The organism is Tenacibaculum sp. 47A_GOM-205m (genome assembly GCF_000518405.1).
Lineage (GTDB): Bacteria > Bacteroidota > Bacteroidia > Flavobacteriales > Flavobacteriaceae > Polaribacter > Polaribacter lutimaris.
Map to the genome: position 1 here is coordinate 288,357 of NZ_JADN01000008.1, position 57,671 is coordinate 346,027.

The window sequence follows — 57,671 nt, forward strand, 5'->3', positions numbered from 1 at the left end:
GTTTAAGTTATAGTATGCAAACAAGTTTTACGGATGTAAATCAGTTGGCTGAAGGGTATGTTTTTAATAATTATAATAGTTTGTATTCAGGAAATAGAGAGTTAGAAAATTCATTATATCATAATGTAAACCTGAATTACTTTAGCTTCAATATGTTTAATTATACTAACGTTTTTGGATCTATAAACTATAGCAAACGAATTGATCAAATTAAAAGCAATACCGAGTTTATTGATGTGAACCAAGTTAGAACTTCAATAAATTCTGCTTTTCCAGATGAAACTATTTCGGTAAGAGCTAATTTTCAAAAGAGTTTTAGAAAATTCAAATTACGATTTGGAGGAAATATTTCTTATGGGAAATCGAATAGTTTGATAATAGATCGTCAAACTAATGAAGTAAGAAATAGATTAGCAAAAACATTTTCACAAACGTATACTTCAAAATTTAGCACGAATTTTAAAGAAGCTCCAAATTTTGACGTAGGTTATAATGTGTCTATCAATAACTCGAATATTGGGGGAGTAGAAAATACTTTTACAACACATAGTCCGTATATAAATTTGGATACATTTTTCTTAAAAGAGTTCATTTTTACATCAAATTATACCTATAACAATGTGTTGAATGATGGAGAAATGATTGATAGCTACGGGTTTTTAAAAGCAGATATAACATATCAGAAAAAAGATAGTAAATGGGAGTACAAAGTGGGAGTTACTAACTTGCTAAATTCAACAGGATTGAACCAAAATAGTAGTAATGATATTTTTGTGAGTAACTCATCGTATATTATTCAGCCAAGAATAGCAATGTTTACAGTAAAATATAATTTATAAAGAGAATATTAAGGTAAAAAAAAGCGAGCTAATTAGCTCGCTTTTTTTGTTTAGTGCTGTAAAAGAGATTACCTAATAGCAATCTTTTTTGTTATATGTTTTCCTGCATTTTCAATTTGCATTAGGTAAAATCCACTAGCTGCCTTATTAAAGTTAACCACTCTATTAAAAGAACTAGAGATTGTTGAAAATTTCTGGGTTTCAATCAAGCGTCCTCTAAAATCAAATAAACGAATGATTGTAGCATTTTTATCTTTTACTCTAAAACTTACCGTTAAACTACCATTAGAAGGAATAGGATAAGTTTGAAGATCTTTAAATAAGCTATTGTCTGTGGCAAATCGTTCTTCAACAGTAATGGTGTAATCTTCTACTTCACCATTTAAGCTTAATTCACAAGCGTCAGGTGCAGAATTTAACTTTGTGGTAATTCTCATGGTTGTAGAACCGACAGCAGCATTTTCAGGGACTGTAATTGTAACAGTATTGTTAGAAACTTCATAAGCTTCATTAATGTCAAATACACAGTTCTGGTTCCAGTCTATCCAAGCAAATGTTTTAATATTACTATAGCTATCGTTGTTAATAGATGTTGTTAGCGTGTAACTTTCTCCTTTTCCTACTATTGTACTTTGATTTTTAAAATCAGAATACCCTGTTGTTTTAGTAGAACTATTATCAATATCATTAAATGTTACGTTTGTAATACTAATTTGAGATTCGGTAGTACCTGTAGATTTACAAATATTATCGTTTTTGTTTAGGTTAAGGTTTATTGACTTTGTAAGAGAACCATCAGAAGCTACAATATTGATAATATAATCTGCCGTAGCTGCATTATTAATATTATCAATAGTTACTGTGATTTTAGAGTTATTACTAACAGTGTTATTGTCAAATGAAATAGACGAGCCAATTGGAGCTCCAGAAGCTGAAAAAGTAACGGTATTGTTAAATCCGTTAGATGCAACATAATCTAATTCAAATTGTACATTATTAGAAGCGCTACCACATAGAGCTATATCTCCACTTAGGTTAGAGATTGCAAAGTCAGGAGTAGTATCTATTTTAAATTCAGGAGTAACGTTGTAAAAAATATTATCAGCAGCCTCAATCATTAAAACTGCATTGTTTGTTGTAGCTAGATTAGGAAGTGTAATAGATTCTATACCGTCATTAGGTGTGTTCTCTATAAGAATTACATCAAAAGAAACACCTCCGTTTGTAGATAGTTTTATGTTTACAGTTTGACAGTTAATAGGAGAAGCATTGGTTTGACCAACCAGCCATTTAATTTCTCTTGTAGTGTTTGGTGCCCAAGTAGGTTGGTTGTTGATTATGAATGGTTGTACATCTACAACTGTAACTTTTATATCATCTCTTGCTGAACTACCTCCTCCTACATGGTTATCTCTAACTGTAAAAGCAAAATCCAACTCTCTTGCTACTGAAGGTAAAACTTCCCATTCAGTAGAAGTGTTTCCACTTACCACAGTTGAAAGAGCAGGGAAATATCTATTTGGAGATTTTGAAGGAGATAAAGATCTGAACATTGGTCCGGCAGTATTGGTAGGTAAAGGAGCCATAGTTGCCACTTCATTATCAATTTGTTCCCAAGTATAGGATAAAGATTCTATTCCATCAACATCTGTAGCTGTTCCTTTTAAAACAAAAGGTGTTAATTTAGGGATGCTTACATTGTTGCCCGCGTTAGCAGTAGGTGCATTATTTCCTGTGCTTGAAACACTAGCACAACCACCGGCCCCTTGAATATGCTCCCACATTTGAGCGATACTAACAGCATGAAAATAATCATCACTAGCTCCTTGTATGTTTGGTGAGCAAATACCAGCATAAGCCATAATGGTTGATCCACTTCCAGGTTCAACAGCTGTTTCAAGACTTCTATTACCGCTACAAGAATTGTTAAATGTATGAGTAGCACCAAATTGATGTCCTATTTCATGAGCTACATAATCAATCGAGTATCCATCACCTATTGGTTGACTTCTACCTGTTATTCCTAGAGCTTTGTACCCCGTAACACAAACAGAATTTAATTGTGCTAAACCACCACCTCCTGTACTAAAGGTATGTCCGATGTCATAATTTGCGTCTCCAATAATTGCATCACATTTTACTTGACTTTCATCAATTAAAAAATTTGCATCATCGTTTGATAATTCATCAGTGTTAGGATCTAAGAAAATTAAATCATCATTATTACTAACAAGAACCATTCTTACGGCTAAGTCTCTTTCAAAAATGCCGTTAACACGAGTCATCGTAGTATTCATAGCAGACAATACAGCAGCTTTTTTTTCTGCTTCACTAGCAGTTGGTAATACACCTTGATTGTTTATGTGAAATTGTGCATACTCACCAGTACAAGCAATAGCAGTTCTAAAAGTTCTTAATGTTGCATCATTTGCATTTCTACTTTGTATAGAAGCAGAAATGTTTTTTTGAGCAGTATTTTCAAGTTTACAAGAGAAGTCATCATCTAATGAGGCAAGCTCTCCTTTTTTGTAGATTATATACTCTTTATTATCTTTTGTATAAGGATCAATATAAACTGTATTTTCATTTGAAGTAAATAGTATAACATGTACACCATCTTTTCCTATACTTATTTTAGCTGTAGAGGAAGTGTCATCAATTCCTTTAGCAGAATAAGATTTCACTTGTGGGAATTTTGCTGCTAACTCAGGAGCTAAATAAGAGGTTTCTTTTACAAAAAATCTTTTAACTTCTCCATTAGTATTAGGTAACGTTATTATCTTTTCAGAGGTAGTATTCTTAGCTTTTGAACTTAATAAGATACTTTTGAATTTTTCTAAATCTAACCTCATTAGTAAGTGTTGATTCGGAGAAATTTTAGTTGTAAGTACTTCTTTTTTTTGAAGCTTAATTGTTTCGTTAGATGTTTTCGTCCACATCTGCTGAGAGAACAAACCTGTGGTTGAAAGAAGTAAAATACAAAATATGAGAAGGGAGTTTCTTTTCGGCATGATTTAGTTATTGATAAGTCTTACATATAACAGTAAAAGTTTAATTTTCCCTACCTTTGTAGAGCTATTTAGACGCCTAATTTATGAATAAAAAAGTAAGAGTTAGTGATCTAGGAAAAAAAGATTACAAAGAAACATGGGACTATCAAACAAGTTTGTTAGATGAGATCGTTTCATTAAAGAGAGAAAAGAGAAATGGAGGAGGAGAAATAGAAACTCCAAATTATTTTTTATTTGTAGAACATCCACATGTATATACCCTAGGGAAATCGGGAGATATAAATAATTTATTATTAAATGAAGAGAAGCTTAAAGAAAAGGAAGCTACTTTTTATAAAATAAATAGAGGGGGAGATATAACATATCATGGTCCTGGTCAAATAGTTGGATATCCAATTTTAGATTTAGAGAACTTTTTTACTGATATTCATAAGTATTTACGTTTGTTAGAAGAGTCAATTATTTTAACAATTGCTGAATATGGTATCAAAGCTGAAAGAAGTGAAGGAGAAACAGGTGTTTGGTTAGATGTTGGAACACCGTTTGCTCGAAAAATTTGTGCTATGGGAATTCGTGCAAGTAGATGGGTAACCATGCATGGGTTTGCATTAAATGTGAATGCAAATTTAGGATACTTTGATAATATAATTCCTTGTGGAATTCGTGGTAAAGCAGTAACCTCTATGGAAGCTGAGCTTGGGAGAAAAATACCAGAAGAGGAAGTGAAAGAAAAAATTCTAAAACACTTTAAAGACTTGTTTGAAGTAGAAGAATTTATTAAAGCATAAAAAAAGGGTTGACATTGTCAACCCTTTTTTTAGTTTCTATAGAAAACTAAAATTATTTTTTAGCTTTAACTTCGAAAGAAATTTCCATTAAATCATTAATGAATTTATCTTTTAAAGCAGCATCAATTTTCTTAGAGCTATAAGTAATACCAAAGTCAGTTCTGTCAATGTTAAAAACATCACTTTTAAAAGTAACAGCATCTTCAGTTTCAGTAATAGTAGCAGGAATAGTAATACTCTTAGTAACGTCTTTTAAAGTTAAGTTACCAGTAACGTGAACTTTTCCGTCTTTTACTTCAGAACTAGATACTTCAAACTTAGCAGTTGGGAATTTCTCAACGTCAAAGAAGTCAGCATTTTTTAAGTGACCTTCTAATTTTTCTTTACCGTTTCCAGCTTCTAAATCTTGACAAACGATAGTGTTCATGTCGATAACGAATTCACCAGACTTTACAGCTCCGTTTTCAATTTCTAAAGTTCCTTTTTCTAAACTTACAACACCGTTGTGAGAACCAGTTGGTTTAGTTCCTTTCCAAGTAACTACAGATTCAGCAACGTTTGCTTTGTATGCATTAATAATATTTTCTGTTTTTGCTACTTCTTTTTCTTCGCTAACAGCAGTTTTGTTTTTCTCTGTTTTACAAGCAACAGCTCCCATTGCCATAAAAGCAATAGCTAAAATTGTTTTTTTCATCTTTGAGTTTTTAATAATGATTATTAATTGAGCACAAATGTAATAAAAAAATAATTTCCATGGGATTTAATTTTTTGTTAAGATGTGATTAATTACGTAAGAAGCAGCATGTAAGCCAAAAGCAGCAGGCATATAACTAATGGTTCCGTAGTATGATTTTTTATAGTTAGTTCCATCGGTGAGTTTTAAACTTTCAGAAATTTGAATTTCTTCGGAATAAACAGCTCTAACTCCTTTGTCTACTTTTAATTCTTTTAAGCGTTTACGTATGGCTCTTGCCATTTTACAGTGCTTGGTTTTACTAATATCCTTCACTTTAACTTTAGAAGCGTCTAACTTACCACCCGCTCCCATAGAGCTAATGATTTTTACTTTTTTCCTGCGTGCTGCAACAATTAAATTGATTTTAGGAGTAATACTATCAATACAATCTAGTACATAGTTAAAGTTTGGAGTTACAATTTCAAAGGCTCTTTCAGGTGATAAAAACTCTTCTAAAACGGTCAATTCAACCTCTGGATTGATGTCTTTAAGTCTCTCAGCTAATACTTGTGCTTTTGATTTTCCTATGGTGCTATGTAGTGCTGGTAATTGACGATTTATGTTTGTTTTGTCAAAAACATCTCCATCCACAATAGTCATTTTGTTTACACCTGCGCGTGCAATAAATTCCGCTGCAAACGATCCAACTCCACCCAATCCAACTACTAAAACATTGGCTTTTTTAATCTTCTCTAATCCTTCTTTTTGAACCAATAATTCGGTACGTTCTAACCAACTCATCTTTTAAAAATTCTACTAAAATTTTGTTTTACAGTATTTATAATATTTTGTTTTTCGGTTTTTCTTAGTTCGCTAGCAATGTTGTATATATTTTCAATATGCTCTTCGGAAGTATCTGTTTCTAGAAAAAGAAAGTCTAACGGAAGTTTTGAAAATGTTTCTTGTAGCCTCTCATTTTTTAATAAACTCTCTCCGAAGGATATACATATTTGATGTCGTATTAAATCGAGCGCAATTTGGTGATTTTTATTGAATCCGTGAACAATCCAAGGTTGTTTTGGTTTGATTTCTTTTTTTAATTGAATAATTTCTTGAAAAGCCTTTACGCAGTGAATAATTAGAGGCTTGTTATGTTGTTCAGAAAGTTGAACTTGCTGCTTGAAAACTTCTAGTTGAAGCGAAAAATCAACATCTGTTATTCTGTCTAAACCACATTCTCCAAGAGCATAGCAGTTTTCTGAGCTTAGCTGCTCTTCAATAATTTTTATGTCGTTTTGTAAAGTGCTTTCTGAAATATACCACGGGTGAATGCCAATAGAAAAAGGAGTGCTAAAGTCTGTCGAATTAGGGTATTTATTTTCTATTGAAAAAACATCTTTTTGGATAGATGAAATGTGGGTATGAATATCAATAAACAGCAATTACACTTTGTCTTTGGTGTCAATAATAATAGTTACAGGACCATCATTTAGTAATTCCACTTTCATGTCTGCTCCAAACTCACCTGTTTGCACTTTTTTGCCTAAATCTGTTTCAAATTGCTGAACAAAATTCTCGTATAACGGAATGGCAACGTCAGGTTTAGCAGCTTTAATATAACTAGGACGATTTCCTTTTTTAGTAGAAGCGTGTAAAGTAAACTGGCTTACTACAATAGCATCTCCGTTTATATCAAGTAATGATTTATTCATTATGCCTTCTTCATCATTAAAAATACGAAGGTTTGCAATTTTTTTAGTTAACCAATTGATATCTTCTTGTGTGTCTTCATCAATAATACCAAGTAAGACTAATAATCCGTTTTGGATATCAGCAACTTTAACACCTTCAATAGTAACACTTGCTTTTGAAACACGTTGAATTACGGCTTTCATTTTTTTAAACTTAAATTATTGGATAAATTGAAAGTTTATACTACTCCCAAATATCGGTTCGGTAATGTTCTTCTTCGCCTTCTAGAATTTGTAGGTAGCTCTTGTAACGAGACCATGCAATTTCTTCATTTTCTAAGGCTTCTTTAACGGCACACTGTGGTTCGTTTACGTGAATACAATTGTTGAATTTACAATCTTGTTTTAAAGCAAAAAACTCAGGGAAATAATCACCTAATTCATCTTTATCTATATCTACAACTCCAAAACCTTTAATTCCTGGAGTATCAATAATACGAGCATCAAAACTTAAATCGAACATTTCAGCAAAAGTAGTAGTATGTTGCCCCTGTTTATGTTGTTCAGAAATTTCTTTGGTTTTTAAATCTAAAGAAGGTTCAATGGCATTAACTAAAGTAGTTTTTCCAACTCCTGAATGACCCGCAAACATGCTTACTTTACCTATCATCAACTCTTTTATTTTGTCAATATTGATGTTTTCGGTAGCAGAAACTTCTATACAGTCATACCCGATAGCTTCATAAATGTCTTTTAGATACATAATTTCTGCACGTTGCTCAATTTCGTACGAATCAATTTTATTAAAAACTAAAATTGTTTTGATTGAATAGGCTTCAGCAGTGACCAAAAAACGATCGATAAACGTGGTAAAAGTAGGAGGGTTGTCAATGGTAATTAATAAAAATACCTGATCGATATTAGAAGCAATTACATGGGTTTGTTTTGATAAATTAACCGATTTACGAACAATGAAGTTTTTACGTTCATGAATATTGGTAATCAATCCTGTTTCTTCATCATTTTTAGTTTCTAATGAAAAATCAACTATGTCACCTACTGATATAGGGTTGGTACTCTTAATTCCTTTAAGACGAAATTTTCCTTTGATGCGGCACTTATATAGTTCGCCTTCAGACTTTACCCAATACCAACTTCCTGTAGATTTATAAACCGTTCCTGTCATAGAACAAAGATGAGAATAAAAATTGAATGTTTTAGTATCGTTTAATCGGTTAAATCGTTAATTTTCTGAGCTACTGTTCCTCTTTCTGAAATTCTAATAATCATGAAAATTATTTGAGGAATGAAACCTGGAGAAATAACTAAATCGGCTTTTTCGGTTATTTTTATGTCTCTCTTTTGTATAGTTTTTTCAAAACCACTAATAGGTGTGTTGGCTAATTCAACAGCAAAATTCCAAGCACCATTTCTTGCTAATTCCATACTGAAGTCAACAAAAAAATCGTCAACATTTTTAGTCCATGTAAGGATTTTCTTTAAAAAAGGAAATATTTCAGATAAATCGTTTTGAACTTCATTAACTAAAGAGGATAAAATTTCATTTATTTTGTTAAAATCACCATGTAAATTTTGAATGTCTTGTCCTTTAGAAACTTCTGCTGCTGCTATTCCTAAATCTAAATTAATGTGAGCATTCATACCAACTAATAAATGTTGTAAAACTATATACTTGTATTTATTAGTTATGCTAAAAGCTTTTTCCCAAGAAGAAGTAATAGGTATATTGTTTTTATAATTGTAATAAGCATCTATATATCTTTTGGCAAAAATTATATCGAGTTTTTCCATTCGTTGGTTGTCGTCAAAATAATTGTTTTGTATGCCTTCTTTTACTTTGATAGTTACTTTTTGATATAGGGCAGCAAAATAACCTAATGTACTTTCGTTTTCTATAGATTCGTTAATAATATCTTGTAAGATGTTTATAACATCATCAATTGTATGAAGAGGTTTCATGTATTTTAAGTTTGGTTGGATGAAAATACAATAAATTGAATAAAAAAAGACCGCCAATTTCTGACGGTCTTTATAGATTTAACTGTTGATGATTTTTTCTTGATGATTAATACTTTCTTGGTGAATAGCTTTAAACATTTTAAGTACAAACTCTTCACTCAATCCTCTTTCTTGACCTTCTAAAATCATTTTACCTAAGATTTCGTTCCATCGTTTGGTTTGTAAAATAGCTACATTCTTGTCTTTTTTCAATTCACCAATAGAGTCGGCTATTTTCATACGCTTTCCTAGCATTTCAATGAGTTGATGATCAACTACATCAATTTGAGTACGTAGTGTATTTAATGCGTTTCTGTAGTCAGCTTCTGTATCAGTAGCTTTTCTAACTTTTAAATCTACCATCATTTGAACTAATGTTTTAGGGGTGATTTGTTGTGCAGCGTCACTCCAAGCATTGTCTGGGTCGTAATGTGTTTCTACCATTAAACCATCAAAATTTAAGTCTAATGCAGTTTGACAAATATCAAAAATGATATCGCGACGACCTGCAATATGTGAAGGATCACAAATCAATGGTAAATCGGGGAAACGATTTTGTAATTCAATAGGAATTTGCCATTCAGGATTGTTACGGTATCTTGTTTTTTCATAGGTAGAGAACCCTCTGTGAATTACTCCTAATTTTTTAATGTTTTTAGAGTACAAACGCTCAATGGCTCCTAACCATAAAGGTAAATCTGGGTTTACAGGGTTTTTTACTAAAACAATTTTGTCAGTTCCTTCTAAAGCATCTGCAATTTCTTGAACGATAAATGGGCTTACAGTGGTACGGGCACCAATCCATAAAATATCTACATCGTGTTCTAAAGCTAATTTTACATGATCTTTGTTCGCAACTTCGGTAGCAATCAACATTCCTGTTTCTTGTTTGGCTTTTTGTAACCATTTTAAGCCTAAAGCACCTACACCTTCAAAATTTCCAGGTCTGGTACGAGGTTTCCAAATACCAGCTCTTAATACAGTGGCATCTGTGTCTTTTAATTCGTGTGCAATTTGTAATACTTGTTCTTCAGTTTCCGCACTACAAGGTCCTGCAATTACTAGTGGATGTCCTAATCCGAAGGTATCTAACCACGTTCTTAATTCTTTTGTATTCTCCATTTGAGTTTCTATTGTTGAGGTACTACCTCTTGAATTCCGTTTAAAATTTGTTTTATATGATTGGTGTTTTCCATTTCAGTATGTATTTCTGGAAAATCATCTTGTTCTAATAAAATCTTGAATTGTTGTAAGTTATAAATGTATTCGTTTAACGATTCAACAACATTTTCTTTATTTTGCTTAAAAATAGGTGTCCACATGGCAGGTGAGCTTTTTGCTAAACGCACAGTAGAAGCAAATCCACTACCAGCCATATCGAAAATATCACGTTCGTTTTTCTCTTTTTCAATAACCGTTTTACCTAACATAAAAGAACTAATGTGTGATAAATGCGAAACATAAGCAATATGTTTATCGTGTGATTTTGGGTCCATATAACGAATGCGCATTCCTAATTTTGAAAAAATAGCTAATGCTTTTTCTTGTAATTTGAATGCTGTTTTTTCTACTTCGCAGATAATGTTAGTTTTACTTCTAAATAAATTTGTCAACGCTGCATTGGGTCCTGAAAACTCTGTTCCAGCAATTGGATGCATAGCTAAAAAATTTCTTCTCTTAGGGTGATTTTTAATAACATTACAAATTTGTTCTTTAGTCGAGCCTACATCAAATACCAAACAATCATCAGAAATAATATCCAATGTTTTCAAAATTACTTCTTGTGAAACATCTACAGGAATAGCAATAATAACTATATCTGCATTTGATAATTCTGAAAATACCGCTTTTTGATGGATAATCCCTTTTTCTAAAGCAAGATCACCATGTTCTTCATTGGAGTCGATTCCGTAGATAGTTGCGTTTTTAAATGCTTGCTGAATATCTAGGGCAAAACTTCCGCCGATTAATCCTAAACCTATGATAAATACATTCATTATATTCTATTGATTGCTTCTTTTATTTTTTCTTCTGGTACACATAATGAAAAGCGGATATAACCTTCTCCTTGACTACCAAAAATGGTTCCTGGAGCCGCAAAAATGTGCTTGTTATATAATAACTCATCAATCATTCCTTCAGACGTTTTTCCTTCAGGAAGTTTACACCAAACAAACATTCCTGAGGTGTTTTTATCGTAGGTACATCCTAGTTTTTCTGCTAATTCAAATACTAATTTTTGTCTCTTTTTATAGGTGTTGTTTAATTGTATAAACCAATCCTTGTCTAACTCTAAAGCTTTTGTTGCTCCTTTTTGGATTCCGTAAAACATCCCTGAATCCATTTGAGTTTTTACTTTTAAAATTTCAGTTAAGAATTCAGGTTTTCCAAGTAACATTCCAACACGCCATCCCGCCATATTGAATGATTTACTAACCGAATTTAATTCAATAGCAATGTCTTTAGCTCCTTCAATGTGTAAAATACTTTGAGGGTGTTCATTCAGTATAAAGCTATATGGATTGTCATTTACAATAACAATGTTGTGATTCTTTCCAAAGTCAATCAACTTTTGAAAAGTTTTTTTGGTTGCCTCAGCACCTGTTGGCATATGTGGATAATTTACCCACATTAACTTTATTTTTGAAGTATCTAGTTTTTCTAAGGCATCAAAATTAGGTTGCCAGTTAGTAGCTTCTTCCAAATCGTAAAAAATAGGTTTTCCTCCCAATAAATTGGTTACAGAACTGTAGGTAGGATATCCTGGGTTAGGAATTAATACCTGATCTCCTTCGTTTAAAAAGGCTAATGAAATATGCATAATTCCTTCTTTGCTTCCCATTAAAGGAAGTACTTCGTTGGTAGGATTTATGGAAACTTTATAGTTATTATGATAAAAGTTAGCAACAGCTTGTCTAAACTCTGGTAAACCTTGATAACTCTGATAGCTATGTGCTCCAGTATCTTGTAAACTATCTTGAATAGCTTTTAATACCGATGTTGGAGGTTGTAAATCAGGGCTACCAATACCAATGTTTATAATTGGTTTACCTTCTGAAATTAATTGACGTACTTCTTGTAATTTTTTAGAGAAGTAGTACTCTTGTACGGTTTGTAATCGATTAGCAAACTGTATCATAATCTTCCATTTTTATATTCGCCTAATATTTTAAATTCTTCTGCCATAATTTGTATGATGGCTTTTGCTTTTTCGTAATCTTCATATGTTTCAAAAGTTACATCAACAAAAAAAGCATACTTCCAAGGGGTTTCAATTTTTGGTAACGATTGTATTTTGGTAAGGTTTAATTTACAATCACTCATTACGTTTAACATTGCTGCTAAACTTCCTCTTTTATGATCTAATTCAAATTTTAATGAAGCTTTGTTAATTTCATTTTTACCGTTTTTAGGAAGGCTTGTTTGAAGAAATACGAAGCGAGTTGCGTTATTTTTAATAGTTTGAATTTCATCTTCAATAATTGATAAGCCAAAAATATCAGCTGCCATTTTTGGTGCAATTGCAGCAATACCTTTTAATTGATTTTCTGCAATCCTTTTTGCAACTGCAGAAGTATCAACATCTTCAACTAATTTGATGTGCTTGTGTTGTTTGAAAAATTCTTTACACTGTAATAAAGCCATTGGGTGTGAGCAAACCTCAGTAATATCTTCAATTTTTTGATTAGGTAGTGCCATTAAATGATGATGTATAGGTAGGTAATATTCGCCTGAAATATGCAAATTATACTTGTCTATTAATGCATAATTTGGGATAATAGAACCTGCAATAGTATTTTCTAAAGCCATAACAGCTTGGTCACTTTTTAAGCTCAAAAGGCTATCTACTAATACGTCAAATGACAAACATTCGTCTAATATGATGTTTTCACCGTAGTAGTTGTTTGCAACAATATGGTGGTTGCTTCCTTGTATTCCTTGAATGGCTATTTTTTTCATTTTAAATCAAAAAAAAAGCCTCGATAAATTCGAGACTTTGATTAGGTATATTATTTTGTTAGTTTAACAATATGGTGCAAAGTCTCAGCTCTTACTAAAAAAGTAAAAGTAAAAATAGAAACCTTGCCATACGTTTTGTAACATCATTGTATTTGTGTTCTTTGTACGTGACAAATCTTAGAAATAAATTTTACTAAACCAAACTTTTTTTGAAAAAAGTGTAAAAAGAAGGTAAGAAGTTGTTTAACGAGAAGATAAGAATAAAATAATATTTGTCATGTTTTATCTGTTAATAAAAACATATGTTTGCGCCAATATTAATTTAAAAAATTTAAATAGTTATGAAAAAAATCTTATTTTTTTTTGTGTTTGTAAACCTTTTGATGTCTTGTTCTTCAGATAATGAAGAGGAGTTAAACTTACCTCCGTCTAGTTTTGAGTTGATGGTATCTCAAGTCACTGATGTTTCAGCAGAGCTTAATTGGGGTGTTTCAGAAGACCCTGAAGGTAAAACAGTAGTGTATAGTGTTAGTTTGAATGGTGAGATGATAGCTAAAAACTTAAATGAGAATTCATTAAGTTTAACAGAGTTAGTTGGAAGTACAGAGTATAAAGTTGTGGTAGTGGCAACTGATGATCATAATAATTCAATAGAAATTGAAAAGTTATTCACGACATCAATAACTAACTTAGCTCCGGAGAGTTTTGAGGTTTTTATTGATAATATAACTAATAAAACAGCTAAGGTATCATGGAAAGAATCATTAGATCCAAATGGGGATGCTGTAACTTATGATGTATATTTAAATGGAAACATAATAGCTACTGATTTAGATGTGTTAAGTTACTTGTTAGAAGGACTTGAGTCAACTACTTCGTATACTGTAAAAATAGTGTCTAAAGATGCAGAATTAGCGACAGAGGTAGAGAAAATGTTTGAAACAACAGGTAATCCACCTGCAGATTTCAATATTGAAATAGATAATATTAGTGAATCAGGTGCATTGGTGAATTGGGATGATGCAGTAGATCCTGATGGTGATAATGTGTTTTATGATATTTATGTTAATGGAGAAGAAGTAGCCACTGGTTGGACCAATAGTATTTATGGTTTAACATCGCTGTCTTCAAATACTGAATATATTGTAAAGATTGTTGCTAGAGATACAAATGGAGCTACTACAATTAATACTGTTACATTTAGAACAGCGTCAGTTGATAGTTCATTTGTTGTTCTTAGTGCAGATGTATATAAAGATCAATATGTAGGATATATTGTTGTGTTAAAATTAACTGACTCATTCGCTGTAAGTTCTGTTACAATTGATAATACGACTTTTGATGATTTTTTTGCAGCTGCACCAGATGTTCTTAATTTTGGAATTACAGAAGAACAATACAATGAATTCTCAGCTTCTGCAGAAAATAAGGGGAGCTTAAAGTATTCTAGTGGAGGTAAAGAGCTAAATTACGAATTTACTTATAATGTTAAGTAAGTAAAGAATAATATTAATTTATATAAGAGGAAAGGTTTAAGCCTTTCCTCTTTTTATTTTTATAGAAATCAAATAGTAAGTAAAAGAAAAAAGCTCCTCAAAATTGAGAAGCTTTTCGCGGTCTGGACGGGACTCGAACCCGCGACCCCATGCGTGACAGGCATGTATTCTAACCAGCTGAACTACCAGACCGTTGCTTGAAGCAATATGTTATTTGTTTTAGAGAAACTTTAGCGGTCTGGACGGGACTCGAACCCGCGACCCCATGCGTGACAGGCATGTATTCTAACCAGCTGAACTACCAGACCGTTGCTCTAAGCGGATGCAAATATATAACCTTTTTTTAAATAAAAAAGAGTTATTTATAAAAAATTCTGTCTACTGATAAGATAAGCGATAAGTACTTTATCATAACCCTCATTTATATCTACAGGAATATAATCTATTTTATATTGTAAGCATTTGTTTCTTAGGTTTTTGAAAAAAGAGTTGCTTAATTCTTGATATTTTTGCTGTACATTTTCAGCGTATAAATTTATTTCATCACCAGTTTCAACATCTATAAATTTTTTTGGTGTATTGCCAAAATCAAACAAAAATTCTGTCTTTTTATCGTGTGTATGAAACAAGACTACCTCATGTTTGTTAAATTTTAGGTGTCGTAAAGCATCGAAAAGCTCTTCTTCATTTTTACTAGTCTGAAACATATCTGTAAATAAGAAAATTAAAGATCGCCTATGAATCTTTTCAGCTATTTCATGCAAGTATTGGTAGGTTTCTGTAGAAGAGGTAGATTCAGACGACAGTAATTGCTCTAATTGGTGTAATAACATCTTGCGATGTCGCTCACTTCCTTTTTCAGGAGTATAATATTCATAAGTGTCAGAATATATACTTAATCCAACAGCATCTCGTTGTCGTTTTAAAATGTCCATTAAAGAAGCAGCTGCTACTGTTGAAAAACCAATTTTGTTTAACTTATCTATAGATTGGTTTTTACTTATAGGGTAATGCATAGAAGCAGAGTTGTCGATAATTATATGACATCTAAGGTTGGTTTCCTCTTCGTATTTTTTGGTGTAAAGCTTTTCTGTCTTAGCAAATAACTTCCAGTCAATATGGCGAGTACTTTCACCTTTGTTATAGAGTTTGTGTTCAGAAAATTCAACTGAAAATCCATGAAACGGACTTTTGTGCATACCTGTAATAAAACCTTCGACTACTTGTTTAGCCAGTAATTCGAGGTTTTTTAGTTCAGAAGTCGTGTTTTTAAGATCAATCATATAATTTCGAAGATAAAAAAAAGGTTTAGCAATTGCTAAACCTTTTCTATAATATCAAATTAAAATACTATTTATATATTATAAAGCAGCATCAATTTTATCTGTATATGCTTTTTTAGGAGCGGCACCTACTTGTTTGTCAACAACTTCACCATTCTTAAAAATTAATACAGTAGGGATGTTTCTTACACCATATTTAGCAGCAAACTCTTGATTTGCGTCTACATCTACTTTACCAACAACAGCTTTACCGTCATATTCATTACTAATTTCATCAACGATAGGAGATACCATTCTACAAGGTCCACACCAAGCTGCCCAAAAGTCTACTAATACCGGTTTGTCAGATTTTAATACTACTTCTTCGAAAGAAGCATCTGTAATTTCTAATGCCATTTTATATATGTTTTATCTAAGTTATTATCTTACTTTGTACAGCACAAAAGTAAGCAAATATTTTTCCAATGCAATTTTACAAAAATTACTTTTTATTATCATAGTATCAATACTTTCTATTTTTTAAAGCTTAGTTTGTTTTTATGTGTGTAAAATAATCTATAACTTTGCACCAATATTTATTTGAGGAAAAATTTGACTGATTGCAACCTCAATGAACAATAGTTCAGAATAAAAATGCTAAAGCAGTAATTTTCTACTCCTTTTAGCGACTCAGCAATCCAAGTTTTTTCTTTTAGTTAATTTAAAAAGAAGTTTTTATGTCATATTTTTTTACTTCGGAAAGTGTTTCTGAAGGACATCCAGATAAAGTAGCAGATCAAATTTCTGACGCTTTAATAGATAATTTTTTAGCATTTGACCCAGAATCTAAGGTTGCTTGTGAAACTTTAGTAACAACAGGTCAGGTTGTATTGGCTGGAGAGGTAAAGTCATCAACCTATTTAGATGTTCAAAAAATAGCTCGTGAAGTAATCAATAAAATTGGTTATACCAAGGGAGAATATATGTTTGATGGAAATTCTTGTGGGGTTTTATCAGCAATTCACGAACAATCAGATGATATCAACCGTGGGGTGGATAGAGCTTCTAAAGAAGAGCAAGGAGCAGGAGACCAAGGTATGATGTTTGGATATGCAACTAACGAAACAGAGCATTATATGCCGTTAGCGTTAGATTTATCACATATAATTTTAAAGGAATTAGCAGTGATACGTAGAGAAAATAAAGAAATTACTTATTTACGTCCAGATGCTAAAAGTCAGGTAACAATTGAATATTCTGATGATAATGTACCACAACGTATCGAGGCTATCGTAGTATCTACTCAACATGATGATTTTGCTGATGACGAAACAATGTTAGCAAAAATTAGAAAAGATATTGTTGAAATTTTAATCCCTAGAGTTAAAGCACAACTTACTCCTGAAATTCAAGCGTTGTTTAATGATGATATTAAATATCATATTAATCCAACAGGAAAGTTTGTAATAGGTGGGCCTCATGGAGATACTGGATTAACAGGTCGTAAGATTATTGTTGATACTTATGGAGGAAAAGGAGCACATGGAGGTGGAGCATTTTCAGGAAAAGATCCAAGTAAGGTAGATCGTTCTGCAGCGTATGCAACCCGTCATATTGCAAAGAATTTAGTGGCGGCTGGAGTTGCTGATGAAGTATTAGTACAAGTATCGTATGCAATTGGAGTAGTGGAGCCAATGGGAATTTTTGTAGATACTTACGGAACATCAAAAGTTGGTTTAACTGATGGAGAGATTGCTCAAAAAGTTTCTGAAATTTTTGATATGCGTCCACACGCAATTGAAGATCGTTTAAAATTAAGAAACCCAATGTATAGTGAAACTGCTGCTTACGGACATATGGGGCGTACAAATGAAGTAGTTTCTAAAACATTTACACAACCTAACGGTGAAAGCATTACATTAGATGTAGAGTTGTTTACTTGGGAGAAATTAGATTATGTATCTAAAGTAAAAGAAAGTTTCGGTTTGTAAGAATCGTCAACTATTAAAACTAAAAAAGCCTCGACATTGTCGAGGCTTTTTTTATGATTACTTCACTTGAAATATAAAAGGGATTCTAGCTTGAATTCCTTTTAGGTTTTTCATTTTATGAATGTTGTTGTATAGCTGATAATTTTCATCACCCATTGTTTCTTTTAAGATTTCTTCTTTAGAAGCTTTCATAAAAGGATTCATTTGTAAAGCATCTTTTAAGTCAGTTTTGTAGTGAGGATAATTACGAACTCTATAGTTTTCAACTTCAGCTAATTCAGCTGCTGCTTTAATAGCGTCTTCTAATCCTCCTAATTGATCAACTAAGCCTTTTTCAATAGCTTCTTTACCTGTCCAAACTCTACCTTGCGCAATTTCGTTTACTTGCTCAAAAGTCATGTTACGTCCTGCTGAAACACGATTAACGAAAGTAGTGTAGATTTGCTCAACTCCTTCTTTAGTTACATCGTAGAACTTCTGATTCATTGGTTCAAAAACACTGTAAGAAGCACTATTGTTAGTTGATACTTGTTCTGCATTGATACCAATATTATCAGCAAACTGACTAAAGTTAGGAATCGCACCAAAAACACCAATAGATCCTGTAATAGTTGTTGGTTCAGCTATGATTTTATCAGCATTACAAGCAATGTAGTATCCACCAGAAGCGGCTAAGTTACCCATAGAAACCACCAAAGGCTTTTCTTTCTTGGTTAATTCCAACTCACGCCAAATTAATTCAGAAGCTAAAGCACTACCTCCAGGAGAGTTTACGCGAAGTACAATAGCTTTTACTTTATCATCTTTTCTAGCTTTTTTAATAGCTTTATTAATAATTCCTTGTCCAATATAATGTTCGTTTCCTTCTCCATAGATGATATCACCTTGTGCGTAAATCACCGCGATTTTATCTTTAGCTGTATAAGAAATTCTTCCTTTTCCTGAGTTGATGTAGTCTTCGATAGAAATAGTATTTACTTTTTCATCAGATCCTAACGCTAGTTTTTCTTGATATTCATCTTCGTAAATAGAAGCGTCAATAAGTTTGTTTTTTAATGCTATTTCAGCACTTCTTCCGTTAGAATTGTCAGCAATACTATTTAATTCTTCAATTGAAATGTTTCTGCTGTTGCTAATATCTTCAGTAATTTCTGACCAAATTGATTTTAAAAAAGAGGTAGTTTGCTCGCGATTTGCATCACTCATTTTGTTTTCTAAAAATGGTTCAACGGCACTTTTATATTTACCGTGACGAACAACTTCCATTTTAATACCATATTTATCTTCAAAATCTTTGAAGTATAAAATTTCAGTAGATAAACCTCTAAAATCGATAGCGCCTACTGGGTTTAAGAATAAACTATCGGCAACAGAACTTAAGTAATAGTTTTTTTGAGTGTAAATGTCATTATAAGCATAAATGAATTTACCACTCTCTTTAAATTCTTTCAGCTTTTTTCTAATAGCTTGTGTTTGTGCAATGCCAGCATTAACAAAGGTTGTTTTTATGCTAATTCCTTTAATTTTATCGTCAGTTTTAGCATTTTCAATAGCGTTAATGATTGTGTTTAAGCTGCTTTCTTTCTTTTTGTTGTTGTATTCAGCTAATACTTTTTCGAGAGGATTGTTTGAATCAGGAGCATAATCTTTTATAGGGTTTGATAAATCTAATTCTAAAACCGAGTTTGATTTAACTACAATTTGCTCTTCGGCCCCGACAATAGAAGCTACTGCAAAAAAGAAAACGAACAGTAAAAAAAGGGCAATAAAAAAGCCAAGAACTGAGGCTAACAGATTTCTTAAAAATTTCATGTTATTGGGTTGATTTTTTGAGCAAATATACAGTTTTTACAAAGATGCTTTTAAAGTTAAAATTACCTGCTAAATCTAGTTGATCCAGCACCTAAGCTCATCTTGTATTTACGTTGAGCAAACTCAAAATAATTGAATAGTTTGTAGTTTACTTCGTAACCATAATCTATATGCAGACTGTAATCAATTACGTTTTCATAAATATTAGGATTGAATTGTAATGGATTTTGTGCTCTATAATTCCAATTTATAACATACAAACGATTTTTATTTTCTAAATAGGTTTGCGAATAATACCCTTCAGGTTTGGCTATACTGTTTAAATAAGTAGTAAAACCTGGGTCTATAATAATGATTTCGTATTCTAAACTGTCATTAGCAATAACAACAGGTTCTTCATTAGTGTTTGAAGTGTTCTTTATAGGGGAAGGACCACAAGACCATAACATAATTCCTATGATACTAAGAGCTAAAATATGTTGTAATGTTTTCATAATCAATAGAGTTTAGTAACTATAAAATTGCAAAAATTATTCCGAAATTCATTGATTTTTAACTTGTTTAACAGTAATTTTCAGCATTAAATAAAAGAATATGAAGCAAAGATGTTTTTGGGTAGGAAATGACCCTTTATATATTGAATACCACGATACAGAATGGGGAGTTCCTGTTTATGACGACGAGAAATTGTTTGAGTTTTTAATTTTAGAAACCTTTCAAGCAGGATTGAGTTGGATAACTGTTCTTAAAAAAAGAGAAAATTTTAGAAAAGCCTTAGATGATTTTAATTATCAGAAAATTGCAAAATATGATGAAGAAAAGTATGAAGAGTTATTACAAAATGAAGGTATTATCAGAAATAAACTAAAGATAAAAGCTACAATTACCAATGCTCAATTGTTTATGAAAGTGCAAGATGAATTTGGAACATTTTCTAAATATATTTGGAGTTTTGTTGATGGAGAACCCATAAAAAATTCATTTGAAAAACGAGAAGAAGTACCAGCAACAACAGAGCTTTCTGACGCGATTTCAAAAGATTTAAAAAAGCGTGGATTTAAATTTGTAGGATCCACAGTAATTTATGCACATATGCAGGCTACAGGTATGGTTAATGATCACACAACCGATTGCTTCAGATACCATGAAGTTTAATTTTCGTAATTTTAGCCTTCCAAAAAATAAACTAAATATTATTATAAATGAAACTAAAACAAATGCTTTGTGCAGTTGTTGCAGCTGGAGTGTTAACTTCATGCGGAACAGAAGCCAAAAAAGAGCCTAAAGTAGCTGAAAAAAAAGCAAAAGAATTTGAATATGTTGTAGAGCAATTTGCTGATATAAAAGTACTACGTTACCAAATTCCTGGTTTTGATGAGTTAACGCTTAAAGAAAAAAAGTTGGTGTATTATTTAACACAAGCTGGTTTATCTGGACGTGATATTATGTGGGATCAAAACTACCGTCATAATCTTGAAATTAGAGTAGCTTTAGAAAACATCAATAATAACTTTAAAGGAGATAAAGAGAGCGAAGATTTTAAAGCGTTTACAACTTATTTAAAAAGAGTATGGTTTTCAAACGGAATTCACCATCATTACTCTAACGATAAGTTAAAACCTACATTTTCTAAAGAATATTTAGAAACGTTATTAAAAGAAACTAATACTGAGTTATCTGCTGAAGCATTAGACGTTATTTTCAATGATAAAGATGTTAAAAAAGTAAACAAAAAAGCAGGAGTAGATAATGTATTAGCATCAGCAGTAAATTTTTACGGAGCTGATATTACCAGTAAAGATGTAGAAGATTTTTATGCGAAAGCTGATAAAGGACCAAAAGATCAACCAATTGAGGCTGGATTAAATTCGAAATTAGTTCGTGAAGATGGAAAGCTAGTTGAAAAAGTATGGAAGTCTGGTGGAATGTACGGACAAGCAATCGATAAAATTATTTATTGGTTAGAAAAAGCTAAAGAAGTAGCAGAAAACGAAAAGCAAGCCAAAACATTAGAGTTGTTAATCGAATACTATAAAACAGGAGATTTACATACTTGGGATGAATATGCAATTGCTTGGGTAGAATCTACAGAAGGAAATATTGATTGGATTAATGGTTTTATTGAAGTTTATAATGATCCTAAAGGGTACAGAGGTTCGTACGAAACAATCGTACAAATCAAAGACTTTGATATGTCTAAAAAAATGAAAGTATTATCAGACAATGCACAGTGGTTTGAAGATAATTCTCCGTTAGATCCAAGTCACAAAAAGAAAGATGTTGTAGGAGTATCATATAAAACAGTAAATGTTGCAGGTGAAGCAGGAGATGCGTCGCCAAGTACTCCAATTGGAGTGAATTTACCAAACAATAACTGGATTCGTCAACAACACGGTTCTAAATCAGTATCGTTAGGAAATATTATAGGTTCATATAACAATGCTGGAGGAACTGGACGTTTAAAAGAATTTGCTAATGATCAAGAAGAAATTGATTTAGAGATCAAATATGGTAAGTTAGCGGATAAATTACACACAGCATTACATGAGGTAATCGGACATGCTTCAGGTGTAATTAATGATGGAATTGGCCAACCAAAAGAAACGTTAAAGAACTATGCTTCTACTATGGAAGAGGGTAGAGCAGATTTGGTTGGGCTGTATTATTTAATGGATCCTAAATTACAAGAATTAGGATTAGTTGATGACTGGCAAAAAGTTGGTAAAGCTGCTTATGACGGGTATATCAGAAATGGATTAATGACTCAGTTAATCAGAATTAACTTAGGAGATGATATTGAAGAAGACCACATGGTAAACCGTCAATGGGTTTCAGCTTGGGCTTTTGAACAAGGAGCAAAAGATAATGTAATTGAAAAAGTTACCAGAGATGGTAAGACATATTATAATATCAACGATTATGAGAAGCTTCGTGAGATTTTTGGACGTTTATTAAAAGAAGCGCAAAGAATTAAATCAGAAGGAGATTTTGAAGCGGCAAAAGCATTAGTAGAAGGTTACGGAGTAAAAGTAGATCAAAATATTCATAAAGAAGTTTTAGATCGTAATGCACAGTTTACATCTGCTCCTTACAACGGATTTGTAAATCCAGTATTAGAGCCAGTAATGGATGCTGAAGGAAATATCACCGATATTAAGATCAAGCAACCAGAAACGTTTGAAGAACAAATGAATTTCTACGCTAAAAACTATAATTTCTTACCAGTAAAAAACTAAGAAGTTAAAAGTTTAAATAATAAAAACCGATTCTGAAAAGAATCGGTTTTTTGTTTTATAATGAAACCTTAAGCGGTTGTGTTATTTCGTTAATAGTTTAGATAAAAACAACAGCGCAATAACTACTGCTATTCCTATAGCTACATATAAAGCACCGTTTTGGTAGTGTTTTTTATTGTTTTTAGCATCCTTTTTATAGCTGAAGTACATCAAAACGATAAAAGCTATTACAAATAAACTTGCAAAAATGATTCTGCCCGTAGTAAACATTTTAGCAGCAATAAGTATAAACATAAAATTGTATTTTTAGCAAAGTTAAAGAATGATTTTAGAATGAAAAAAACTAAAACAGCAATTATTTTTGGAGGCACTTCAGGTATTGGTAAGAGTTTAGCAGAAATCTTAATAAAAGATAATTATATAGTTGCAGTTACTGGTAGAAGAATAGAAAAGCTTGAAGAGTTAAAGAATACTTATCCGAATCAGGTAATTATAAAGCAGAATGATATTCAGCAAGTAGATGAGGTTGAAAAAGTGTTTAATGAAATGGTGAATGAGCTAGGAGAAGTTCATTTGGTAATACAATCTTCAGGAGTTGGTTTTGTAAACCCAAAGTTAGATTGGGATAAACAAGAACAAACTATAAAAACAAATGTTTTAGGAGTAACAAAGTTGTATGCTTTGGCATATAAACAGTTTAAAAAACAAGGTTTTGGACATTTGGTAGGAATTTCATCTATAGCATCCATTAGAGGAAATAGAGCTGCACCAGATTACTTCTCTTCTAAAGCGTATCAAAAAGCATATTTAGAGAGCTTGTATATCAAAACAAAATCCATCAAAACAAAAAAAGTTTTTATTACAGATATTCGTCCAGGATTTGTAGATACAGCAATGGCGTTGGGTGATGGCATTTTTTGGATGGTACCTGTAGAAAAAGCTACGCAGCAAATATATTCAGCAATAAAACGAAAAAAACGTGTTGCATATATATCAAAAAGATGGAGACTTATTGCTTGGGTACTAAAAATTGTACCAGCAAGGATTTTAAAAGTAGCAACATAAACTAATATATAAAACAGATTAATTACAATGAAAAAACGAATTGAAGCAGTACATGAATTTCATTCAGCATTTGGGTTAGGAATAAAAAATGAGCCAACAGCGAACATTGGAGAAGAACGAAACTTACTTCGTTTTAATTTAATGAAAGAAGAAAATGAAGAGTATTTAGAGGCTGCTCAAAATAATGATTTGGTTGAGGTAGCAGATGCTTTAGGAGATATGCTGTATATTTTATGTGGAACTATAATTGAACATGGAATGCAACATAAAATAGAAGAAGTATTCAATGAAATTCAACGAAGTAATATGAGCAAGTTAGGAGAAGATGGTAAGCCAATTTATCGTGAAGATGGAAAAGTATTGAAAGGACCTAATTACTTTAAGCCAAATATTAAAGAAATTTTAGATAAATAAAAAAGCTCCTCTTTTGAGAAGCTTTTTTATATTTTGTTTTTCTGTTTATTTACCCATAATTCGTTCTAATTCTGAGGTTAAGGTTTTTACATTATTAACCATTTTAATAATAATACCGTTAGAGTCAACAATTAAATGTGTAGGATATTGCTTAACTTTTAGTTTTTTTGCCATGTAATCCTTTTGTTCAGGAATAGTAGGGTATTTAAACTCTTTAGTTTCTAAAAATTCAACTAATTCGTCTTTTTTATCAAAAGCTAAACTAACAAACTCAATCTTTTCATCTTTGTATTTGTCTACCAACTCGTTTAATTTAGGAAATTCTTCTACACATACTTTACAAGTAATAAACCAACATTTAATTACTAGTAGTTTGCCTTTTGTGTCAGCCTTGTTGTGTGTTTTACCTTTTAAATCAACAAAATTATAATCAGGAAGTTTTTTCCCTTCCATTTTAAAATATTGATGAGCTATAGCAGCTTTACTAGTAATAGACTTCTTTATTTTTTCATCAGAAGTATCATTGATATTTGTCAGTTGGTATTGTGTTTTTCCTTCTTTTACAGATTTAACAGGAATAAAAGCGCCAGTACGTAATAATGTTAGGAAAATACCTTTTTCAATAGTAGCTCCTTTTTCATCTAGAGGAGTAAAAGTAGCCATCAAATCAATATTGTCTTTTGTATAGGCTTCCCAATTATCAAAACTCTTTTGAATATCATTAGAATCATAAGAAGCTGAAGTAATTGTTTCAACTTCCATAGCTTCTCCTTCTCCCCCTTCATCTTCTTCTCTGTTTTCTTGAGTGTCCTCTTCAGGAATTGTTTCTTCGACAGAAGGAGTTTCCTCATTAGTATCCGTGCTAATTTCTTGTTGCGTATCTTCTGTATCAGTTGTTTCTTCCTCTTCAGGAAGTTGAGTTTCTTCTTGGGTGTCTACGGTTTCGTTTATAGCGAAAATAGGTTTACCCGATATAGAGTTCGAGTAACTTTGTAAACCAAAAAAAGAAATAGCAAAACCAATTCCTATAGATAATAATGCTGGTACTATATTTCTCATTTTATTTAGATTTTTCTATTCAAAAATTGAATATTATCCACTAATATAGCTTTTTTTAATGAAAAAACTAAATTTTCACCCTCCAGTTGTGCTTGTCTTCCAGTTTGTTATATTGAATTCCAAGTAGTTTTTCTTTGAAAAAAGTAGCATATGAATCTTCCATGTCTGGTAACTCAAAAGTTTCATCTTGGTGTTTAAAACCTTTAATTGGGTTTATTACTGCAGCTGTACCAGAACCAAAAATTTCTTTTAATTCTCCTTTTCTTGCAGCCTCTTTTATTTCAGAAACCGATACTCTTCGTACCTCTATATCAATATTATAATCGTTAGCAAGTTGAATGATTGATTTACGAGTAACACCATCTAAAATACGATCGTTTGTTGGTGCGGTAATAAGTTTGTTACCAATTCTAAAGAACACATTCATAGTACCTGCTTCTTCAAGATATTCGTGTGTGTTAGCATCTGTCCAAACAATTTGTTGGTATCCTTCTTTATGAGCTAAACTAGTTGGGTAAAACTGTGCAGCGTAGTTACCTGCTGCTTTTGCAAATCCAACACCACCATCGGCAGAGCGACTATATTTTTCAGCAAAAAGAACACGAACTTCTCCAGCATAGTATGATTGTGCAGGTGAACAGATGATGATGAATTTGTATTCTTCAGCAGGAGAAGCAGAAATAGCTCCTTCAGAAGCAATAATAAAAGGACGGATGTATAACGAGTTTCCAAATCCTTTTTTAATCCAAGCACCGTCAATTTCTAATAATTTTTTTAGCCCTTCCATAAATACATTCTCAGGTACAGGAGGCATTGCTAAGCGTTCTCCAGATTTATTAATTCTGTGAAAGTTTTCATCAGGGCGAAATAAAAAAACATCATCGTTATCATCTTTATAAGCTTTCATTCCTTCAAAAACAGCTTGTCCATAATGAAAAACTCTTGCCGAAGGTTCAAAAGTCATTGGTCCGTAAGGCATAATTTTAGGAGTTTTCCACTCACCATCTTTAAAATCACAAACTAACATATGGTCAGAAAAAACACGACCAAACGCTAAGTTGTTAAAATCTACTTTATCTATTTTCGATTCTTGTATAAGCTCAATATCAATATTCATTGTGTGTTGTTTTTAGAAGTGCTACGAAGATACAAAATCTAGTGGTATGTTCTAGAGTGGCTTATTGTTTGAAGAAATAATAAGTATATTTGTTGAGTATTAATTTTAAAATTTTGAAAATGAAAAGACTACTAGTTGTTGCTATGGTTTTAAGTGTGGCGCTTAGTTCGTGTAAAGTTGAAAAGAAAGAAGAGAAATCTGCTACAAATACTACTGAAGTGCAGAAAATAGAATACGCATCTTTCGGAGAAAAGATTACAGATGCTGATGCAATTTCTGCAGATGAAATGCGAGCAAAATTCAAAAACCTTAAAGCAGGAGATACTTTAAATGTAAAATTTGCATCTACAATAAACGAAGTATGTAAGAAAAAAGGTTGTTGGATGAAGTTAGACTTAGGAGAAGAGCAAGAATCTATGGTACGCTTCAAAGATTACGGATTTTTTATGCCATTAAATGCAGATGCAAAAGAAGTAGTAGTAAACGGTAAGGCTTATGTAACTGAAATTTCAGTAGATGAATTACAACATTATGCTAAAGATGCTGGAAAATCAGAAGAAGAAATAGCTCAAATTACTGAACCAAAATACACATATGCTTTTGAAGCAGATGGAGTGTTAATGAAAAAGTAATGAAGAACGTTTTAGAATTGTTATGTATAGCTTTATTTCTTTTTTCTTGTAAAAAAGAAATAAAGCAACCCAAAGAAGAACTAATTATGTATCAATCTTCAGAAATGGCAGCTTTAATGAATGCTATGTATGAAGGTAATATGACAGTTAAGAATAAGATTTTAGAAGGAGATAGCATAGGGAATTTCCCTGATATTTACCTCAATATTCATGATGCAGTTTTAACTGACCCTGCAGATAGAAATGCTAGTTTTGAGGCTTTTTCAAAATTGTATATACAAAATATGCAACAGGTATACAGCGGTTCACAAGATTCACTAAAGCAAAACTTTAATCAAGCAATAAATAGTTGTATTGCCTGTCATGAAACTACTTGTAGAGGACCTATACCTAGAATTAAAAAATTATTAATTAAATAATTTAGTAATTAAAAGAGAAATAATTATAACGTCCGATGGTTCTACAACCATTCACTTACCTGAATGGAATGAACAATATCATTCTAAACACGGTGCGATACAAGAAGCATATCATGTATTTATTAGAAACGGCTTGAAGTATGTTGATCAAGAGAAAATTTCAATTTTAGAAATTGGTTTTGGTACTGGTCTTAATTGTTTTATCACGTTATTGGAAGCAAGAAAAGATATTGATTATGTAGGAGTAGAGGCATATCCTGTAGCTAAAGAAGAAGTTGGAAAGCTAAATTACGTAGCAGAATTAGAGGCTGAAGAGAAGCAAGAATTATTTAATAAAATACATGAAGTTTCTTGGGAAGCAAAGCATGCTATTACTAATAATTTTTCGCTAACAAAGCGCAAGCAATTTTTTTCTGAAATTACAGATGAAAATCAATTTGATTTGATTTATTTTGACGCCTTTGGAGCAAGGGTGCAGCCAGATTTGTGGACAGAAGATATTTTTCGAATTATGTTTTCGGCTCTAAAAGCTGAGGGAGTATTAGTAACCTATTCAGCAAAAGGAAGTGTACGACGTGCAATGCAAGCGGTAGGGTTTGATGTAGAACGTTTACCAGGACCACCAGGAAAAAGAGAAATGCTTCGAGCAACGAAAGTTAGAAAGTAATATTTTTATAATTAGTGTAGAAATTAGAAAACAAACAAATGGAGTTTAAAAGACGTTTTGGTAATAGAAAAAAAGGAAATCCTAAAAGAGGATTGTTTCTAGTAATCTTATTAATTATAGTATTGTACTTGTTTTTCAATGCAGAAAATATTCTAAGTAGATTTTTATAAATGAAGCCATTTCAATTTAAGGAGTTTACAGTACATCAAGATAAAACAGCGATGAAAATTGGTACCGATGCTGTATTGTTAGGAGCGTGGTGTAATTTAGGAGATTATCCAGATACAATGCTAGATGTTGGCTCTGGTACAGGAGTTATTTCTTTGATGTTAGCACAACGTAGTGATGCCATGACGATTGATGCGGTAGAGGTTGATGAAAATGCCTATGAGCAAACCGTTGAAAATTTTGAACAATCAGATTGGGGAGATCGTCTCTTTTGTTATAATGCTTCTTTTGTAGAGTTTGCAGAAGAAATGGCAGAAGAGGAAGAACAATATGATGTTATTGTATCCAACCCACCATTTTATACAGATAACTACGAAACAGAAGATGTAGCGAGAAATAAAGCTCGATTCACGAGTTCGTTGTCTTTTGAAGACTTATTAAAAGGAGTGAGTAAAATATTGTCCGAAAACGGAAGGTTTTCAACAATTATACCATTCAAAGAGCAAGAAAACTTTGTAGAGCTAGCTAAAAAGTATGATTTATATCTAAACAGAGTTTGTCGTGTAAAAGGAACACCTGATACAGAGGTAAAAAGAAGTTTATTAGAATTATCTTTTGTAGAAACTTCAATTAAAGAAGAAGAGTTGATAATAGAAACAAAAAGGCACCAGTATACTGATGCCTATATTAATCTTACAAAAGATTTTTATTTGAAAATGTAAGCTTTAAAGGAAGTGTTATTTTTTCCAGTTTTTAAGTCTATCAAGGTATAAATAGCTTTCAACAAATTTTCTGTGTTCAGTATTTGTCATAATTTCGAGTAGTTCTAACGCCGAAATATAACTTGCTAAATTTCCGTTTGAAGATAAAAATTTACCATCTTTTATAAAAGTTACCAAGCTGTCGTTTTGAACTTTTAAATTAGGGTAATCTTTTTGTAGTTGCTCACCACCACCAATCCATGTTACAATTTTATGACCATCAGCTATACCAGATTTACCTATTAAATTAGCACCAGCACAATTACTAACAGTGTATTGGGTCTCTTGATTTTTTGTTTTTATAAAATCTACTACTTTATTGTTGTGTACTTGTGCGTACATATCGTAAGCACTTGGTACAAATAGAGCTGTTAATTTAGGGCAATCATCAAAAGTATAGTCAGGAACAAAATGCATTCCTTCTTCGGTGGTAATTGGTTTAGCTGTTTCAGCTATAGTAACTACATTAAAAAGTTGTTTACCTTTTTTATCTACTTTACCAAAAACATCTGACGTTGCTATAACTTCTCCTTGTAAAACCCCGTTAAACATTAAAAGTCCAATAGTTGGTAAATCAGGGTTAAATGGTTTTAGGTGTTTAGTTAGTGTATCAGATGGAGATATAACATTTTCAACTTCGTCAGTTTTTTTGTTGGTTTTCGATTTTTCTGAATTACAGCTAACAGTAATAATTGTAAAAATCAGTAGCGAGATAAGACTTAAATTTTTCATGCGTATTTTATTTAGTACCTCTTTGAGTAGGCTTAATAATCATTCTAAAATATTGGTCTTTGTATATGTAGTAGCCTAACCAGTTGTATAGAGTTCTTACTTTGTTTTTAAAGTTTACAAGCCCCATAATGTGTACAAAAATCCAAATTAACCAAGCAACAAAACCTTTTAAAGATTGTTTTTGTCCAGGGAAGTCAAGTACAGCTTTGTTTCTTCCAATAATAGCCAAAGATCCTTTGTCGTTGTACTGGAAAGTTTTCCAGTTATCATCTTTTCTATTAAGGTTTTTAGCTAAGTTTTTTGCCTGCTGTAATGCTGGTTGCGCTAATTGTGGGTGTCCGTTAGGATAGTTTTTATCACCTAAAATTAAGGCGCAGTCACCTAAAGCATAGATGTTATCGTATGTGTCTACTAGATTAAATTGATTTGTTTTCAATCTTCTACCAGGACCAAAGCTTTCTTTTGAAAAACCGTCGAATGTCTTTGCAGATACACCGGCCGCCCAAATAAGGTTTTTGGTTTCTATTTTTTCTCCGTTTGATAAATACACGGTTTCGCCATCAAAGTCATTAACCATTGTATTCATTGTTAGTTTAACACCTAGTTCACTTAATTTTTTAGAGGTGTACTCTTGTGCTTTTTTAGACATAGGAGCTAAAACAGAGCTTTGACCATCGATAAGGTGTATTTCACCAAAGTCATTTTTGTCTAGTTCAGGGTAATCTTTTATGATAATAGAAGTTTTAATTTCTGATAAAATTCCTGAAAGTTCAACCCCAGTGGGTCCAGCTCCTGCAATTACAAAAGTTAAACACTTTTTCCTCTCTTCTGGATTGTGGATTCTAGTAGCACGATCAAATCGAGTTAAAATTACATTTCTAAGAGATAAGGCATCACTAATTGTTTTCATTGGTAAACTGTACTTTTCAATGTTTTTGTTTCCAAAAAAATTACTTTCTGTACCAGTGGCCATTACTAAGATGTCATATTCAATTTCTCCATTACTTACGACTATTTTGTTTTCTTCTGGAACAACTTTTTCAAGGGTACCGAGTCGAAAACGGGCGTTTTTAAATTTTCTTAAAATTTTTCTGAATGGATAGCTAATTGCAGATGGCTCCATAAAACCTGTGGATACTTGGTAGATTAAAGGAGGAAAGAAATTGTAGTTGTTACTATCTACTAGAATAATCTGATAATTTTTTGAATTTCCTAATCCTTTTATAAGTTCTAATCCAGCAAAACCGCCGCCAACAACGACGATTTTTTTCATATTTTTCATAATGCTATTATGCCCTTAAATTAATATAAGTACAAAGGTAGTTAAGAAGAATTCAGTAAAAAATAAACTAGCTTAAGAAAAACGATTCTTTTTAATCTCACTTAAGTATTCTGGGGTTAATCCTAAAAAACTAGCTAAAGAATATTGAGGTACTCGTTGCACAAATTCAGGAAACTCTTCTTGAAACCTAAAGTACATTTCTTCTTTAGAGTAACTGTTTATATATTTTAACCGCATTAAAGAAGCACCATAAGCAGTTTCGTAAATATTTCTAAAATAAATATTTAATGAAGGGAAAGTATTGAGTAGTTCTTGGTATTTAGCGTAAGAAATTGATAATACATTAGAATGTTCTACGGCTTCTATTATGAAATTAGATTCTTTTTGATTTTGAAAAGCTAAAAAATCTGTTAACCACCAGTTTTCTAAAGCAAACTGAGTTGTTTTTTTGTAGCCTAAATCATCAATAAAATATAACTGTAAACAACCTTTTGTAACAAAAAATAGCTTGTTACAAGGTTTATTTGTGGTTAATAAAGTTTCTTTTTTCTTGTAGGATTGACAGTCAAAAAAAGAAAGTACTTTAGTTAATTCTTCTTCTGAAAGATCGGTGTAGTTTTTTATATGATTTTTTAAAATGCTTTCAGCCATATCCTAGTGTAGTATTTAAGGGTAAAAATACTAACTTTTAAGGTAGGTTTTTCTATGATTTAAGTTGTTGTTATTGTTGTTGTGTAAGGTTTATTGATAGCCATTTTTGCAAATATTCTACCTCTCCTTTAGTACCTATTCCTTTCATTTCGATTAAATCTCCATTTTTTTTATAAATAGTAAGTAAGGAATCTTTATGTGATTTAGCGCCGGATCTAATAATTGTGTTGAGAAGGAAAATGGTTAAAGAGAACTTGCTTGGGATAAATCGAATACCACTAATTTCAGAATAGCGAATATATTGTTTTGAAGCTGATATTTTAAGAAGGTTTGAATGGGATATTTCAATTCCTCTACTGTCAGCCGTAATTGTATAGGCTTCATCATTTACAAGTAATTGAAAGGATATTATAAGTATACAAATACCATAAATACTTGGGTTGTCATAAAAGTTGAAAACTAAATAAGATATGATAACTAAACCTATTGTTCTTGAAATTACTCTGCTGATAGAACCTTCTTTGATTTCAATTTTTTTATCCATGCCAATAAGATAGTACCGATTTAGTTGTAATAATTCGTTAATTTATTTTGAAGTTTAATTAAATCATTATTGAAATCAGGATTTTCCTTGAGTAATTCTTTTGCTTTTTTAAACGTATTATTCCCTTTGTCAATATAGCCGTACCTTAAATAGTTTTTAGTAAGTAGGTAATAAGCTAAACCTTTAATAAAGTTTAATTTAGAGTTATCAATGATGTAATAGAACCCTTTTTCTGATTCAATATCTTTTCCAATGATACTCAATGTTCTAGCTAAGTTTAGTTTGGCTACAAAATACAAAGAATCAGATTCGTTGAATGATTTCTGATAATATTTAATAGCTTTTTGAAAGTTTTTAGCATCTCTTTCTAAATTTCCTAGATTATTTAAAATAATCACATTTGTAGAGTTTTTGTTTAAACCTTTTAAAAAAGCTTCACGAGATTTATCAATTTTAAAATCTTTAGCAAGTCTAATTCCTTCATTATTAAAAAAGTTCAAAGAGTCTACAAGATTGTCAAATTTTTCATGATAGAAATCCAATTGATCTTTGTCTTTGGTATAATAAATTAAAGGAGAAGAGCTAATTATCACTCTATTACTTTTGTTTTTACAACTAGTAATAATTAAGAAGAAAATTATTATTTGAATAAGATGATGAGTGTTTTTCTTTTTCAATTTTTTATAAATTATAAATTAGCTGACTAAGTACTTAGTCAGCTAATTTATTAAAAAAGAGTAAATGTTTAAATTTAACTCTAGCCTTTTATACTCTCAGGGTTATACCCTAAATAAGGTACTTCTTTTTCAACAAAATTAATTCCGTAATCTTCTAATTCTTTTAAAATTGGTTCGTATACTTCTTTGTTGATTGGTAATTGTACACCAGGAGTTGTAATGTCACCATTTAAAATACGTACGGTTGCCATTGCTACAGGTAAACCAACCGTTTTTGCCATGGCAGTGTAGGTTTGATCATCACCTTTAATTACCATGCTGCTTTCTATTTGAAACTTGTCTTCTTTGTATTGGTATCCGAAAATATGATGCATTACAATCATATCCTTATCATCTTTTTCAAGAGTCCAAGAATCCATTAATATTTTTTGTAAAATTTGTGCTGGCGTTGCGTTTTTCAACCCAACTTTTTTATTTGGATTGAAAATATCTAGTTCTAAGAATTTATCCCACATCAAATCATCTTGATCAATCTTTGCATACGAACGGAACTTTAATTCTACAGAATCTGTAGGAGAATATGCTAAGAAAAGATTAGTGAAGTCACGATAGCTCATGTTTTCAGAATCTTCAATAGTGTACGAATCATCAGTCATTCCTAATTGAACAAACACATTCCAAGCACGAGAAAAACCAACTTTACGAATGGTTCCACGGTACATGGTTTTAATATCTTCCAAACCATAAATACTTCTATACTTTAAAGAGTCTCTATTGGCGTATGCTTCAAATTTTCCACTTCCGTTAATTGTCATAAACTCCGTTCTCCTAAATAATTTATGATACGGAATGTATTTGTAAGTTCCTTCTTGAATAAACATAGAAGCACCACCTTGACCTGCTAAAACAACATTTCTAGGATTCCAAGTAAATTTATAGTTCCACAAGTTGGTATCACTTTCAGGAGCTACCAATCCGCCACAAAACGATTCAAATAATAACATTTTACCACCTTGGTCTTTAATTCGATCAATAATTTGCATCGCACTCATGTGGTCAATTCCAGGATCCAAACCAATCTCATTCATAAATACCAAACCTTTGGTTTTAGCTTCTTCATCTAGAGCTTTCATTTCATCAGAAATATATGAAGCAGTCACCATATGTTTCTCATAAGTGATACAGTCTTTGGCTACTTCAATATGGAAACTAGCTGGAAGCATAGAAATTACAATATCTGTTTTTTGAATTGCATTGGCACGTTCATCAGTATTAAAAACATCTAATTGGATTGCCGTAGCATTTTTATGGTTGTTGATTTTTGATTGGGCACTTTCCAACGAAACGTCTCCAATAGTTATATGTAAGTTTTCTTGTGAAGATTTATCTAATAAATATTTTATAAGTGAGGAGCTCGATCTACCAGCGCCAATAATCAATATATTTCTCATTTATAATTATTTTTGTTGTGTATAATATTTGAGGCGACAATATCGCTAAAAAAGTTTAAATTTAAACAAAAATAGGATAAATGTATAAAAATTTAACAACAGCAGCGGTCTTAGGAATGATTGCTGTGGTTTTAGGAGCTTTTGGAGCACATGCTTTAAAGTCAAAATTAACACCTGAAGCTCTAGAGAGTTTTGAAACGGCGGTTCGCTATCAGTTTTTTCATGTACTACTGTTGCTCTTCGTTAATATGTATAAAGAGTTTACGAATAAAGAAAAAAACAGGATTAGTTATTTTATAATAGCAGGAATTTTGTTGTTTTCAGGTTCTATCTATCTTATTTACTTATTAAAAGTACCGACTAAGTCTATTTGGTTTATAACACCTTTAGGAGGAGTGCTGTTAATTGTAGGTTGGGCATTATTAGCATACAACTTTGTTAAAAGAGCTGTTAAAAATTAAACGGGATAAAATCTTTTAATGATATAGCTGTTTAATCAAAAAGAACTATTTTTGTCCAAAATTAAACACAACTAAAATTTTTTAAGATGACAAATCTTGATACGAAAACGATATCGTTAGATAACTTAGGCATAAAAGACGCTACGGTTCGTTATCAATTAACTTCAGACGAGTTACACGACATCACTATAGAAAAAGGACAAGGAAAAGAAACTAGTTTTGGAGCTTTAGCTGTTAATACAGGTGAGTTTACAGGACGTTCTCCTATGGATCGTTTTATCGTTAAAGACGATATTACGAAAGATGAGGTATGGTGGGGAAATATCAATATCCCATTCGATTCAGAAAAATTTGACAAGTTATACGATAAAGTAACTAACTATTTATCAAATAAAGAAGTGTTTGTACGTGACAGTTATGCATGTGCAGATGAAGATTATAAATTAAATATTCGTGTAGTAAACGAATATCCTTGGAGTAACATGTTTGCTTACAACATGTTTTTACGTCCAACTGCAGAAGAGTTAAAAACTTTTTCACCAGAGTGGACTGTAATTAACGCTCCAGGTTTTATGGCAGATCCAGAAGTAGACGGAACTCGCCAACATAACTTTGCAATCTTAAACTTTGGTAAGAAAATCGCATTAATTGGAGGTACAGGATATACAGGAGAGATTAAAAAAGGAATTTTCTCTGCGTTAAACTTTATTTTACCAGTATTTAAAAACACATTACCAATGCACTGTTCTGCAAACGTTGGTAAAGATGGAGATACTGCTATTTTCTTCGGATTATCAGGTACAGGTAAAACTACTTTATCTACCGACCCTAACCGTAGTTTAATTGGTGATGATGAGCATGGTTGGACTGCTGAAAACACTATCTTTAATTTTGAAGGTGGATGTTATGCAAAAGTAATTGACTTGTCTCAAGAAAAAGAACCAGAAATTTACGGAGCAATCAAGAGAGGTGCAATCCTTGAAAACATCGTAATGGACGATAATGGGAATGTGGATTTTGCTGATACAACTATTACACAAAATACACGTGTAAGTTATCCAATTTATCACATTGAAAATATTCAAACACCTTCAATTGGTAAAAACCCTAAGAACATCTTCTTCTTAACAGCAGATGCTTTTGGAGTATTACCTCCTATCTCAAAATTAACACCAGGTCAAGCTGCTTACCACTTCATTTCTGGTTATACTGCTAAAGTAGCAGGAACAGAAGCTGGAGTAACTGAGCCACAACCAAGTTTCTCAGCGTGTTTTGGAGCACCATTTATGCCATTACACCCAACTCGTTATGCAGAAATGTTAAGTGAGAAAATGAAAGAAACAGGAGTTAACGTTTGGTTAGTGAACACTGGTTGGACCGCAGGTCCTTACGGAGTTGGACACAGAATGAAATTAAAATATACGCGTGCAATGATTAATGCTGCATTAAATGGTGAGTTAGGAAACTCTCCTGAAGATTTCAGAATCCACTCTGTATTTGGTTTAGCACAACCAAGAACGTGCCCTGGAGTTCCAGATGAGTTATTAAGTCAACGTAAAGCTTGGAACAACGATGAAGAATATTATAAAACTGCACATAAATTAGCAGATTCGTTTAGAAACAATTTTAAAAAGTTTGAAGACTATGCGAATGATGAAATTTTAGCGGGAGGTCCTCCAGCAGCAGAAAAATAAAATTGTAAAAAGCATCCAAATCGGATGCTTTTTTTATGCATAAATACTGCGTATTTTAGCATAGTTAAATACTTAGGTTATGAGAGTACAAGGAAATATAGTTGATATACAAAACAAAAGAATTTTTAAAGGAGAAGTCGAGGTAGAAGCAGGAAAGATTACACAGATAAGAGAAGTAAACCATTCCGTAGAAAACTATATTTTACCTGGATTTATAGATGCACATATTCATATTGAAAGCTCGATGTTAGTGCCATCAGAGTTTGCAAAAATAGCGGTAACTCATGGTACCGTAGCTACGGTATCTGATCCGCATGAAATAGCCAATGTGCTAGGTGTGAAAGGAGTTGACTTTATGATTGAAAACGGAAAGAAAGTTCCGTTAAAATTCAATTTTGGAGCACCATCATGCGTACCAGCAACTTCTTTTGAAAGTGCAGGAGCTTTGATTGATTCAGAAGATATCAAAAAAATGATGCAGAACCCTGACATCAAATATTTAGCAGAGATGATGAATTATCCAGGTGTCATTTATCAAGATGAAGAAGTGTTGAAAAAAATCGCTAGGGCAAAACATTATAACAAACCAGTAGATGGACATGCACCAGGATTAAGAGGAGAAGATTTAGATAAATACATCGCAGCAGGAATTTATACCGATCACGAATGTTTTACCTATGAAGAAGGTTTAGAGAAGCTGCAAAAAGGAATGAAAGTCATCATTCGAGAAGGAAGCGCAGCAAAAAACTTCGAAGCTTTGATAGATTTACTTCCTGAATATTATGAAAATATGATGTTCTGTTCAGATGATAAACATCCAGATGATTTGTTATTGGGACATATTAATCAGTTGTGTGAGCGCGCAGTAGCGAAAGAAATAGATGTTTTTAAAGTATTACAAGCTGCTTGTGTCAATCCGGTAAAACATTATAATTTGGATGTAGGAACTTTAAACGAAGGAGATGATGCTGATTTTATTATAGTAAAAGACTTACAAAAGTTTGAGGTGTTACAAACCTATATCAAAGGGGAGTTAGTGGCTGAAAAAGGAGAATCATTCATACAACATGTAGACTTTGAAGTACTAAATAATTTTGATACCGATAAAAAAAATATTGCTGATTTTGAGTTCCACTCAGCATCTGAAAAGATTCGAGTTATTGAAGCCTTAGATGGAGAATTAGTGACAAATGAAATAGAAGTGGATTCGTTAATAAAAGACGGAAATTTAGTTTCAGATGTAGAGAATGATGTATTGAAAATGACGGTGGTAAATCGTTACGAAAACGCGGAACCTTCCATAGCCTTTATCAAAAATTTTGGACTAAAAGAAGGAGCCATAGCGAGTTCTGTTGGTCATGATTCACATAATATTATTGCAGTAGGAGTATCCGACGAATTGATTTGCAAAGCAGTTAATTTATTAATAGAAAACAAAGGAGGTGTTTGTGCGGTAACTTCTTCTGAAGAAAAAGTAGTTCCGCTTCCAGTAGCAGGAATCATGTCTGATAAACCAGCGGTTGAAATAGGAAAAGCCTACGCAGAATTGGATGCCATGGCAAAACAATTAGGAAGTAAATTACGAGCTCCGTATATGACCTTATCTTTTATGGCTTTGTTGGTAATTCCATCCTTAAAACTATCAGATAAAGGATTGTTTGATGGAAATACATTTAAATTTACTTCTCTGGAAGTTAAATAAGCTGAAGTTTGAAGACAGAAAAAATCATATTAGGTATTGACCCTGGGACAAGTATTATGGGGTTTGGAATTATAAAGGTAGTAGGTAAAAAGATGGAATTTGTGCAGATGAATGAACTACTCTTAAAAAAGTATGATGATCATTACTTAAAACTAAAAATTATTTTTGAACGCACTATTGAGTTGATTGATACCTATAATCCAGATGAAATAGCTTTAGAAGCTCCTTTTTTTGGTAAGAATGTACAATCGATGTTAAAATTAGGACGTGCGCAAGGTGTTGCCATGGCAGCAGGATTGTCAAGACAAATTCCTGTAACCGAATACGCACCTAAGAAAATTAAAATGGCAATTACAGGAAAAGGAACTTCAAGTAAAGAACAAGTAGCCTTAATGTTAAAGTCGTTGTTGAACTTAAAAGAACTCCCTAAAAACCTAGATGCAACTGATGGATTAGCTGCAGCGGTGTGTCATTTCTATAATTCAGGAACTAAAGTAGGAGGTAAGAACTATACAGGTTGGGCAGCGTTTGTAAAACAGAACCCAGGAAAAGTGAAATAATTTGGCAGGAATTTATCTACATATCCCGTTTTGTAAGCAAGCGTGTTACTATTGCGATTTTCACTTTTCTACCTCTTTAAAAAAGAAAGAAGAGCTGGTATCTTGCTTGGTAAAAGAATTGGAGTTAAGAAAAGAAGAACTTCTAAATGAAACGATAGAAACTATTTATTTTGGGGGAGGAACACCGAGTTTATTATCTATTCATGAAATAGAACTATTGCTGAATACGATTTCCAAAAATTATACAGTAATTGAAGATCCAGAAATTACCTTAGAAGCCAATCCAGATGATTTGTCAGAAGAAAAAATAATTGAATTATCTAAAACTCCAATTAACCGACTAAGTATTGGAATTCAATCTTTTTTTGAAGAAGACTTACAATTAATGAACCGTGCTCATAATGCACAAGAAGCGAGAAAATGTTTGTCTGTAGCAACTCGCTACTTTGATAACATTACGATTGATTTGATTTATGGTGTCCCGAATATGAGTAATGAGCGTTGGAGAGAAAACCTACAAATTGCTTTTGATTTTGGAATTAATCATATTTCATCATATGCATTAACAGTGGAACCTAAAACAGCGTTAGATTCCTTTATTAAACAAGGAAAATATCCAGATGTTGATGAAGCTGTGGCTAAAGAACATTTCGATATTTTGGTAGCGGAAACTGCTAAAAATGGATTTGTACATTACGAAATTTCCAATTTTGGAAAACCAGATTATTTCTCAAAACATAATACAAGTTACTGGTTAGGAAAAAAGTATATAGGAATTGGTCCATCAGCACATTCGTTTAATAAAACACATCGTAGTTGGAATGTAGCTAACAATGTAAAATATATCAAAACTATTCAAGAAGGAAATCTCCCTTTAGAGCAGGAGGAACTTACTATAAAAGATCAGTTTAATGAATATTTAATGACAGGATTAAGAACCATTTGGGGAGTATCGTTAGAAAAAATAGTAGAAGATTTTGGAGAAGAGTTTAGAGAAAATCTCCTTAAAAATGCTGAGAAATTTATTAATCAAGGTCTATTGATAATTGAGAATGAAATGAAGCAATCTGACCCTAATTCTAACAAAGGAGTTTTAAAAACTACAGAAGAAGGAAAGTTCTTGGCTGATGGGTTAGCTAGTGAGTTATTTATAATTTAGGTATATTTGAGTATGACAGCAACTATTGAACATAATTCAAAAAAATATAAAATTGATTTATCAAAACCACTTGATATTTCAATAGCTATTGATACCACTAAAGAAAACATCAATGCATGGTATCTTGATGACCCTAAGATTTTTCCTGTTTCTGAAGGAGATTGGACAGGAAGTGTACAACAAGGAGCAGATGTAAATTTTAATAATATACAGTTTAATCCGCATTCACATATTACACATACCGAATGTGTTGGCCATATAACAGAAGAAGTTTATTCAGTAAATAAAGAACTATCAAAATTTTTCTTTTTAGTAGAAGTGGTAACCATAGCCCCTGAGCAAATAGAAAATAAAGATTTTGTAATTTCTAAAAAGCAGTTGCAATATGTTTTAGGAAATAAGAAAAGAGAAGCTATTGTTATAAGAACGATTCCAAATTTGTCAGAAAAAAAATCGATGCGATACTCAAATACAAATCCACCGTATTTGTTAGAAGAGGCAGCAGAGTATCTTAAAGAAAAAGGAATAGAACATTTATTGATTGATTTACCATCGGTAGATAAAGAAAAAGATGAAGGAAAATTGTTAGCACATAATGCTTTTTGGAATACAAAAGGAACTATTAGAATGCAGGCTACTATTACCGAATTTATTTATGTGTCCAATAAAATAAAAGATGGAACTTACTTTTTGAACTTAATGATAGCGCCGTTTGAAAACGATGCAACACCTAGTAAACCAGTGCTATATAAAATTATTTAAAACTTTTTATGTAGGTGTATTTATTTTTTTACTAGTTTTACAACTCAATCAAGAAAAAACAATGACAATTTTTAATACATATAAGCAATGTAAATCGACTGTGGTGAGACACAGGACAGATCGGGCTATGTATGTATTATAATTATGTTTATATAAAATATAACGATAATAAAGAGTCCGACTTCATAGTCGGACTTTTTATTTTTATATCAGCAATCAACACTAAAACCAAACCAAATGAAAAAACTCTATTTTAATTATTTAGACACTTTTAAAGGTCTCTCAAGCGAAGTATGGTGGCTCGCTTTAATAACTTTAATAAACAGAGCAGGAACCATGGTAATTCCGTTTATGTCATTGTATTTGAGAGAAAGTTTGCATTTTTCTTTAAGTGATGTAGGTTGGATTATGACTTGTTTTGGATTAGGATCTGTTGGAGGATCTTGGTTGGGAGGAAAGTTAACTGATAAAATAGGGTTCTACAAAGTGATGAAAACAAGTTTGTTTTTAACAGGGATTCTCTTTATAGCCTTACAGTTTATTAATACTTTTTGGGGATTTTGTATCGGCATTTTTTTGGTGATGCTAGTAGCAGATACTTTTAGACCCGCTATGTTTGTAGCTTTAAATACTTATAGTAAACCAGAAAATAAAACACGTTCAGTAACCTTAATTCGTCTGGCAATTAATTTGGGCTTTTCTGCAGGTCCAGCTGTTGGAGGGTTAATAATTACCTCAATGGGGTATAGCGGATTGTTCTGGGTAGATGGAGTTACTTGTGTTTTAGCAACTATATTATTGGTAAATGTGTTACATCCTAAAAAAGCAAGAGTGTTGGATGAAATAAAGGTAGATAATCCAGAGTCGGTTTTTTCAGATAAGGCTTTTTGGGTGTTTTTTGTAGGAATGTTTGTGTTCGGATTTATTTTCTTACAATATTTTTCTACCATGCCTCTCTATTATAAAGATGTACATCATTTGACAGAGTTAGAAATAGGATTGTTAATGGGGATGAACGGATTTTTCATTTTCCTATTAGAAATGCCGCTCATTACTTGGTTAGAAAAAAGTAAGTATACTAAAGAGTTCTTAATGTTTTTTGGTTTATTGCTTACAGGGTTAAGTTTTGTGGTAATCAATTTAACAGGTTGGGTAGGAATTTTAATTGTAGGAATGTTGTTAATGACTATTGGAGAAATGATAGCATTTCCTTTTTCAAATGCCTTTGTAATGGAACGAGCCAAAAAAGGAAATCAGGGTGAGTATATGGCATATTATAGTATTGCATTTTCAATGTCTCATATTTTTGGGCACAATTCAGGAATGCAACTAATAGATAATATTGGGTTTGATAATACGTGGAATTTTATGATTGTATTATCAGGAATTGGAGTGTTGTTTTTATTTATGTTAAAGCGAATTGTAAAAAGAGAAAAAGTAATCGCATGGACTTAAATCAAGTAACAATTCCATCTATAGATGTAAATGAATCTGTAATATTTTATAAAAAACTAGGCTTGCTTCTCATTGTAGATGCAAGCCCTAGATATGTCCGATTTGAAGTGCCAGATGGTAATACAACTTTCTCAATTCATCAAGTAGAGAGGTTACCCAAAGGAGAAGGAGTTACTCTTTATTTTGAAGATGATAATTTAGACGAGTTAGTAGAAGAATTACAGCAAAAAGGAATTCAGTTCACTCAGTTACCAATAGACCAACGATGGTTATGGAGAGAAGCCCATTTGTTAGATCCTGATGGTAATAAATTAATTCTGTTTAAAGCAGGCGAACACAGAAAAAATCCGCCTTGGCGAATCAATTAAGAAATAGAAGTTTTTATCTTTGAATATTTAATAAGAAAGTAGAAAGCATGAATATACAAGACGCACAAAAACAAGTAGATGATTGGATTAAAAATCACGGAGTACGTTACTTTAATGAGTTAACAAATATGGCGCAGCTAACAGAAGAAGTAGGTGAGGTTGCTCGAATTATTGCGCGTCGTTATGGAGAACAAAGCGAAAAAGAAAGTGATAAAAACAAAGATTTAGGAGAAGAGTTAGCAGATGTAATGTTTGTGGTATTGTGTTTAGCAAATCAAACAGGAGTAAACTTGCAAGAAGCATTCGATAAGAAGTTAGATATAAAAACTAAGAGAGATCACGACCGTCATCATAACAACGAAAAATTACAATAAATGAGTCTTATAAAGAATATACAAAAAGGAAGTTTTTGGATCAATGTAGCAAAAGTAGGGATCCCTTTTTTAGTTGTTGTAGCACTGTTTTCTTTGTTGTTTAAAACGGGAGGAGCTATTTTTTCTGGAGATTTTGAAACTGTTTATAATGTGCATTTTGCAAACAAGCAATGGATTCGTTTTTGGTTAAGTAAAATTGTTATTGCTGTAATATACAGTATGTACATAGTTAATAAAAGAATGAAGTAAACTGTAATGGATTTAAAGCTAAAAGCAGAAACGTTTGTATCAGGTAAAGAAATTACAATTTCAGGTTCAAAAAGTGAATCAAACCGATTGTTGATTTTACAACAATTATATCCGAGTTTACAGATTGAAAACTTATCAGACTCTGACGATACACATCATTTACAAGAAGCATTATCGTCGAGTAGTAACGTAGCTGATACTGGTCATGCAGGTACCGCTATGCGTTTTTTAACTGCTTTTTTTGCAGCGCAAGAAGGTGTTACAAAAATATTGCAAGGTTCAGATCGTATGCATAATCGACCAATTGAAATTCTTGTTAACGCATTAAGTGATTTAGGAGCTGAAATTGAATATGTTGAAAAAGATGGATATCCACCACTAAAAATTACGGGTAAGCAGTTAACTAAAAGCAAGGTTTCAATTAACGGGAATGTGAGTAGTCAATACATTTCAGCATTAATGTTAATTGCTCCAAGCTTACAAAATGGATTGGAGATTGAGTTGGTAGGTAAAATCACTTCAGTACCTTACATTAATATGACGTTGCAGTTGTTACATCAACTAGAAATTGAAGCAAACTTTAAAGGGCAAATTATAAAAATAGCCCCAAAGTCAACTGTAAAAGAACAAACGATTGTAGTAGAATCTGATTGGAGTTCGGCGTCTTATTTCTATTCGATTATAGCATTGAGCGAAGTAGGTTCTTCTGTAAAATTATCAGCTTATAAAAAAGATAGTTTACAAGGAGATAGTTGTTTGGCAAAAATCTACCAACACTTTGGAGTGGATACCACTCTTGAAGAAAATTCTATCACGTTAAATAAAGAAAAAGAACACGATTCAAATATTTTAGTGCAAGATTTAAAAAATGCACCAGATATTGCCCAAACTATTGCAGTTACTTGCTTTGGATTAGGAATAGCTTGTGATTTATCAGGTTTACATACCTTAAAGATTAAAGAAACAGATCGTTTAGAAGCATTGCATGAAGAATTAACAAAATTAGGTGCAAATATTTCAGTAACCAATGAGAGTTTACATTTAAAATCATCTTCAAAAATTAAAAAAAACATTCAAATAGCAACTTATAATGATCATCGAATGGCAATGGCATTTGCGCCTTTAGCTTTAAAAGTTCCAGTAGAAATTTTAGAAGCTGAGGTAGTAACAAAATCATATCGAAGCTTTTGGGAACATATGGATGTTATTGGAATAAAAAATGAAGAGATAAAATAAACAGTCAATCACTTGACAACCCCTATGTTGAAATTGTATATTTGCCTCCGTTAAGAAAATTTTACAAATGAAATTATCAAATTTTGATTTTGACTTGCCAAAAGAATTATTGGCAGAATACCCATCAGAGCATAGAGATGAAGCACGTTTAATGGTTTTACACCGTGATACTCAAAAAATTGAACATAAGTTGTTTAGAGACTTAATCGATTATTTTGATGAAGGAGATGTAATGATGTTAAACAATACGAAAGTATTTCCTGCTCGTATGTACGGAAATAAAGAAAAAACAGGAGCTCGTATTGAAGTATTCTTATTACGCGAATTAAATGCTGAAAATCGTTTGTGGGATGTATTAGTAGATCCAGCAAGAAAAATAAGAATAGGAAATAAGTTGTTCTTTGGAGATGATGATAGTTTAGTAGCAGAAGTAATTGATAATACAACTTCTCGTGGTAGAACATTACGTTTCTTATTTGATGGTTCTTACGAAGAATTTAGACAAAAATTAATTGATTTAGGAGAAACTCCGTTACCAAAATATATCAAACGTGAGGTAGAGCCAGAAGATGAAGAGCGTTACCAAACTATTTTTGCAAAAAACGAAGGAGCAGTAGCTGCACCAACTGCAGGATTACACTTTTCTAAACACTTAATGAAGCGTTTAGAAATTAAAGGAGTTGATTTTGCTGAAACTACTTTACACGTAGGGTTGGGAACATTTAACCCTGTTGAAGTAGAAGATTTATCTAAGCATAAAATGGATTCTGAGCAAATCATTATTCCACAAGCAAGTGCAGATGTCGTAAACAAAGCAATAGGAGAAAAGAGAAGAGTTTGTGCTGTAGGTACTACGGTAATGAGAACAGTTGAGTCTTCTGTATCTTCAAGTAAGCAGTTAAATGCTTATGAAGGATGGACAAACAAATTTATTTTCCCTCCATACGATTTTAGTATCGCAAACTGTATGGTAACGAATTTCCACACTCCAAAATCAACCTTATTAATGATGGTTTCAGCATTTGCAGGTCATGATTTTATGATGGAAGCTTATCACGAAGCAATCAAAGAAAAATATAAATTTTACTCGTACGGAGATGCGATGTTAATTTTATAAAAGAACTTTTATAATCATTAGCAAAACCTCACAAGTTACTTGTGAGGTTTTGTGTATTTTTGTACCTGATGACAGCGAAGAAAAAAGACATACGAGCATTAACTAAAGAACAACTACGTGATTTTTTTGTAGAGAATGGAGATAAAGCCTTCCGAGGAAATCAGGTATATGAATGGTTGTGGCATAAAGCAGCACATTCGTTTAATGATATGACAAGTTTATCAAAAGCAACACGTCAAATGTTAGATGATAATTTTGTGATAAATCATATTGAAGTTGATACAATGCAACGTAGTAATGATGGTACCATAAAAAATGCTATCAAGTTACATGATGGATTGATTGTAGAGTCGGTTTTAATTCCTACAGAGACAAGAACAACTGCTTGTGTGTCGAGTCAAGTTGGGTGTAGTTTGGATTGTAAGTTTTGTGCAACTGCACGTTTAAAACGTATGCGTAATTTGAATGCAGATGAAATTTATGATCAAGTAGTTGCTATTGATAAGCAAAGTAGGTTATACCATAATCATAAATTATCAAATATTGTGTTTATGGGAATGGGAGAACCTTTGATGAATTACAATAATGTTATCAAGGCAATTGATAAAATTACTTCACCAGAAGGTTTAGGAATGGCTGCTCGTAGAATTACTGTATCTACTTCAGGAGTTCCTAAAATAATTAAGAAAATGGCAGATGATGAGGTGCGTTTTAATTTAGCAGTTTCGTTGCATTCAGCCATAGAAGAAGTTCGAACATCGATTATGCCGTTTAATGCTACATTTCCGTTAAAAGATTTACGAGAAGCATTAGAGTATTGGTATGAAAAAACCAAACGAAAAGTAACTTACGAATATGTAGTTTGGAACGGAATTAACGATCGTAAAGAAGATATCAATGCATTGGTGGAGTTTTGTAAATATATTCCTTGTAAAGTCAATTTAATAGAATATAATCCAATTGATGATGGTGAGTTCCAACAAGCTTCTGAAAGAGCTATCAATAACTATATTTCTAACTTAGAAATGAATGATATTGTAGTGAATGTTCGTCGTTCTCGTGGTAAAGATATTGATGCTGCTTGCGGACAATTAGCGAATAAAAGTTAGGTATTTATTTCTTACATTTGCTAGCCATGAAGCCAGTAGAGCAAATAAAACTTCCGATAGCCAAAGAAATGGAACTCTTTGAAACTAAGTTCAAAGATTCGATGTTATCTAAAATCCCATTATTAAACAGAATTACGTATTATATCGTTCGTAGAAAAGGAAAGCAAATGCGACCAATGTTTGTGTTTTTGGTCGCAAAAATGGTTTCTAACGGAGGATTTGATGAACGTACCTATCGTGGGGCGTCAGTAGTAGAGTTAATCCATACTGCAACATTAGTACACGATGATGTGGTTGATGATAGTAATCGTCGTAGAGGATTCTTTTCAATGAATGCCTTATGGAAAAATAAAATAGCTGTTTTAGTAGGTGATTATTTACTTTCTAAAGGATTATTGCTTTCTATAGATAATGAAGATTTTGACTTGCTGAAATTGATTTCGATTGCGGTACGTGAAATGAGTGAAGGGGAGTTATTACAGATTGAAAAAGCGCGTAAATTAGATATTACTGAAGAAGTATATTTTGAAATCATTCGTCAAAAAACAGCTACTTTAATAGCAGCTTGTTGCGGAATTGGTGCAGCTTCGGTAGGAGCGAACAATGAAACAGTCCAACAAATGCGTAAGTTTGGAGAATACATTGGTATTGCATTCCAAATTAAAGATGATTTATTCGATTACACAGAGGATAAAATAGGAAAACCTACCGGTATAGATATCAAAGAACAAAAAATGACACTTCCGTTAATTTATACTTTGAATAATTGCTCTAAAAAAGAAAAATCTTGGTTGATTAACTCTGTTAAAAAGCACAACACTAATAAAAAGCGAGTAAAAGAAGTGATTGCCTTTGTAAAACAAAACGGAGGATTAGAATACACCACAGCTAAAATGTTGGATTACAAAAATAAAGCCTTAGCTATTTTAGATAACTACCCAGACTCTGACTACAAAAAATCACTACTTCAAATGATTGATTATGTAGTAGAGAGGAAAAATTAAGTATATATTTTGTTTTGAAGAACCTATTTACAGCAATGTATACCATTCATGCTTACAGTTGAGGTATTGTAAGTATTCATTCCAGAAATTTCAACCTGAGTGGTTAAAGTTCCAACAACACTGTATTGTATATTGATACATGTTGTAGTTTTATCTTTGATAGATAAATATTGATTAGTTTCAGTATACTCAGAAGTGTAAGCATTTCCTGAAATCCAAGATGTAAGTTTACTCGGTTCGCAATTTTTCTTAACAAATGAGATATTAAGGTAAATGGATCCTAAAAGGGTGTTTTTGACAATAGTTTTTGTTATGAAAAGACCATCTGAACTACTTCCACCTGTAGGAATAGTGTTGTCGCCATAGTCATATTCGAAAACCTCTTTTTGAGAAAAATCGATATTTTTTTTAGATAAAGCTACAAATTTGTCAAATTCCTCTAAGTTTTTAAAAGAAAGAACTTTTTTTTTATAATTAAAATTTTCGGGTTTTTCGAATGTAACCTTTATTCCTTTAGCATCAAAATAAGTCTTTATTTTTTTTTGGACAACCTCTTTTTCTTTTATGTTGTCAGTCGCAATCTCTTGCCCTTCACAGGATGTAAGTATTATAAAGAATAATAGAAAAGTAATGTTTTTCATAGCAAATTAATTATAAATCAAATATAGTAATAAGTATTGGTTTATGATGCTTTTAAATAATTTTTTGTATAAGCAAAAACCTCGAGAAATTTTTCTCGAGGTTTTTATATCTATCTGTGGCGATTCGCCACTACATCATTCCTGGCATTCCACCACCCATTGGAGGCATTCCACCTGGATTATCTTCTTTAATATCAACTAAAGCACATTCCGTAGTTAAAATCATACCTGCAACAGAAGCAGCATTTTCTAACGCTACACGGGTTACTTTTTTAGGGTCAATAATACCAGCTTCTAACATGTCTACGTATGTTTCAGATTTCGCATCGTAACCAAAGTTTTGATTTCCTTCTAAAACTTTATTAATTACTACAGAGCCTTCACCACCAGCATTTTCAACAATCGTACGTAAAGGAGCTTCAATCGCTCTGTTTACGATTTGAATTCCTGTTGTTTCGTCTAAGTTATCAGTAGCAATAGTTTCTAATACTTTTTTAGCGCGAACTAAAGCAACACCTCCACCAGCTACAATACCTTCTTCTACAGCTGCACGAGTAGCATGTAAAGCATCATCAACACGGTCTTTCTTTTCTTTCATTTCTACTTCAGAAGCAGCACCAACATATAATACAGCAACACCACCAGCTAACTTTGCTAAACGCTCTTGTAATTTTTCACGATCGTAATCAGAAGTAGTAGTTTCAATTTGTGCTTTAATTTGGTTTACACGAGCTTTGATTTGTGCTTCGTCACCAGAACCATTAACAATTGTAGTATTATCTTTATCAATAGTTACTGTTTCAGCGGTACCTAATAAATCTAAAGTTGCATTTTCCAAAGAGAAACCTCTTTCTTCAGAAATTACTGTACCACCAGTTAAAATAGCGATATCTTCTAACATTGCTTTTCTACGGTCACCAAATCCTGGAGCTTTTACAGCAGCGATTTTTAATCCACCACGTAATTTGTTTACTACTAAAGTAGCTAATGCTTGTCCGTCAACATCTTCAGCAACAATTAATAAAGGTCTTCCTGATTGTGCAACAGGTTCTAAGATAGGTAAGATTTCTTGTAAGTTAGAAATCTTTTTATCGAATAATAAAATGTATGGATTTTCTAAATCAGCAATCATTTTATCTGCATCAGTTACGAAGTAAGGAGATAAGTATCCACGGTCAAACTGCATTCCTTCAACAACATCTACATAAGTGTCAGTTCCCTTTGCTTCTTCAACAGTAATCACTCCTTCTTTTCCAACTTTTCCAAATGCTTCAGCAATTAAATTACCAATTACCGCATCGTTATTAGAAGAAATTGCAGCTACTTGCTTAATTTTTTCTGATGAATCACCAACTTCTTTAGATTGTTTTGCTAAATCTTCAGTAATAGCAGTTACCGCTTTATCAATACCACGTTTTAAATCCATAGGGTTAGCACCCGCAGCAACGTTTTTTAAACCTTCTTTTACGATAGCCTGTGCTAACACAGTTGCAGTAGTAGTACCGTCACCTGCTAAATCGTTAGTTTTAGAAGCTACTTCTTTTACCATTTGAGCTCCCATGTTTTCTAACTCATCTTCTAATTCTACTTCTTTAGCTACAGAAACTCCATCTTTTGTTACGTGAGGAGCTCCGAATGATTTAGAAATAATTACGTTACGTCCTTTAGGACCTAAAGTTACTTTTACTGCATTTGCCAATGCGTCTACTCCACGTTTCAATCCGTCACGAGCGTCTACATCAAATTTTATATCTTTTGCCATGTTTGTTTTAGTTTTTAGCCGTTAGCTTTTAGCTACTGGCTTGGTTTTTAGTTTTTGTTTAGTTGGCTAATAGCAAAAAGCTAAAAGCGAAGAAGTTTTAGATAATAGCGAAGATGTCGCTTTCTCTCATAATTAAATAATCTTTTCCTTCCAATTTAAGTTCAGTACCAGCGTACTTTCCGTATAAAACAGTATCACCAACTTTTACAGTTAAAGGCTCGTCTTTTGTTCCGTTACCCACGGCTACGATAGTTCCTTTTTGTGGTTTTTCCTTTGCGTTGTCAGGGATGATGATTCCTGATGCTGTAGTAGTTTCTGCTGCAGCCGGTTCAACAAGAACTCTGTCTGCTAAAGGTTTAATGTTTAATCCCATTTTATATATTTTGATTGATTAAATTAAAATTTACTTGTTAGTTTTTGTCAGAAATTATGCCATTAGATTTTTGCTGACAATTTTTCAAGCAAGGCAAAATTACGTATAAAAAAAATGCCAACGTGTCATTCACATTGGCATTTTAAATTCTATTTTGTATAAACTACTGTGCGCTATCTTTAGCGGCATCAGTTGCTGCTGGTGTAGCAGGAGTAGTTGTAGTTTCAATACTGTTTAAAGTGTCGTCTAATTGAGGAGTATCAGCTGCATTACCTCTTGGAATAGCAAAGTTAGCTAATAAAATTAAAGCAAACATAGTAATTGCTAATGTCCAAGTAGTTCTATCTAAAAAACTGTTTGTATTTTGTACACCTCCAATATTTTGAGCACCACCGCCTCCAAATGATGAAGATAATCCTCCACCTTTAGGGTTTTGAACCATTACAATTAAGATTAATGCTATTGCAACAATCAATATTAAAACTAAAAGTAAAGTATACGTTGTCATTTATTTATTGTTTTGTAAAATTTGTATTCTTTTAATTTGGTCTGCAAAGAAACCACTTTTTTCTGGATATTTCAAACTTAATATTTTATATGCTTGAATAGCACTATCATATTTCTTTTGTTCTAAATAAACTTTAGCTAAAGTCTCAGTTGCTAGTTGATTACTTTGTTGGGTGTCGGCTATTTTAACATCGCTCGTAGATGTTTTATTTGGGCGTGATATTTTAGGTGCTGTTTCTATAAAACGATCAATAATAGCCTCGTGTTCAGATTTAATTGGCTGTGATTCTTCCTCTTGCTTTTTTCCTTCTTTCTGAGGAGGAACGATATCTCTTATAATAGTCTTTTTAGAAGATAATTGTAACCACTGATTGAATGAAAACGTTTCGTTTTGTGTAAAAGAAAGCGGTTTTCCAATAGCTAAATCTTCTTCTATAGATGCAGTTTTAGTTGTTTTTTTCTTCGGAAGAAGTTTGTCTTTTAAGCTAGTTTTTTCTTCTAGCTTTGGAGTTTCTTTAAAAGATTCTGAAGTTATAAAATCAAACAATACTGTTCTGTCACTTGTATAAGCAGCTGTAATTTTTAACTCGTTGTTGTATTTATAGCTTTCTTGGTTTTTTAAAGCTTTTAAACGTAACGCTCTGGCAGATTGAAAATAAGGATACTCCTGGATAAGAGCTGTGATTTCTGAAGAATTTTCTATTGAAATTAATTCAGGTTTTTCTAATAATTGTATGTAGTTATCCTTATTCAATTAATTTACCATTTAGCTACAGAAGCATTAAAAATATCTTGTGTAATACGTTCTATAATTTCATCTAATGCAGTTTCTAATACCGAACCGGTTAACAGTTGGTTAGCTCCGTAATCGTAATAAAATGAAAAGCGTTTTTCAAAATTATCTTTTTCTTCTAAAGCGTTTATATAATTTACATTTACAGTAATGGTGAGTCTGTTTTGAGCTGCAGTTTGTTGCGCTGTAGCACTCATAGGTGTAATACGAAAATCGACAATTTCACCAGAAAAATGTAAGTCTCCACCTGTTTTAACTAAAGTTAAATTAGTTTGACGAGTGAACAAATCTTGTAAGTCTTGTGTGAATTTTTGACTTAAAATAGGTTCTACTACTGGAGCTTGGTTAGGAAAAAAATCAACTTGGATTGTTTTTGCATTTCCTGTGTTACCACCAGTGAAAGAGTAAGCACCACAACCAATAATAGTGGTTAAACCAATGAATAAAGATAGTATATATAAAGTTTTTTTCATCTGAAATTGTGAGTGAATTGTAAAAGTAAACAAATTCGCTTATAAGTCGTATTGTTTAATTTTTCGATATAGAGTTCGTTCAGAAATTCCTAATTCTTTTGCAGCTAATTTACGTTTTCCATTATTCTTTTCGAGTGATTTACGTATCATTTCAATCTCTTTTTCTTGTAAAGATAAACTTTCATCTTCTTCGATAGTTTCAGCATAATCATAATCGTCTTGAGGTGGTGAAACTTTAGGGATTTGAACTACTTCAATGTTAGATACCTCAGATAAATCTTGGTCTTGATAAATACGCTCAATTAATCGATGGTTTTCTTCTTGTACCTCTTCTAGGTTGCCACTCTGCATTAAATCGAGTGTTAACTTTTTTAAGTCATTGATATCGTTTCGCATATCGAACAAGATTTTATACATAATATCTCGTTCGTTAGCAAAATCTGATTGACTGCTTGATTTTCCACCAATAATAGCAGGTAAATTACTTCTGTTTTCTGGTAGGTACTGAACTAGTTTTTCTGGCGTAATTAATCTATCTTCTTCAACAATAGATATTTGTTCCGCAATATTTTTTAACTGACGAATGTTACCAGGAAAATTGTAATTTAATAAAATTCTTACAGCATTTTCGTCTAGTCGAATGGTTGGCATTCTGTATTTTTGAGCAAAATCAGCTGCAAATTTTCTAAAGAGTAAGTGAATGTCTTCTCCACGATTTCTTAATGCAGGTAACGGAATTTCTATAGTACTTAAACGGTAATATAAATCTTCTCTGAATTTTTCTTTTGCAATAGCTTCCTGCATGTTTACGTTGGTAGCAGCAACAATACGAACGTTTGTTTTTTGTACTTGAGAAGAACCTACTTTAATAAACTCTCCATTTTCTAATACACGTAACAAACGTACTTGAGTAGTCAATGGTAATTCTCCAACTTCATCTAAAAAAATGGTACCACCATCAGCAACTTCAAAATACCCTTTACGTGTTTGTGTAGCTCCTGTAAAGGCTCCTTTTTCATGTCCGAATAATTCACTATCAATAGTTCCTTCAGGAATAGCTCCACAGTTAACCGCAATGTATTTTGCATGTTTTCTGTGTGATAGTTGGTGAATAATTCTTGGGATGTTTTCTTTTCCAACACCGCTTTCTCCAGTAACGAGTACTGAAATATCGGTAGGAGCCACACGAATCGCTTTTTCAATAGCGCGATTCAACTGTATATCGTTACCGATAATGCCAAAACGTTGTTTTATAGCTTGTAAATTTTCCATTTCTTTCTTTAGAATAGAGAAAAAAGAATAGAGAGAAAAGATTGTGTCTTTTTTCTTTTCTCTTGACTCTCTTTTCTAAAAATTAGTTATTGTCAGAATACCCAACAGCTGTACCTTTTAAGGTAGTAGAGGTACAATCGTCAATACGTACATTTACAAAATCTCCCATTTTATAATTTTCTTTAGGGAAAACCACTACGGTATTTTGTGTATTACGACCTTTCCATTCGTTAGGGTTCTTTTTTGATGTTCCTTCAATCAATACTTCTTGAACTTTACCAAGATTCTCTTTTGTTCTGTATAAACTGTGTTCTTGTTGTAAATCAATGATTTCTTGTAAACGACGTTTTTTAGTTTCTAACGGAACGTCATCTTCCATTTTTTTAGCAGCTAAGGTTCCTGGTCTTTCAGAATAGGCAAACATAAATCCGAAGCTGTATTTTACATGACGCATTAAGTCTAAAGTATCTTGATGGTCTTGTTCTGTTTCTCCACAGAAACCAGCAATCATATCTTGGCTTAAAGCCATTTCAGGAATGATCTTGTAAATATTATCAACCAATTCCATGTATTCTTCACGAGTATGTTGACGGTTCATTGCTTCAAGCATTGCATTGCTTCCACTTTGAACAGGTAAGTGGATGTATTTACAAATGTTTTTATGTTTTGCCATTATGTGAATTACGTCTAATGTCATATCCTGCGGATTTGAAGTAGAAAAACGAAAACGCATTTTAGGAAACTCTGTAGCACACATATCTAGTAACTGAGCAAAATCAACAGCAGAAGCTTGCGCTAATTCAGAAGCTTTTTTGAAATCCTTTTTCAATCCACCACCATACCATAAGTATGAGTCAACATTTTGACCTAGTAAAGTAATTTCTTTGAAGTTTTTCTCTTGCATACTGCGGATTTCTTCAATAATACTCTTAGGATCACGACTACGTTCACGACCACGTGTAAACGGAACTACACAGAATGTACACATGTTATCGCAACCACGGGTAATTGATACAAAGGCTGAAACTCCGTTAGAGTTTAAACGTACAGGAGAAACATCAGCATACGTTTCTTCTTTTGATAAGATTACGTTCACAGCATCACGTCCAGCATCGACCTCTTCAATTAAATTAGGTAAGTCACGATATGCATCAGGACCCACAACCAAGTCAACGATTTTTTCTTCCTCTAAAAATTTCTCTTTTAATCGCTCTGCCATACAACCAAGTACTCCAACTTTCATGGTTGGATTTACTTTTTTTACAGCGTTATATTTTTGCAGTCTGTTACGAACTGTTGTCTCGGCTTTTTCACGAATAGAACAAGTGTTCACCAGTACCAAATCAGCATCTTCTAAATTTTGAGTGGTGTTAAAACCTTGTTCTGCTAAAATTGACGCCACAATTTCGCTGTCGTTCATATTCATTTGACAACCATAGCTTTCTATAAAAAGCTTTTTGTTGTTTCCTTCTTTGTGTTCTGTAACAAGGGCTTTTCCTTGTTGTTTCTCATCAATTATTTTTTCTACGTGTTCCATAAATCCTAAAATCGTGCTAAATAGGGTGCAAATATACAACCAAAAAGTATTATTTGTGACAAATTGACATGGATAGTTTTGTTTAATAAAAGGTAAAGTTTTGCTAAAAATTAATCATTAAAAAAAAACTATATACTTTTGCAAACTGAATTATACCTATATTAATAAGGTGTAAAGTGATAATGAGATAAAGACGTATGGCAAAAAATTTAGTAATAGTTGAGTCACCTGCTAAGGCAAAAACAATAGAAAAGTTTTTAGGGAAAGATTTTCAGGTTGAATCGAGTTTTGGACACATTGCAGATTTACCATCTAAAGAATTAGGGGTAAATGTTGAAGGAGATTTCAAACCAAAATATATAGTTTCTACCGATAAAAAAGCGGTAGTAAAAAAACTAAAAGATTTAGCAAAGAAAGCAGAAACAGTATGGTTAGCTTCCGATGAGGATCGCGAGGGAGAAGCTATTGCATGGCATTTAGCAGAACAATTAAAGCTAAAGGAAGAAAATACAAAGCGTATTGTTTTTAACTCAATTACTAAACAAGCAATTTTAAAAGCAATTGAAAATCCACGTACTATTAATTATAACTTAGTAGATGCACAACAAGCGAGACGTGTGTTAGATAGAATAGTAGGTTATGAACTGTCTCCAGTGTTATGGAGAAAAGTAAAACCGGGGTTATCAGCAGGTAGAGTGCAGTCAGTAGCAGTGCGTTTAATAGTAGAGCGTGAGCGTGAAATTGAAAGCTTTGAAACCGAAGCATCTTATCGAGTAGATGCTGAGTTTGTAAATGCTGAAGGAAAAAAGTTTAAAGCGAAGTTAGCAAAGAATTTTTCAACTAAAGAAGAAGCAGAAACATTCTTAAATTCTTGTGCTGATGCAGCGTTTTCAGTAGCAGATTTACAACAAAAGCCTGCGAAAAAGTCACCAGCACCACCATTTACAACGTCAACATTGCAACAGGAAGCATCTAGAAAGTTAGGTTTTCCAGTAGCAAAAACGATGATGATGGCGCAACGTTTATACGAAGCGGGATTGATAACCTACATGAGAACAGATAGCGTTAATTTATCTGATGACGCTAAAAATGCGGCACAAGAAGAAATTATAGCTTCTTATGGTAAAGAATATAGTAAGCCACGTAATTTTTCAACTAAAACAAAAGGAGCCCAAGAGGCGCACGAAGCGATTCGTCCTACAGATATGACACGTCATGAGGTTTCTGTAGATTATGATCAAGATAGATTGTATAGTTTAATATGGAAACGTACACTAGCATCACAAATGAGTGAAGCACAATTGGAGCGTACCGTTGTAAAAATAGACAACAATAAGAACAAGAAACAGTTTACAGCCAATGGTGAGGTGATTACTTTTGAAGGTTTCTTAAAAGTATACTTAGAAGGAACAGATAATGAAGATGAAGAGCAAGCAGGAATGTTGCCTAAAATGGAAGTAAACGAATCTTTAATTAATGAATTAATTACAGCAACAGAACGTTACACACGTCCGCCAGCAAGATATACCGAAGCTGCCTTAGTAAAACAATTAGAAGAGTTAGGTATTGGACGTCCTTCTACGTATGCACCAACAATTTCAACTATCCAAAGAAGAGAGTATGTGGAAAAAGGAACTGTTGAAGGAAAAGAAAGAAACTATACACAGTTAAGTTTAGCAAATCAAATAGTATCAGAGCAAGTCCTAACAGAACGAGTAGGTTCTGATAAAGGAAAGTTAGTTCCAACAGATATCGGAAATATCGTAAATGACTTTTTAGTAGAAAATTTTGATACAATTTTAGATTACGGTTTCACGGCTAAAGTTGAAAATGAATTTGATGAAATAGCAGAGGGAAATGAAGATTGGACTGCAATGATTAAAGATTTCTACAAAAACTTCCATGTAGTTGTAGAAGATGTTGCAGCAAATGCTGAAAGAGCAAAAGGAGAACGTTTGTTAGGTGTAGATCCTGAAAGTGGTAAGAATGTATATGTGCGTTTAGGACGTTATGGAGCAATGGTTCAGATTGGTGAAGCTACTGATGAAGAAAAACCTCGTTTTGCAAGCTTACAAGGTGATCAAACTATGAATTCTATCACTTACGAAGAAGCGATGGATTTATTTAAGTTACCAAAAGTTTTAGGAGACTATGAAGGTATGGAAGTAGAAGTAGCAAACGGTAGATTTGGTCCTTATATTAAATTCGATGGAAAATATGTGTCGCTTGATAGAGACGAAAATCCAATGTCAGTAGATATGGATAGAGCTATTGAATTGATTGAAGCTAAACGTAAAGCAGATGCTCCTATTGGTGAGTATGAAGGAATGCCAATTCAAAAAGGAGTTGGACGATTTGGACCTTTTATTAAGTGGAATTCTATTTTCATCAATGTTAACAAAAAATACGATTTTGATAATTTAAGTCAATCAGATTTAGAAGAGTTAATAGAGGATAAAAAGAAAAAAGAACGCGAAAAGCTCATCCATAATTTTGAAGAAGTTGGTATTCGTGTAGAAAAAGCACGTTGGGGTCGTTTTAATGTAATTAAAGGTAAAATAAAGGTTGAATTACCTAAAACAACAGAGATTGAGAAGTTAACGCAAGAAGAAGCTGTTAAAATGATTGAAGCAAAAACTCCAA

At 32.4% G+C, this 57,671-nt stretch carries 59 protein-coding genes and 2 tRNA genes (2 of these 61 cut by a window edge); 27 read left to right on the plus strand and 34 right to left on the minus strand.

Going from position 1 to position 57,671, the window contains the following annotated elements:
- On the plus strand, nucleotides 1-839 hold the final stretch of the coding sequence (locus tag N534_RS0110225; protein ID WP_028892400.1) for a TonB-dependent receptor. Its footprint begins 1,948 nt before the window's first position; 839 of the gene's 2,787 nt are visible here — the last part of the coding sequence; its start codon lies beyond the left edge, outside the window; it ends in the stop codon at nucleotides 837-839.
- Between the two features lie 68 nt (nucleotides 840-907).
- Here N534_RS0110225 and N534_RS0110230 read toward each other — a convergent pair whose 3' ends face one another.
- Nucleotides 908-3,691: a reprolysin-like metallopeptidase gene (locus N534_RS0110230; protein ID WP_197017712.1), complete on the minus strand. Its 2,784-nt coding sequence runs from the start codon at nucleotides 3,689-3,691 to the stop codon at nucleotides 908-910.
- A 242-nt stretch (nucleotides 3,692-3,933) separates the two neighbouring features.
- On the opposite strand from N534_RS0110230, the gene lipB reads away from it, so the two are divergent.
- Entirely contained in the window at nucleotides 3,934-4,638 is a 705-nt protein-coding gene (lipB, locus tag N534_RS0110235) for a lipoyl(octanoyl) transferase LipB (protein WP_028892402.1), read from the plus strand.
- A 52-nt stretch (nucleotides 4,639-4,690) separates the two neighbouring features.
- Here the strand turns inward: lipB and N534_RS0110240 are convergent, their stop codons facing one another.
- The 10 genes from N534_RS0110240 to N534_RS0110285 all read right to left on the minus strand — a co-directional run bounded on the left by N534_RS0110240 (nucleotide 4,691) and on the right by N534_RS0110285 (nucleotide 12,984).
- Nucleotides 4,691-5,332 (minus strand): YceI family protein, encoded by a 642-nt coding sequence (locus N534_RS0110240; RefSeq protein ID WP_028892403.1) that lies wholly within the window; start codon nucleotides 5,330-5,332, stop codon nucleotides 4,691-4,693.
- A 66-nt stretch (nucleotides 5,333-5,398) separates the two neighbouring features.
- Complete coding sequence (locus N534_RS0110245) at nucleotides 5,399-6,115, minus strand: ThiF family adenylyltransferase (RefSeq protein WP_028892404.1); 717 nt, start codon at nucleotides 6,113-6,115, stop codon at nucleotides 5,399-5,401.
- A complete protein-coding gene (locus tag N534_RS0110250) occupies nucleotides 6,112-6,756 on the minus strand; it encodes a TatD family hydrolase (RefSeq protein ID WP_028892405.1) in 645 nt (214 codons plus the stop codon). The genes N534_RS0110245 and N534_RS0110250 overlap by 4 nt, the downstream gene beginning before the upstream one ends.
- Nucleotides 6,757-7,209, minus strand: coding sequence for a D-aminoacyl-tRNA deacylase (gene dtd / locus N534_RS0110255; protein WP_028892406.1), 453 nt, complete (start codon nucleotides 7,207-7,209; stop codon nucleotides 6,757-6,759). It abuts the gene before it with no gap.
- Nucleotides 7,210-7,249: 40 nt separating this feature from the next.
- Nucleotides 7,250-8,191, minus strand: coding sequence for a ribosome small subunit-dependent GTPase A (gene rsgA, locus N534_RS0110260; protein ID WP_028892407.1), 942 nt, complete (start codon nucleotides 8,189-8,191; stop codon nucleotides 7,250-7,252).
- Nucleotides 8,192-8,232: 41 nt separating this feature from the next.
- Entirely contained in the window at nucleotides 8,233-8,985 is a 753-nt protein-coding gene (locus tag N534_RS0110265; RefSeq protein WP_028892408.1) for a DUF5995 family protein, read from the minus strand.
- A gap of 78 nt (nucleotides 8,986-9,063) precedes the next feature.
- Complete coding sequence (locus tag N534_RS0110270) at nucleotides 9,064-10,146, minus strand: bifunctional 3-deoxy-7-phosphoheptulonate synthase/chorismate mutase type II (RefSeq protein ID WP_028892409.1); 1,083 nt, start codon at nucleotides 10,144-10,146, stop codon at nucleotides 9,064-9,066.
- A gap of 8 nt (nucleotides 10,147-10,154) precedes the next feature.
- A complete protein-coding gene (locus tag N534_RS0110275; RefSeq protein ID WP_028892410.1) occupies nucleotides 10,155-11,021 on the minus strand; it encodes a prephenate dehydrogenase in 867 nt (288 codons plus the stop codon).
- Nucleotides 11,021-12,163, minus strand: a complete 1,143-nt coding sequence (locus tag N534_RS0110280; protein ID WP_028892411.1) for a pyridoxal phosphate-dependent aminotransferase — start codon at nucleotides 12,161-12,163, stop codon at nucleotides 11,021-11,023. The genes N534_RS0110275 and N534_RS0110280 overlap by 1 nt, the downstream gene beginning before the upstream one ends.
- Entirely contained in the window at nucleotides 12,160-12,984 is an 825-nt protein-coding gene (locus N534_RS0110285) for a prephenate dehydratase (RefSeq protein WP_028892412.1), read from the minus strand. Before N534_RS0110285 ends, N534_RS0110280 begins: the two co-directional genes overlap by 4 nt.
- 341 nt (nucleotides 12,985-13,325) lie before the next feature.
- Here N534_RS0110285 and N534_RS0110290 point away from each other — a divergent pair, with 341 nt between their 5' ends.
- Complete coding sequence (locus N534_RS0110290) at nucleotides 13,326-14,480, plus strand: fibronectin type III domain-containing protein (protein ID WP_028892413.1); 1,155 nt, start codon at nucleotides 13,326-13,328, stop codon at nucleotides 14,478-14,480.
- Between the two features lie 118 nt (nucleotides 14,481-14,598).
- On the opposite strand, the gene N534_RS0110295 is transcribed toward N534_RS0110290, so the two are convergent.
- From N534_RS0110295 to trxA, 4 genes are all read right to left on the minus strand, one after another.
- Nucleotides 14,599-14,672 (minus strand) — tRNA-Asp (locus tag N534_RS0110295).
- 42 nt (nucleotides 14,673-14,714) lie between these two features.
- Nucleotides 14,715-14,788, minus strand: a tRNA-Asp gene (locus tag N534_RS0110300).
- Between the two features lie 54 nt (nucleotides 14,789-14,842).
- The gene (locus tag N534_RS0110305; RefSeq protein ID WP_028892414.1) at nucleotides 14,843-15,763 is read right to left on the minus strand and encodes a DUF58 domain-containing protein; all 921 of its coding nucleotides are present in this window, start codon (nucleotides 15,761-15,763) and stop codon (nucleotides 14,843-14,845) included.
- A 78-nt stretch (nucleotides 15,764-15,841) separates the two neighbouring features.
- A complete protein-coding gene (trxA, locus tag N534_RS0110310) occupies nucleotides 15,842-16,159 on the minus strand; it encodes a thioredoxin (RefSeq protein ID WP_028892415.1) in 318 nt (105 codons plus the stop codon).
- Between the two features lie 320 nt (nucleotides 16,160-16,479).
- Here trxA and metK point away from each other — a divergent pair, with 320 nt between their 5' ends.
- Nucleotides 16,480-17,733 (plus strand): methionine adenosyltransferase, encoded by a 1,254-nt coding sequence (gene metK / locus N534_RS0110315; protein ID WP_028892416.1) that lies wholly within the window; start codon nucleotides 16,480-16,482, stop codon nucleotides 17,731-17,733.
- Nucleotides 17,734-17,790: 57 nt separating this feature from the next.
- Here the strand turns inward: metK and sppA are convergent, their stop codons facing one another.
- Together sppA and N534_RS0110325 are read right to left on the minus strand one after the other, a co-directional pair.
- Nucleotides 17,791-19,545, minus strand: a complete 1,755-nt coding sequence (sppA, locus tag N534_RS0110320) for a signal peptide peptidase SppA (RefSeq protein WP_028892417.1) — start codon at nucleotides 19,543-19,545, stop codon at nucleotides 17,791-17,793.
- Nucleotides 19,546-19,607: 62 nt separating this feature from the next.
- Complete coding sequence (locus N534_RS0110325; RefSeq protein ID WP_028892418.1) at nucleotides 19,608-20,039, minus strand: DUF6146 family protein; 432 nt, start codon at nucleotides 20,037-20,039, stop codon at nucleotides 19,608-19,610.
- Nucleotides 20,040-20,139: 100 nt separating this feature from the next.
- Between N534_RS0110325 and N534_RS0110330 the strand changes: the two genes are divergently transcribed.
- Nucleotides 20,140-20,700 (plus strand): DNA-3-methyladenine glycosylase I, encoded by a 561-nt coding sequence (locus N534_RS0110330; RefSeq protein ID WP_028892419.1) that lies wholly within the window; start codon nucleotides 20,140-20,142, stop codon nucleotides 20,698-20,700.
- A 47-nt stretch (nucleotides 20,701-20,747) separates the two neighbouring features.
- Nucleotides 20,748-22,781 (plus strand): dihydrofolate reductase, encoded by a 2,034-nt coding sequence (locus N534_RS0110335; RefSeq protein ID WP_028892420.1) that lies wholly within the window; start codon nucleotides 20,748-20,750, stop codon nucleotides 22,779-22,781.
- An 81-nt stretch (nucleotides 22,782-22,862) separates the two neighbouring features.
- Here the strand turns inward: N534_RS0110335 and N534_RS0110340 are convergent, their stop codons facing one another.
- Nucleotides 22,863-23,075 carry a hypothetical protein gene (locus N534_RS0110340; RefSeq protein ID WP_231517319.1) on the minus strand — a complete coding sequence of 71 codons (213 nt, stop codon included), beginning with the start codon at nucleotides 23,073-23,075 and terminating at the stop codon, nucleotides 22,863-22,865.
- Nucleotides 23,076-23,114: 39 nt separating this feature from the next.
- On the opposite strand from N534_RS0110340, the gene N534_RS0110345 reads away from it, so the two are divergent.
- Together N534_RS0110345 and N534_RS0110350 are read left to right on the plus strand one after the other, a co-directional pair.
- Entirely contained in the window at nucleotides 23,115-23,846 is a 732-nt protein-coding gene (locus tag N534_RS0110345) for an SDR family NAD(P)-dependent oxidoreductase (protein ID WP_028892422.1), read from the plus strand.
- Between the two features lie 27 nt (nucleotides 23,847-23,873).
- Nucleotides 23,874-24,260, plus strand: a complete 387-nt coding sequence (locus N534_RS0110350; RefSeq protein WP_028892423.1) for a nucleoside triphosphate pyrophosphohydrolase family protein — start codon at nucleotides 23,874-23,876, stop codon at nucleotides 24,258-24,260.
- A gap of 45 nt (nucleotides 24,261-24,305) precedes the next feature.
- Here N534_RS0110350 and N534_RS14705 read toward each other — a convergent pair whose 3' ends face one another.
- Both N534_RS14705 and N534_RS0110360 read right to left on the minus strand, forming a co-directional pair.
- A complete protein-coding gene (locus N534_RS14705; protein ID WP_051435900.1) occupies nucleotides 24,306-25,319 on the minus strand; it encodes a TlpA disulfide reductase family protein in 1,014 nt (337 codons plus the stop codon).
- A 67-nt stretch (nucleotides 25,320-25,386) separates the two neighbouring features.
- The gene (locus tag N534_RS0110360; RefSeq protein ID WP_028892424.1) at nucleotides 25,387-26,436 is read right to left on the minus strand and encodes a branched-chain amino acid aminotransferase; all 1,050 of its coding nucleotides are present in this window, start codon (nucleotides 26,434-26,436) and stop codon (nucleotides 25,387-25,389) included.
- 119 nt (nucleotides 26,437-26,555) lie between these two features.
- On the opposite strand from N534_RS0110360, the gene N534_RS0110365 reads away from it, so the two are divergent.
- The 4 genes from N534_RS0110365 to N534_RS0110385 all read left to right on the plus strand — a co-directional run bounded on the left by N534_RS0110365 (nucleotide 26,556) and on the right by N534_RS0110385 (nucleotide 29,044).
- Nucleotides 26,556-27,068 carry a DUF4920 domain-containing protein gene (locus N534_RS0110365; RefSeq protein ID WP_028892425.1) on the plus strand — a complete coding sequence of 171 codons (513 nt, stop codon included), beginning with the start codon at nucleotides 26,556-26,558 and terminating at the stop codon, nucleotides 27,066-27,068.
- Nucleotides 27,068-27,487, plus strand: coding sequence for a hypothetical protein (locus N534_RS0110370; RefSeq protein ID WP_028892426.1), 420 nt, complete (start codon nucleotides 27,068-27,070; stop codon nucleotides 27,485-27,487). Before N534_RS0110365 ends, N534_RS0110370 begins: the two co-directional genes overlap by 1 nt.
- Nucleotides 27,488-27,494: 7 nt before the next feature.
- Nucleotides 27,495-28,154: a tRNA (5-methylaminomethyl-2-thiouridine)(34)-methyltransferase MnmD gene (gene mnmD / locus N534_RS0110375; RefSeq protein WP_028892427.1), complete on the plus strand. Its 660-nt coding sequence runs from the start codon at nucleotides 27,495-27,497 to the stop codon at nucleotides 28,152-28,154.
- 170 nt (nucleotides 28,155-28,324) lie between these two features.
- Nucleotides 28,325-29,044: a tRNA1(Val) (adenine(37)-N6)-methyltransferase gene (locus N534_RS0110385; RefSeq protein ID WP_028892428.1), complete on the plus strand. Its 720-nt coding sequence runs from the start codon at nucleotides 28,325-28,327 to the stop codon at nucleotides 29,042-29,044.
- A gap of 15 nt (nucleotides 29,045-29,059) precedes the next feature.
- Here N534_RS0110385 and N534_RS0110390 read toward each other — a convergent pair whose 3' ends face one another.
- From N534_RS0110390 to N534_RS0110415, 6 genes are all read right to left on the minus strand, one after another.
- Nucleotides 29,060-29,815 carry a DJ-1/PfpI family protein gene (locus N534_RS0110390; RefSeq protein WP_028892429.1) on the minus strand — a complete coding sequence of 252 codons (756 nt, stop codon included), beginning with the start codon at nucleotides 29,813-29,815 and terminating at the stop codon, nucleotides 29,060-29,062.
- A 7-nt stretch (nucleotides 29,816-29,822) separates the two neighbouring features.
- Nucleotides 29,823-31,097, minus strand: coding sequence for an NAD(P)/FAD-dependent oxidoreductase (locus N534_RS0110395; protein ID WP_028892430.1), 1,275 nt, complete (start codon nucleotides 31,095-31,097; stop codon nucleotides 29,823-29,825).
- 72 nt (nucleotides 31,098-31,169) lie between these two features.
- Nucleotides 31,170-31,748: a Crp/Fnr family transcriptional regulator gene (locus N534_RS0110400; RefSeq protein ID WP_028892431.1), complete on the minus strand. Its 579-nt coding sequence runs from the start codon at nucleotides 31,746-31,748 to the stop codon at nucleotides 31,170-31,172.
- Between the two features lie 70 nt (nucleotides 31,749-31,818).
- Nucleotides 31,819-32,292 (minus strand): hypothetical protein, encoded by a 474-nt coding sequence (locus N534_RS0110405; RefSeq protein WP_028892432.1) that lies wholly within the window; start codon nucleotides 32,290-32,292, stop codon nucleotides 31,819-31,821.
- Nucleotides 32,293-32,312: 20 nt separating this feature from the next.
- Entirely contained in the window at nucleotides 32,313-32,969 is a 657-nt protein-coding gene (locus tag N534_RS0110410) for a lipopolysaccharide assembly protein LapB (protein ID WP_156025596.1), read from the minus strand.
- A gap of 80 nt (nucleotides 32,970-33,049) precedes the next feature.
- A complete protein-coding gene (locus N534_RS0110415; protein WP_028892434.1) occupies nucleotides 33,050-34,420 on the minus strand; it encodes a saccharopine dehydrogenase family protein in 1,371 nt (456 codons plus the stop codon).
- 80 nt (nucleotides 34,421-34,500) lie between these two features.
- Between N534_RS0110415 and N534_RS0110420 the strand changes: the two genes are divergently transcribed.
- From N534_RS0110420 to N534_RS0110485, 14 genes are all read left to right on the plus strand, one after another.
- The gene (locus N534_RS0110420; protein WP_028892435.1) at nucleotides 34,501-34,881 is read left to right on the plus strand and encodes a DUF423 domain-containing protein; all 381 of its coding nucleotides are present in this window, start codon (nucleotides 34,501-34,503) and stop codon (nucleotides 34,879-34,881) included.
- Between the two features lie 86 nt (nucleotides 34,882-34,967).
- Nucleotides 34,968-36,575, plus strand: coding sequence for a phosphoenolpyruvate carboxykinase (ATP) (gene pckA, locus N534_RS0110425; protein WP_028892436.1), 1,608 nt, complete (start codon nucleotides 34,968-34,970; stop codon nucleotides 36,573-36,575).
- A gap of 79 nt (nucleotides 36,576-36,654) precedes the next feature.
- Nucleotides 36,655-38,277 carry an adenine deaminase gene (gene ade / locus N534_RS0110430; RefSeq protein ID WP_028892437.1) on the plus strand — a complete coding sequence of 541 codons (1,623 nt, stop codon included), beginning with the start codon at nucleotides 36,655-36,657 and terminating at the stop codon, nucleotides 38,275-38,277.
- Between the two features lie 8 nt (nucleotides 38,278-38,285).
- On the plus strand, nucleotides 38,286-38,837 hold the full coding sequence (gene ruvC, locus N534_RS0110435) for a crossover junction endodeoxyribonuclease RuvC (protein WP_028892438.1): 552 nt from the start codon (nucleotides 38,286-38,288) through the stop codon (nucleotides 38,835-38,837).
- Nucleotide 38,838: 1 nt separating this feature from the next.
- Nucleotides 38,839-39,996 (plus strand): radical SAM family heme chaperone HemW, encoded by a 1,158-nt coding sequence (gene hemW / locus N534_RS0110440; RefSeq protein WP_028892439.1) that lies wholly within the window; start codon nucleotides 38,839-38,841, stop codon nucleotides 39,994-39,996.
- Between the two features lie 12 nt (nucleotides 39,997-40,008).
- Entirely contained in the window at nucleotides 40,009-40,758 is a 750-nt protein-coding gene (locus N534_RS0110445) for a cyclase family protein (RefSeq protein ID WP_028892440.1), read from the plus strand.
- Between the two features lie 237 nt (nucleotides 40,759-40,995).
- Nucleotides 40,996-42,213: an MFS transporter gene (locus N534_RS0110450; protein WP_028892441.1), complete on the plus strand. Its 1,218-nt coding sequence runs from the start codon at nucleotides 40,996-40,998 to the stop codon at nucleotides 42,211-42,213.
- A complete protein-coding gene (locus N534_RS0110455; protein ID WP_028892442.1) occupies nucleotides 42,204-42,581 on the plus strand; it encodes a VOC family protein in 378 nt (125 codons plus the stop codon). Before N534_RS0110450 ends, N534_RS0110455 begins: the two co-directional genes overlap by 10 nt.
- A 47-nt stretch (nucleotides 42,582-42,628) precedes the next feature.
- Entirely contained in the window at nucleotides 42,629-42,955 is a 327-nt protein-coding gene (locus tag N534_RS0110460) for a nucleotide pyrophosphohydrolase (RefSeq protein ID WP_028892443.1), read from the plus strand.
- Complete coding sequence (locus tag N534_RS0110465) at nucleotides 42,956-43,204, plus strand: hypothetical protein (RefSeq protein WP_028892444.1); 249 nt, start codon at nucleotides 42,956-42,958, stop codon at nucleotides 43,202-43,204.
- A gap of 6 nt (nucleotides 43,205-43,210) precedes the next feature.
- Nucleotides 43,211-44,440, plus strand: coding sequence for a 3-phosphoshikimate 1-carboxyvinyltransferase (locus N534_RS0110470; protein WP_028892445.1), 1,230 nt, complete (start codon nucleotides 43,211-43,213; stop codon nucleotides 44,438-44,440).
- 67 nt (nucleotides 44,441-44,507) lie between these two features.
- On the plus strand, nucleotides 44,508-45,557 hold the full coding sequence (queA, locus tag N534_RS0110475; RefSeq protein WP_028892446.1) for a tRNA preQ1(34) S-adenosylmethionine ribosyltransferase-isomerase QueA: 1,050 nt from the start codon (nucleotides 44,508-44,510) through the stop codon (nucleotides 45,555-45,557).
- A 68-nt stretch (nucleotides 45,558-45,625) separates the two neighbouring features.
- The gene (gene rlmN, locus N534_RS0110480; RefSeq protein WP_028892447.1) at nucleotides 45,626-46,666 is read left to right on the plus strand and encodes a 23S rRNA (adenine(2503)-C(2))-methyltransferase RlmN; all 1,041 of its coding nucleotides are present in this window, start codon (nucleotides 45,626-45,628) and stop codon (nucleotides 46,664-46,666) included.
- Between the two features lie 26 nt (nucleotides 46,667-46,692).
- Complete coding sequence (locus tag N534_RS0110485) at nucleotides 46,693-47,670, plus strand: polyprenyl synthetase family protein (RefSeq protein ID WP_028892448.1); 978 nt, start codon at nucleotides 46,693-46,695, stop codon at nucleotides 47,668-47,670.
- Between the two features lie 23 nt (nucleotides 47,671-47,693).
- Here N534_RS0110485 and N534_RS0110490 read toward each other — a convergent pair whose 3' ends face one another.
- The 8 genes from N534_RS0110490 to miaB all read right to left on the minus strand — a co-directional run bounded on the left by N534_RS0110490 (nucleotide 47,694) and on the right by miaB (nucleotide 55,028).
- Complete coding sequence (locus tag N534_RS0110490; protein ID WP_028892449.1) at nucleotides 47,694-48,311, minus strand: hypothetical protein; 618 nt, start codon at nucleotides 48,309-48,311, stop codon at nucleotides 47,694-47,696.
- A gap of 130 nt (nucleotides 48,312-48,441) precedes the next feature.
- Nucleotides 48,442-50,073, minus strand: coding sequence for a chaperonin GroEL (gene groL, locus N534_RS0110495; RefSeq protein WP_028892450.1), 1,632 nt, complete (start codon nucleotides 50,071-50,073; stop codon nucleotides 48,442-48,444).
- Nucleotides 50,074-50,170: 97 nt separating this feature from the next.
- Nucleotides 50,171-50,446 carry a co-chaperone GroES gene (groES, locus tag N534_RS0110500; protein ID WP_028892451.1) on the minus strand — a complete coding sequence of 92 codons (276 nt, stop codon included), beginning with the start codon at nucleotides 50,444-50,446 and terminating at the stop codon, nucleotides 50,171-50,173.
- 163 nt (nucleotides 50,447-50,609) lie between these two features.
- Nucleotides 50,610-50,954, minus strand: coding sequence for a preprotein translocase subunit SecG (gene secG / locus N534_RS0110505; protein WP_028892452.1), 345 nt, complete (start codon nucleotides 50,952-50,954; stop codon nucleotides 50,610-50,612).
- On the minus strand, nucleotides 50,955-51,707 hold the full coding sequence (locus N534_RS0110510) for a hypothetical protein (RefSeq protein WP_028892453.1): 753 nt from the start codon (nucleotides 51,705-51,707) through the stop codon (nucleotides 50,955-50,957).
- A 5-nt stretch (nucleotides 51,708-51,712) separates the two neighbouring features.
- Nucleotides 51,713-52,219 carry an LptE family protein gene (locus tag N534_RS0110515; protein WP_028892454.1) on the minus strand — a complete coding sequence of 169 codons (507 nt, stop codon included), beginning with the start codon at nucleotides 52,217-52,219 and terminating at the stop codon, nucleotides 51,713-51,715.
- A 39-nt stretch (nucleotides 52,220-52,258) separates the two neighbouring features.
- The gene (locus N534_RS0110520; protein WP_028892455.1) at nucleotides 52,259-53,491 is read right to left on the minus strand and encodes a sigma-54-dependent Fis family transcriptional regulator; all 1,233 of its coding nucleotides are present in this window, start codon (nucleotides 53,489-53,491) and stop codon (nucleotides 52,259-52,261) included.
- A gap of 82 nt (nucleotides 53,492-53,573) precedes the next feature.
- Nucleotides 53,574-55,028, minus strand: coding sequence for a tRNA (N6-isopentenyl adenosine(37)-C2)-methylthiotransferase MiaB (miaB, locus tag N534_RS0110525; RefSeq protein WP_028892456.1), 1,455 nt, complete (start codon nucleotides 55,026-55,028; stop codon nucleotides 53,574-53,576).
- A 197-nt stretch (nucleotides 55,029-55,225) separates the two neighbouring features.
- Between miaB and topA the strand changes: the two genes are divergently transcribed.
- A protein-coding gene (topA, locus tag N534_RS0110530) for a type I DNA topoisomerase (protein ID WP_028892457.1) crosses the window boundary here: on the plus strand, nucleotides 55,226-57,671 show its 5' portion. The gene runs 41 nt beyond the window's last position; 2,446 of the gene's 2,487 nt are visible here — the first part of the coding sequence; it begins with the start codon at nucleotides 55,226-55,228; the stop codon falls past the right edge of the window.

Bases quoted from the DNA above. Each gene is read 5' to 3' on its own strand.
- N534_RS0110230 (WP_197017712.1), bottom strand. From the start codon at position 3,691: ATGAGGTTAGATTTAGAAAAATTCAAAAGTATCTTATTAAGTTCAAAA.
- lipB (WP_028892402.1), top strand. From the start codon at position 3,934: ATGAATAAAAAAGTAAGAGTTAGTGATCTAGGAAAAAAAGATTACAAA.
- N534_RS0110240 (WP_028892403.1), bottom strand. From the start codon at position 5,332: ATGAAAAAAACAATTTTAGCTATTGCTTTTATGGCAATGGGAGCTGTT.
- N534_RS0110245 (WP_028892404.1), bottom strand. From the start codon at position 6,115: ATGAGTTGGTTAGAACGTACCGAATTATTGGTTCAAAAAGAAGGATTA.
- dtd (WP_028892406.1), bottom strand. From the start codon at position 7,209: ATGAAAGCCGTAATTCAACGTGTTTCAAAAGCAAGTGTTACTATTGAA.
- rsgA (WP_028892407.1), bottom strand. From the start codon at position 8,191: ATGACAGGAACGGTTTATAAATCTACAGGAAGTTGGTATTGGGTAAAG.
- N534_RS0110265 (WP_028892408.1), bottom strand. From the start codon at position 8,985: ATGAAACCTCTTCATACAATTGATGATGTTATAAACATCTTACAAGAT.
- N534_RS0110270 (WP_028892409.1), bottom strand. From the start codon at position 10,146: ATGGAGAATACAAAAGAATTAAGAACGTGGTTAGATACCTTCGGATTA.
- N534_RS0110275 (WP_028892410.1), bottom strand. From the start codon at position 11,021: ATGAATGTATTTATCATAGGTTTAGGATTAATCGGCGGAAGTTTTGCC.
- N534_RS0110280 (WP_028892411.1), bottom strand. From the start codon at position 12,163: ATGATACAGTTTGCTAATCGATTACAAACCGTACAAGAGTACTACTTC.
- N534_RS0110285 (WP_028892412.1), bottom strand. From the start codon at position 12,984: ATGAAAAAAATAGCCATTCAAGGAATACAAGGAAGCAACCACCATATT.
- N534_RS0110290 (WP_028892413.1), top strand. From the start codon at position 13,326: ATGAAAAAAATCTTATTTTTTTTTGTGTTTGTAAACCTTTTGATGTCT.
- N534_RS0110305 (WP_028892414.1), bottom strand. From the start codon at position 15,763: ATGATTGATCTTAAAAACACGACTTCTGAACTAAAAAACCTCGAATTA.
- trxA (WP_028892415.1), bottom strand. From the start codon at position 16,159: ATGGCATTAGAAATTACAGATGCTTCTTTCGAAGAAGTAGTATTAAAA.
- metK (WP_028892416.1), top strand. From the start codon at position 16,480: ATGTCATATTTTTTTACTTCGGAAAGTGTTTCTGAAGGACATCCAGAT.
- sppA (WP_028892417.1), bottom strand. From the start codon at position 19,545: ATGAAATTTTTAAGAAATCTGTTAGCCTCAGTTCTTGGCTTTTTTATT.
- N534_RS0110325 (WP_028892418.1), bottom strand. From the start codon at position 20,039: ATGAAAACATTACAACATATTTTAGCTCTTAGTATCATAGGAATTATG.
- N534_RS0110330 (WP_028892419.1), top strand. From the start codon at position 20,140: ATGAAGCAAAGATGTTTTTGGGTAGGAAATGACCCTTTATATATTGAA.
- N534_RS0110335 (WP_028892420.1), top strand. From the start codon at position 20,748: ATGAAACTAAAACAAATGCTTTGTGCAGTTGTTGCAGCTGGAGTGTTA.
- N534_RS0110340 (WP_231517319.1), bottom strand. From the start codon at position 23,075: ATGTTTATACTTATTGCTGCTAAAATGTTTACTACGGGCAGAATCATT.
- N534_RS0110345 (WP_028892422.1), top strand. From the start codon at position 23,115: ATGAAAAAAACTAAAACAGCAATTATTTTTGGAGGCACTTCAGGTATT.
- N534_RS0110350 (WP_028892423.1), top strand. From the start codon at position 23,874: ATGAAAAAACGAATTGAAGCAGTACATGAATTTCATTCAGCATTTGGG.
- N534_RS14705 (WP_051435900.1), bottom strand. From the start codon at position 25,319: ATGAGAAATATAGTACCAGCATTATTATCTATAGGAATTGGTTTTGCT.
- N534_RS0110360 (WP_028892424.1), bottom strand. From the start codon at position 26,436: ATGAATATTGATATTGAGCTTATACAAGAATCGAAAATAGATAAAGTA.
- N534_RS0110365 (WP_028892425.1), top strand. From the start codon at position 26,556: ATGAAAAGACTACTAGTTGTTGCTATGGTTTTAAGTGTGGCGCTTAGT.
- N534_RS0110370 (WP_028892426.1), top strand. From the start codon at position 27,068: ATGAAGAACGTTTTAGAATTGTTATGTATAGCTTTATTTCTTTTTTCT.
- N534_RS0110385 (WP_028892428.1), top strand. From the start codon at position 28,325: ATGAAGCCATTTCAATTTAAGGAGTTTACAGTACATCAAGATAAAACA.
- N534_RS0110390 (WP_028892429.1), bottom strand. From the start codon at position 29,815: ATGAAAAATTTAAGTCTTATCTCGCTACTGATTTTTACAATTATTACT.
- N534_RS0110395 (WP_028892430.1), bottom strand. From the start codon at position 31,097: ATGAAAAATATGAAAAAAATCGTCGTTGTTGGCGGCGGTTTTGCTGGA.
- N534_RS0110400 (WP_028892431.1), bottom strand. From the start codon at position 31,748: ATGGCTGAAAGCATTTTAAAAAATCATATAAAAAACTACACCGATCTT.
- N534_RS0110405 (WP_028892432.1), bottom strand. From the start codon at position 32,292: ATGGATAAAAAAATTGAAATCAAAGAAGGTTCTATCAGCAGAGTAATT.
- N534_RS0110415 (WP_028892434.1), bottom strand. From the start codon at position 34,420: ATGAGAAATATATTGATTATTGGCGCTGGTAGATCGAGCTCCTCACTT.
- N534_RS0110420 (WP_028892435.1), top strand. From the start codon at position 34,501: ATGTATAAAAATTTAACAACAGCAGCGGTCTTAGGAATGATTGCTGTG.
- pckA (WP_028892436.1), top strand. From the start codon at position 34,968: ATGACAAATCTTGATACGAAAACGATATCGTTAGATAACTTAGGCATA.
- ade (WP_028892437.1), top strand. From the start codon at position 36,655: ATGAGAGTACAAGGAAATATAGTTGATATACAAAACAAAAGAATTTTT.
- N534_RS0110445 (WP_028892440.1), top strand. From the start codon at position 40,009: ATGACAGCAACTATTGAACATAATTCAAAAAAATATAAAATTGATTTA.
- N534_RS0110450 (WP_028892441.1), top strand. From the start codon at position 40,996: ATGAAAAAACTCTATTTTAATTATTTAGACACTTTTAAAGGTCTCTCA.
- N534_RS0110455 (WP_028892442.1), top strand. From the start codon at position 42,204: ATGGACTTAAATCAAGTAACAATTCCATCTATAGATGTAAATGAATCT.
- N534_RS0110460 (WP_028892443.1), top strand. From the start codon at position 42,629: ATGAATATACAAGACGCACAAAAACAAGTAGATGATTGGATTAAAAAT.
- N534_RS0110465 (WP_028892444.1), top strand. From the start codon at position 42,956: ATGAGTCTTATAAAGAATATACAAAAAGGAAGTTTTTGGATCAATGTA.
- N534_RS0110470 (WP_028892445.1), top strand. From the start codon at position 43,211: ATGGATTTAAAGCTAAAAGCAGAAACGTTTGTATCAGGTAAAGAAATT.
- queA (WP_028892446.1), top strand. From the start codon at position 44,508: ATGAAATTATCAAATTTTGATTTTGACTTGCCAAAAGAATTATTGGCA.
- rlmN (WP_028892447.1), top strand. From the start codon at position 45,626: ATGACAGCGAAGAAAAAAGACATACGAGCATTAACTAAAGAACAACTA.
- N534_RS0110485 (WP_028892448.1), top strand. From the start codon at position 46,693: ATGAAGCCAGTAGAGCAAATAAAACTTCCGATAGCCAAAGAAATGGAA.
- N534_RS0110490 (WP_028892449.1), bottom strand. From the start codon at position 48,311: ATGAAAAACATTACTTTTCTATTATTCTTTATAATACTTACATCCTGT.
- groL (WP_028892450.1), bottom strand. From the start codon at position 50,073: ATGGCAAAAGATATAAAATTTGATGTAGACGCTCGTGACGGATTGAAA.
- groES (WP_028892451.1), bottom strand. From the start codon at position 50,446: ATGGGATTAAACATTAAACCTTTAGCAGACAGAGTTCTTGTTGAACCG.
- secG (WP_028892452.1), bottom strand. From the start codon at position 50,954: ATGACAACGTATACTTTACTTTTAGTTTTAATATTGATTGTTGCAATA.
- N534_RS0110515 (WP_028892454.1), bottom strand. From the start codon at position 52,219: ATGAAAAAAACTTTATATATACTATCTTTATTCATTGGTTTAACCACT.
- N534_RS0110520 (WP_028892455.1), bottom strand. From the start codon at position 53,491: ATGGAAAATTTACAAGCTATAAAACAACGTTTTGGCATTATCGGTAAC.
- miaB (WP_028892456.1), bottom strand. From the start codon at position 55,028: ATGGAACACGTAGAAAAAATAATTGATGAGAAACAACAAGGAAAAGCC.